Origin of the sequence: Microbulbifer harenosus (genome assembly GCF_005771435.1) — a bacterium.
Classification (GTDB): domain Bacteria; phylum Pseudomonadota; class Gammaproteobacteria; order Pseudomonadales; family Cellvibrionaceae; genus Microbulbifer; species Microbulbifer harenosus.
Window position 1 is genome coordinate 1 of record NZ_VANI01000023.1, and the last position, 57,671, is coordinate 57,671.

Below are 57,671 nucleotides of genomic sequence, written 5' to 3' on the forward strand. Positions count from 1 at the left end.
TTTTCTCGATTCGACAAGTTGGATGTCATTTTTACGTTTTTCATTCACTTTGCGTTGATAGTAGACACGCTATTTAGTGTGAACAGGCCCTAGCTGTAGCAACAACAAGCTACTCCATACAAACAATTTCTTCATTAATGAATTCGCCACTTTCCTGTCTGGTAAAGCGCTCATATATGCCACTACACTTCCCATCGGCAGTTACCTCATAACATATCAAGTAATCTCCACTGGCATTCGAATACCAATTTGAAGAATCAGAGATTGGCTGAATTTCTTTGTTAGATCCTTTTTCAACTCGGCTCCACCCCTCCGATTTCAAGTCAAACGCACATGAACTAGAGCCGTTGAAAGTACATCCCACAAACAAAATGCACACTACGAAAACTAGAAACCTCATCTTTTCCACCCCTCCCCCATAACAGGACAGCTCCAAGTAGTTGCCGATGCGCCTCCACAACTATGAGTTCTACTTCCAAAAAATCCGGGAGATCGAGGGCCATACATGTGATTTCCTCGACCATCGAACATAAAAACACCTCTGAAATGTTCTCTATTTCCTCGGTAGAAACGGTAAGTTCGTCTATCCTCACCCGAGAAACCGTGGTCGTTCGGGTGGTAATGGTTTAATGCTACTAAGCCTTTTAGCCCTGTTGTATTCCAAGTAATACTTTGATTGGTATAACTCGTCACCGGAGAACTGTTGTAATAGGTCTGAACACCATCGCTATTCACGTGCCCAAGAATAGTAGCCACTCCATATTCATGATCTGTCCCGGCCGCCGTTCGAGCATTTTGCGCTGCCGTTTCTCCAGCTTGTAGCGCTTCATCTAATGACATGTGTACGCTAAGAGGGTCTCCATTTTCATCGAAAAACACTGGCTTCGCTATGATCCCATTGCTTTTACCGCTGCTATCTCCAGTAGTAACAATTTCATCTCCACTGCTACCGACAGAGCTCATTACATAGGACATTGCCGCAGTAGCCGCCCCATTTGCAAACTTACCCCCAGTCAACTTGGACATGGTACCCGCTAGCGCAATACTCGCCACGCCTCGCAATACATTGCCCAAGGTGGCTCCAGTCTGGGGAGCCAATGATCCGCCGGCCAGCGTACCAATACCAGCGGTGGCAAACCCATGGCCAAACTTACCGCCCTGCATAACGCTGGCAACGCCACTGATAAATGCAAACCCCATTACCTCACCGGAGCTAAAGCCGTCGGTAACCCCAAAATAGGTGCCGGCATAGGCCACGGCGGCACTGGTTAAGGCGGCTTGGGCAATATCGCCAAAACTTCCCCCCGCTTCAGCCGTCTGCAGCCCGGCGATTGTGCCCTGGGTGGCCGCCATGGCCCAGGCAAATGCTTCGGGGCCGCATGCCTCGCAGACTATGGTAACCACGACTGCCGCTATGATTTTAACCGCCGACCAAAAATCAATCTTATAGCCGGAGGAATCTGTATAGGCCAACGGGTTATTACGTACATAGCTGTAGCGATTGAGCATCTGCGTGTCATCGGCAGCCTGTACGAATGGGTCGGCCTGCATAAATCGGCCGAGCCTCGGGTCATAGATTCGGCCATTCATATGGATCAGGCCGACCTCGTCCAACATCTCGTGATCGGTATAACCGCGGGTAGTCGCGAAACTAAACAGTCCGGAATAGGTGGGCCCAACAAGTTCCGCCGGGCTGACTTTTTTCCAGTTTATGGCATTGCGGCGCTGCCCCCACGGATCGAAACTGAACTGATTTTCGACTTTCCCAAGCTCATCAGTGATGACATCCAGAGATCCGAGATGATCGCGGTGCAAATATCGCTGCTCCCGGCTCTGAAACAGGCCATCGGAACCAAAGGTGTCCGTGACAATGGCAACCCCCTGGATATAGCGCTTGAACTCGGTACGGTCCGCGTAAAACACCTTCTCGACATTGCCGAGATATAGGGTTTTTACGGTATTACCGCCCTTAGTAGTGTCTTCGCGTAAATAGCGCGAACGATCAGGCCCGTACTCAAACCGGGTAGTATGCCCGCCTTTCGCAATCTCCAGCGGTTTGTCAAACGTGCTGTAGGTTATGTCGCGGGAATCGTCACTCTCCATATTGCCATTGGCGTCGTAACTATAACTATTTCCGTCACTGGTAGAGATGACCGCATGCGGCCCTGCCCCACTGCCAGTATCCGGACCGTAGGTATAGCTCCCCACGTCGGACTTGGTCTCGATATTGCCCAAGCTGTTATAACTCACTGTCAACGCCGGCTGACCAGCTACCTGACTGCTTATCAGCCGATTCAAGCCGTCGTAATCAAATGACTCAGAGATGTTCTTACTGCCGCTTCGGTCGGTACGGTTGGTCAGGTTCCCCAACTCGTCCCAGGCATAAGAGAGCTCCTGCACTTGACCAATGCCGGGTACCAACCCCGCTATCTGCCCTTCCAGGCGCCCAGTGGCCGGATCATAGTACTTGGTGGTGGTGATGCCATTACCTTGTACAAAGCGAGTTACATTTCCTCTCGCGTCCATTTCCTCAACGGTGTAATGGGTAGCGCGGTAACTGCCGTCTTCCTTGATCGCATCAACAACCTGAGTCAGGAAGCCGTACTCGTTGTAAATATTGCGAGTGCCGCTGTCACGGAAGGTGCCATCACCGGCGGCATCAAAATTCTGGAATACGCGACCAAACTGATCATAGGTAACCTTGGCATAGTGATTGCCATGCACACCATCCGCGCCGAGGCTGGTACCCGTTGCACTGAGCCTTCCATAATGATCATAGGTGTAGGTCTGTATGTACCCGGATACCTTATCCTCAACTCTATCCAGCCGACCGAGGCCGTTTGGTGCGGTATCGAAGAACCACTGCGTCTCGACTTCGATAGTACCGTTACCGCGCCGATCCACCCTTGACGTCATCCGGCCGAGTAAGTCATATGCCATTGTGCTGACTTGCTGCTTGGCGTCAGTTTGACTGGTCAACTCTCCGAATGCGTTGTATTGATATGACCACACGCCCTTGTCAGGATCATCCATACGCGTTTTGCGGCCGAGAAGATCATACTCCAGCGTCGTGGTGATATTGTGAGGATCAGAAGGACTTCCAAGGGAATTAAGCTTGGTGAGGTTTCCCTGAGCGTCGTACTTATAGGTGATTTTTCCGCCTAAATTATCGACGACTTCAACCAACTCACCCAGGGCGTTTTTGCGGTCGGTTTTGACCTGGCCTTTGACATTCTTCGTGATAGTCTCAAAACCGCTATATTCGACTTCAGCATCGCTGACGGCGTTCGGAACATCGACTCGCACCACGCGCCCCAGGATGTCGTAATAGAAGGTGGTCCAATAGATCGCTTCGCCTTCGTAATATGGCTCAGACTGTCGCTTAACACGGCTGAGACTATCGTACTCGACATCCTGAAGAATCCATCTTCCATCGAAACCAATAGACGCAGTTCGGACATCTCGAGCCAGGGCATCCTTGTATACCTTGCTGACAGCCCCAGCGTTACTGCTGGTCTGTACTGCATAAAGCGCGCTAGTCGGACAGCCAGCATCACAACTGATAAACCTGGTAACTGCGGAAGCGCCCGCCTCGGTAGCTTCAAAATACTTCCTGCCGAGATTGCCATAAGCCATTATGCTTACGACACCGTTGATGTCTTCCACTCTGGTGGGCTGGCCGAATGCATCCCGTAGAACAATAGTCGAGCTGGTCTGCCCCAAAGCGTTTTCACTGCGCTCAAGATAGCGACCGTATGGATCATAGTAGAACTTCTCCGTTCTTCCTTCTCCATCCGCGCCGCGCCTGGTTACGGTGTCCTTATTGCCATGCGCGTCGTAACCATAGATCGTAGTCAGGCGAAGGGTTGCACTATCCGGCTCTACGATCTCCTCCTCCAACAATCCATGCAACGATCCTCCACTGATGTATTTGAAGGATGAAGTACGCGTACTTGTAGAACCCGGCCTGGTGCTAGTGACTTCTACACGCGCCAGACGCCCGAACTGCTTGTGCCATTCGCTATCACCATAGTCATTGACCGTCTCTTGCGTGAAGGTTTGACCATTACCCTCTGTCGTTACAACGATACGGGTCGGGTTACCATAGCCGTCATAAGTATTGGCTGTCTTGACCGTTTTCAGCAAACTGCCGGCAACAGAACCATTCCCCTTGAGTTCATAATTGCTTTCCCGGCTCTCTGCGAGATATACCTGGAACGGACCCGTCGGATTTCCACCGTTCCAGTTTATGAGCTTCCAGGTATTTTCTGAACGGCTGAGCAGATTCCCCTGTTCGGTACGGACGTCTGTCCTTATCGGATGACCAATAAACGGGAAGTCCTGCCGATAGAAGGTAGATGTTTGAATACCGGTTTGCTCATCTACCGTCAACAGCTTTTCAAAACCCAGATAGCCCCGCCCCATCGCCTGGAGTTTGGCCCCGCCGTAGTAATAGCTGATCCTACTCTTCGCACCCGCATTGACTTGACCGGGCACGCTGGCATGTGCGGCAGGGGCGGTGCCCTCTACTGCGGTAACGAGATAGAGCGGCGCCATGAATCCAAACACCGGGTCAGGCACCCCATCCTGATTACCGTCTTTACCAAGTGAATGGCTTCCCGACCAGTTGCCATTGAGCGCAGTATAGAAACCTGCGGTATCAACTGTGGTATAACTGGTCGTACACCCTCCTGCGATAGGAACACCATACGCCCCGAGACATGGTCCAGTGTAGGAGTTTGCTTGAATATTGAGACCCGCGTAGTGACCACTATCAACCATGGAGCCATAGCTGATCTGGGTTTCAGAACCTAGACCATTATCGATTTCTACGATCGCACTGGAGGGATGAACTTCCGCACCAGCAATAGCCGGCACCATAGGGAAAAATGTAAAGCTGTCATTGTAGATTATTGCCTGATCCGCTATACCGTCGCCGGTCATGTCGAGATACAGATAATTACGCTGGGACGAACCTGAGCTTAAAACTTCCGGAGCAGAAAATTTGTTTTCCGAGATATCCCACTCAGCCAGGTAAAGCCGACCTGCAACCTCATCGTGCCACACAATATCTGGATAACCATCGAGATTATAATCGAAGGCTTGCAATGTCTTTTTTGTGGAAATCGAGAGATTTACAGGATCGGAAAACCCGGCTCCAGTATTAAAGGCATAGAACCACTGGGTATTACTTCTCTTCGCCAGATAATCAGAAAGACCATCGCCATTGAGGTCCACAACCAGAATGTCCTTGATCGGAAAATCAAGGTCTTTATCAGGGAAAGAAGCAGTATCAGATTTGGTTGTTGTCGATGCGGAATAGAACGCCTCTCCGTGAGCAACGTATTCCGAGCCACTTTTCACCATGGCGTGGTAGCTGTAATACGTGGTACACACTTTGGCTACCTGTCCTGCGGACACGCATTCCTCGGGTGGACGGTAAGTGGACACGCCCCAAACGTCCATGACACCATCACCGTTAAAGTCTGGCGCGCCGCCATCAAGCAGCTCATACCGAATGGGATAGGCGCTCGTAAACGGTGTAGAGGTAGAACTCCATCTATATCGCTGATTCGATGATATTGGCTTGGATGCATCTACCTCCATCAGACGAACTCTTCCGATTGCCAGAGCATCCGGCAGCCCATCTGAGTTGGCATCCATGAAAATGGCATTCGAATTTGTAATTCCGGAAGAAATTGAAGCGGCCGAAATCTTCCAGCTCCCATCATTTCTCGGAACAGAAAGATGTACTCTCCACTCATTCTGGCGATCGCTAAAGACCAATACATCCTGCCTGCCATCGGCGTTATAATCCAGAACCTTGAGTTTTACTTTTTCGGTAACGTCCTCCCTATACGTAATTTCCTGTGTACCATTTGTAAAGTATCCAAGGCTGAGTTTACTCCCATCAGACACTGCATATTTCAGCTGATGGTCGGTATCACTACCATCTTGATCCCATTCCAACCAGACCAGATCGATATAGCCATCGCCATTTATATCTGCTGGCTGGTAATCAAATACACCGCGATCACTTTTTGGACTTAAATTAATGCTCCCAGTGGTCGAGCTCGCTCTCCGCATGGCGGTTTCCGTCCACGAGAAGGTTGTTTCCTTCAAACAAACATTGTTGCGCCCACATTCTTGAACACCCTCAAGTCGCGAAATTTTGTGGAGATCTCCGGACGTAGGCATATAGCGAAAGCTGTAAGTTCTCACGGTTTCCAATCCGCCATTATCTGTAACTTCCACAAATGAAAGGCGCTTTGTCATGGAGAACTTATAGCCAGCAACATAGAAATGCCGGGGATCGTCTCGACCCTCATAGCTGAATATAATGTTTGCCTGGGCTGCTGAGCCAGTACCATATGCGTACCGGATTGCTGCTATACGCTGGTCGTTGCTGTCTTTTTGATACTCATAAGTGATTTCATTACCGACACTGTCGGAAAAGCTGCTGCGCGACCACCTGTATGTGTAGTTATTATCACTGGTCTTATATTTGGAATCCGCTGTATAGCCATAAATGGATTCGGAGCCGTCCTTTTTCACTACTTTGAAGTAATTGGGCTGCCCCGGAGCCCCCCCTACAGCCGTAACCGTAAGATAGCTGTCAATCTCCGTTCGATAGCGGGCACCGACAGCGCCATAAGCATATCCATCCTCTACAATCAGACGCTGCCCATCCAAGCAGAAGCGATCTCCGTTTGTCCAGCGAATAGGCTTCGCCACTCCATCTTGCGCCATGGTTTGGCGGCACCGGACAATTGCAGAAAGACCACCAATAGACCAGCCTTGCCCCATTATTCCGTTGGCGGCACTACTAACATAATTAAAGGAGACCTCGGAAGTCACCCCCGCCGTCCCTGCCGGCACGACAACCGGGATAGCATAAGTTGCAGCACCAGCTTCGTTTACCCGGAACTGACCAGCGGTTACTCCTATCTGGTCTGAAGCAATGACACTGGAAAGACTGGGCACCACTACTGGTGCGGGCCCCGGTGGTGTCTCCGGCGGTTCAATTATCTCTATGGCCAAAGAAAGCGAACTCGAGAATGCGCTGCAGTCATCACTGTTGCACGCTCTTACTCTAAATTCATAATCGCCGGAACTATCAGCGACATGCTCAAATTGAGTCGATAGCCCTGAGTAAATCTGGTGCCAGCTACCAGAATCTTTGCGCTCTTCAACACGATAATTACCGACTTTTCCCGTTGATTTCCCCCAACCCAACGTAAGTTCACCAAATTGGGAAGGGCCTTGGATTACCCCCAAATTTCCAGGAACACTCGGTGCGGGGAAAGGAACATATATGTTAAGTGCCGCCGAATAGGCACTGCACGCGTCACTATTACAGGCTTTAACACGATACTGGCTACCTCCGGAAGCTATGCCAGTTACCGAAATGCTCGTTGCCGCACCCTCTCGGACTTTTTCCCAGGCTCCTGAAGCCCCATAGCGGTGCTCCACCACGTAATAGTCCACCTTCCCTGAAGAAGAATTCCAGGTGAATGCAAAGTTACCACTGACAGTCGGTGCAGATGTGATATGCAACCCACCAGGTATGCCGGGTGGTGGATAGGGGACATATACGCTGAGTACCGCCGAGTAGCTACTACAGTTGTCATTGTTACAGGCTTTTACCCGATAGTGATTACTGTCCCAGGGCGCAGCGGATATGGCTGTTTCGGAAGTTGCGGGGCTGGACACATGGAGCCAAGTGCCTCCAGAGGCACGGTGCTCCACTATGTAGTAACCAACGGTGCCGGTAGAATCTGCCCAATCCAGTGTGAAGTCACCGGAGGAAGTTATGGATCCAACAGTGCGCATTCCAGTGGGCACACTGGGAGCCGGATAGGGCACATAGACTGTAAGAAGCGGTGTGTAGGCACTACAGGCATCGATGTTACAGGCTTTAACCCGATAGTTATTGTTCCCCGGCAGAGCCCCTGTGATCGCCGCAATGGTACTGGCACCGCTTTGAACCCGTGTCCAGTTTCCAGTGCCGTTGTATCTCTGTTCCAGAATATAGTTGTCTACCTTACCGGTGGATGCCTGCCAAGACAGACTGAGTTCGCCCTGTGTATTGGGCGCCACCGCCACTTCCAGGCTTTCCGGAACACTGGGAGCGGCATAGGGCACGTAGACTTTAAGCACTCCGGAGTAGGCACTGCAGGCATCTGCATTGCAGCTGCGGACGCGGTAGTCGTGACTTCCCGACGGGGCACCACTCGCCGAGTAGCTCAGGGAGCCGGAACTTTGAACCTGAGTCCAGCCTCCTCCCGCATAGCGGCGTTCAAGCCTATATGTTCCCACGCGCCCCGTTGATGCCCCCCAACTGACGATAAAGTTTCCGGCGGATGTAGGCGGCGCGTTGACTTTGAGCCCCGTCGGAACCGATGGCGCCGGGTAGGGTATATAGACATTGAAGATATTGCTGTAGCTACTGCAAGCCCGATCGGTATTGCAGGCTTTTACACGGTACTGGAAGGTATCACCACTTGACTTCCCGCTGACCGGATATTGCAAATTCTTGCCAACGTTGATTTCCGAGCCCCAAGTACCGTTGAGGGGACGCGACTGCAGAGTGTAGTGGGTGACAATGGGGCCGCTGGACGCTCCCCAAGCCAAGGTAAAACTCCCATTCGTTGTCGGCCCCACTGATGTGGTGATATTACCGGGGCCACTGGGAATGGGATAGGGAGCAACAGCAGCGGTAATTAATTTCCAGGTACTGCAACCATCGACATTGCAAGCCTGCATCCTATACCGGTAATCCTTTTTTCCCGGCCCGTAATTGGCGGGTTTAGAGAAATTCATATTGCTACCGCCGGTAGCTATCACCTGCCAGGTGGTGCCGTCTACGCTCTCCTGTAGAGTGAAATTTGATAGCTGGCCACTGATTGCCCAGGCAACAGTGTAGGTGCCGCCCCAACCGATCGGATATTTCCCATCGGCCCCGAGATTAACACCACTTACATAGAGACTGATTACTGGTGCGGGATAGGGGGCATAGGTTTGCGAACCCGTTTTGTAAGCGCTGCAATAATAATCGTTACACGCGCGCACCCGGTAGGTGTAATTTTTTCCTCCTGCAATGCCGGAGGCCGTATAACTTAGCGTATTAGTATTCTGCTTGGTTACCCAGGCACCTGTGTCTACTTTCTGCTGTAAGGTGTATTTGGTTACTGTACCTGTAGACGCCGGCCACGAAACGGTGAAACGGCCCGCCTGCACCGGTGCACTAATGGAAGCTGGAACCGAGGGAGGATATATAACCCTTATTGGATTTGACGTTCTGAAACTACTGCAATTCTTGAAGGTAGAGACTATATTGCAAGCGCGCACGCGGAACGAATAGTTCCCCTCGCTGAGGCTGGAAACCGATGTAGTAGCATTCGCTTCGGAAGAAACACTAATCCAGCTTCCGCTGTCTTTTTTCTGCTCCAACTCATAAGTATCCGCGCCGGTTGCGCTTCCCCACGTTACAGCAAACGAGCCATCATTATCACTGGGCTGCAGCCCCGTGAAGCCGCCAGGAATAGCGGGAGTAGCTGCCACAATACTATTCCCTGACGTTTTATAGGTGCCACATGAAGTATATGTCGATACTACGTTACAGGCTCGCACTCGGAATTTGTAAGTGCCATCTACTAATCCGGTTACAGGCGCTGAAGTATCGGCACCGTCAAAAATTTTTCCCCAGGGCCCTCCGTCTTTCTGTTGTTCCAGTTCATATTTATCAATTGTCCCAGTAGGGACTGCCCATGAAATAACAAAGGCGCCGTCCACATCAGTTCCGGGGAGTCCGCTGATGGTTCCAGGCGCCCCAGGGGCGATAGCGACAATGGCGCTGCCGGAGGTTCTATACCCGCTATACGCTGTGTACGTTGACTCGGTGTTATAGGCCCGCACCCGGAAAATATACACGCCATCTGTCAGGCCCGAGACGGTGTTTGACGTTTCTGTACCGGTATAAACGTTGCTCCAACTACCGCCGTCTTTCCGTTGTTCCAGTTTATATCCATCCAGCGTGCCGGTGGCCGCACCCCAAGATATGGTAAAGGAACCATTTTTATTCGTAGCAGTGACTCCTGAGATAGAAACCGGGGCTCCAGGAGATATAGCGACAATCGCATTCCCCGAAGTTCTATAACCGCTACAGGACGTATAGGTGGATACGGTATTGCACGCCCGAACACGATAAGCATAGGCTCCATCACTTAGGCCTGAAATGGCTTTGGAGATTGAGGTTCCACTGTATACCGAAGTCCAGTTTCCGCCATTTTTCTTTTGGTAGAGTTCGTACTTGTCAACGGAACCGGTTGACGCACCCCAAGACACGGTAAAACCACCACTAGCACTCGTACCAGGAACACCGGAAATTGAAGGTGGAAGACCGGGTGGAATCGCCACGATTGCACTTCCGGAAGTTCTGAAACCACTACAAGCGGTGTAAGTCGACACCGTCTTACATGCCCTTACGCGATATGCATAAGTCCCGTCCGTCAATCCTGAGACCGCTTTGGAAGTCCCTGTTCCGCTATAGATATTCCCCCAGGATCCACCATTTTTCTGCTGATAGAGTTCGTATTTGGTGACACTTCCGGAAGACGAAGCCCAGGATACGGTAAATCCTCCACTGGTATTTGTAGTGGGAACTCCAGAGACGCTTGCAGGTACGCCGGGCGCGTTAGCTACTATTGTGGCCTTAGCTGCGCTATACGCACTACAACCCACATTATTACAGGCGCGGATACGATAGTTGTAGACATTATCTGCTTTTCCGCTAAATGACTTGCTTAATGCGAGGCCGCTGTAAACCTGGCTCCAGCTACCAGAACCAATTTTTTCCTCCAATCTGTATGACGTCGCCGGATCGCCAGTGGTAGGTGCAGTCCATGATAAAGAATAGGCACCATTTGGATCGTTTGCAGGCACTGTGAATCCCGGAGTACCAGGGGGCTTGGGCAGCCTGACCGTTATAACCCCCGAACTTGACGTACCGCGGTTGTACGAATAGCCATACAGATATGTCCACTCTGCTTTGTAATAGTAGCTGCCGTCAGATTTCCCCGTTATCTGGTGAAGCCCCCAACCGTTGCTATCACTGATCAATGCACAACCGCCGCCGCTCACACATTCATATAGCTTAAGGTTGTGAGGGTATTCATTCATCTGCCGGGTCATTGTCCCGGTGACGGTATAATTCCCATCTGTATCGCTTGCGGGCACAGATATCTGATAATTGAACGAGAAGGCGGAAGGCGAGATACAAAGAAGCAAAAAGCTGATGAGCGTAGCCAGCAAACGAAGATGCATAGGTAGTCCTTACCAAAACCAGCAGTTATTTATAGCGGCGAACCCATAAACACATAAACTGCGTATCCATTTCCAATGGTTATACCGGATGGCAGCAATATTGCCCTCCACCCAGGCGCAGGCGTAGAACAAAATTTCCTTTTGTCACTTATGTCTCTTTGAAGAGGGCAGAATAAAGAAACGTATATTTCTTACTCAAAAAGAGAATCCAACCGGATACTCATGAAAGACATCGGTGTTCCGTTTTCCCAGGCGACACTTTGCTCACGCAAATGGCATAGGACATGCCCGGGCGAAGCCGGGGCTGGGAAATCCATACAGCATCAGATAGCTGCAGCAACAAACTGCGCAAGTAATTCTGGGAGGTGTCACTTGATCAGACATGGCTCCCGGTCGATATATGCTCTTGAGAACCCTTCAGAACTTCAATGCCGCGAGCTGCTCCTTGTGCGGCCTGAAATTCAGCGCACAGCGACGGATAAACTCTCCGATTTCCTCCATCCTGTATTTGTGCGCGAGCTCATTACCCGGACGCAGCTGTTCCGGTGCAGGGTAGAGCCCCTTGCCGGTCAGAAGGCAGTTCCAGGATACGTTGGGGAAATAGACATCCAGCTTCTGATCCAGCAGCTCGTCGGTGATATTCTTGCCGCTCATCCAGGCCATCAGGATCGACCGCAAGGATGGCGAGATTTTTTCGTTGCTACCATTCGCAATCCAGTAGTCTGTGTCGGTGCGTGAAGTGATGCGGTAGTGGCAGACAATATAGTCGCGTACCGCATCAAAACGGGCACTGATTCGATTGTTAAACTCGCTGCGGAATTTGTCGGTGTGGCTACCGTTATTGTAGGCCTCGATAAAGCGCGTTACGGTCTCCTGCACCATATCCAATGCCGTCGCCTCGAGAGGCTCAATGAAGCCCTGCGACAGCCCCACTGCCAGGCAGTTCTTAGCCCAATGTTGCTCCACGCGCCCGACCTTGAACTTCAGCCGGCGCGCTTCGACGTCGCTGTCTAGCAGCCCCAGATGCGCGCGGAATTCGGTTTCCGCCTTGTCATCGTCGACGAATCTGGAACTGTACACATAGCCATTGCCGTTGCGGTTGGTCAGTGGAATTTTCCACGCCCAGCCGTATTTAAGCGCCGTGGAAATGGTGTGCGGCCCGAAGTCGACATCCTGCTCCGTCGGGAACACTACCGCAGAGTCATTGAACAGGCTTTCAGCGCAACTCTGGAACGGTACATTGAGCGCTTGCTGAATCAGCTGTCCGCGGAAGCCGGAACAGTCTACGTACAAATCGGCTTTTAGTGTCTCACCCTCCGCGGTTTTCAGGCAGTCGATATTGCCCTGCTGATCCAGCAGTGCATCTGTCACCTTGGCAGTCTTGTATTTCACGCCTTTCCTCGCCGCAACGCGCGCAAGAAATTTGCCCAGCAGACCGGAATCAAAGTGATATCCGTAAGCGATTTCAAACGGAAAGTTCTCTGGTGCAACCGGTGCCAGCTTCTGCCTGATCAGTTCGGTGGCGAGGAAGAAATGATCCGGATGTCCTTCCAGATCGATACCTTTACGGCGCAGGAAACTATTGTGAAAAAATGCGGGCGCCGTGAACTGATCCGGTTGCGCCAGAAAAGGATGGACGTACTGTGTGAAGCCCGGCTTGGTCGACCAGTCCCTGAAAGTAATGCCGACTTTATAGGTGGCGTTACACTCCGGCATCCACTCGGACTCTTCTACACCGATTACATCCATAAAGCCTTTCAGTGGCGGCGTGGAACCCTCACCGACACCGATAATGCCAATATCTGGCGATTCCACCAGAGTGATATCGAAGCCTTTGTCTTGCCAGTGGGTAGCCATCAGGTTGGCAGCGATCCAACCGGCGGTGCCGCCACCGAGGATGATGATGCGCTTTTTATCTGTATTCATAGAGTCTTTTCAAATCAGCGAGTCCGCCACTGGAGCAGAGAAAATATCGAGTGACCCACAACAAAAAACCGCCCGGCAAGCCAGGCTCGACGGGCGGTTCCCTGTGAGCCCCGGAATATCCGGGGAATCACTGATGCGCTAATTGTTTGGTATTAGTACTTATAGTTTATGCCCAGGTAGTACTGGCGACCGAACTCGGAGTACTCACCGAGAATGCCCTCTTCACCGTAGGACACAACGTTCGCCTCGTCGGTCAGGTTATTGGCAGAGAAGACCACGTCGATACCGTTTTCAAAGGCGTAAGACACCTGCGCATCAACGGTAGTGTACTCCTGAGCCATCACCGGGGTAGAGCTGCCCGGGATTGGCATATTCAGGATAAACTCGTCGCGGTAGCGAACGTTCACGTGGCTGCTGAAGTTGCCGATGTCCCAGAAAGCGGTGGTGCTCCAGACGTTTTCGGAAAGACCCGGCAGCGGCAGGTTTTCGCCGTAGAAATTACCACCACTAACCTCCGTCTCACTCTCGGTATAGGAGTAGCTTGCGGTCAGACCCAGGCCAGAAAAAGCACCCGGCAACTGATCGAAGGTCTTGGTACCGGCGAGCTCAATACCGCGAATGTAACCACCCTTGTCGTTGTTGACGAAGGTTTCAAACGCGCCGGCGCGGCGACCTTCGGGAACCTCGATGTTCAGCTGCTCAAACAGAGCATCCCGCTCTTCCTGGGTATCCAGAAGAATGAACTGCCTCTCGACCAGGCTTTCGATGTCTTTCCAGAACAGTGCCGCAGTGACTGCGCCGCCGTCTTCAAAGTAGTGCTCGTACGCCAGATCGATCTGGTTGGCACGGAAGGGGTCCAGATACGGGGAGCCCTTGGTCCACACATTGTAGTCGTCCTCACCCCATGAGCCGGCACCGCCTTTCAGCTGACCAGCCGGTGGGCGCCCCATCACTTTGGCTGCGGCAAAGCGCACAATGTCTTGCTCGCTCAACTCGAAGCTCAAGTTGAGTGACGGCAGCGTATCGGAGAACTCAGGCCCGTATTTGACGAAGTCGTAGCTATCACTCGGCACACCCACGTCGTCGATGATGTTTTGCCCCTTGCCGGAGCCAACATTCTGCAGGCCGCTGGCCTTGATGTCGGTCTCGACATAGCGCACACCGAAATTGCCCGTCACCGGAATCCCAGCGAGTTCGGTATCCAGGTTGGCCATCAGGTAATAAGCGTTGACTTTTTCTTCTGCCAGGCCGGACTCAACAAAAGTCCAATCCTTACTGAACACCTGCTTACCTTCGTAGTTGCCGGCACCGAAAATGCTGGTGGCCAGGCCATCGAAATCGTTGACCACCAGGTGGTCGGGTGCACCGGTAACAGACCCTACGGTTACGAAGCCGTCCAGTTCCTGCGGCATACAGTCAACGTATGTTGCGTCGCCCGGCTGGCCGGTCAGATTGTCCTCACAGTAGCCGTTGAACTGACCATCGCGGCTGCCATACAGGAATGCACCGCGGCGGGAATCAAACGCGCGCTCGGAAACACGCAGGCCAGCTTCGATAGAGGCAATGGCCTTCCACTCCAGGTCGAACTTGTAATCCACCTTGTAGCTGTCCACCTCATCGGTGTACAGATGCGGATACTCCTCGTAGCGCGACAGGCGCATGGTGTTAAGATCGGTGAAGTCTACGCCCGCGAATTCTGCGGACGGCATGCCTACGCCGCTGGAGGTGTAAGTCATGGACTGAGGAACTTCCGCCCAGGTGCTGCCATCGGCACTGATGTCATAGGCATGCATCGACACCACACGGTCCTTGCGGGTTTTGGTACCTTCGCTGCGGGCAATATCAAACACCACGGTGTTGCGGTCGCTGATATTCCACTCCAGGTTAAAACCGATGCTGTCGCTGTCCGCCTGAGTGGACTGATCTTCACTGCGCGCCTCGAACCAGGGGGCGGCCTTGGCGCCAGTGGCAGGGTCGACCGGAGAAACAGTGGCGCCGGTCACGATGCCGTTGGACACCACTGCATCAGTGATACTCAGATTGCCGGCGTTGGCATCCCTGAAACCGCTCGCGGTAATACCGTGGCGCAGGTCTGTGCGCTCGAACTCGGATTTAAAGTAATCCAGCTGCGCCTTGATGCTGTCGGTAGGTTGAAACACGATGCTGGCCAGGTAGCCGTCGCGGGTATCGGAACCGTTACCGGCCACCCACTGGAAGGCGCGGGCGCGGGCATCGGCATTGCCGTCGCCATCGTAGTCGACCGTACGATCATAGCCGACGTGTTCCGCATCGTCGGCACCCGCACGGCTCATGGTAAAGCTGTTCGGCTGATCCAGGTGGGAATAGCCGAGGGAAACGCCCAGCTTGTTGTCCATAAACTTGCCCATGTAGGACAGGCTTACGCGATTGCCAAACTCATCGGCACCAACTTCTTCAGCGGCGTCATTGTACGAGCTGCGAACGTTGGCAGTGAAATTGTGCTGATTGGGTGCATCGAGCGGGTTGGCGGTCTTCAGCTCGACCGTACCGGCTACGCCGCCTTCAATCAGGGAGGCCTTCGGAGACTTGTACACCGCCGCCTGGCTGATCAGTTCAGCCGGGTATTGATCGAAGGAGATCCAGCGAGTGCTTTCGGTATAACCGGCGGTGGACGCCTGCTCACGACCATTCAGGGTGGTCGCCAGGAAGTCGCCATTCATACCGCGGATGTTCAACTGCGAGGACTGGCCATTGGAGCGCACGGTGGTCACACCAGGCAGGCGGCCCAGGGCGTCGGCAATGGACTGGTCGGGCAGCGAACCCAGCGCACCAGCATCGACCACATCGGCCACTACGTCGGAGTTACGCTTGGCCTCAAGAGAGTCAAGCACACTGGTGCGAATACCGGTTACCGTAATCTCTTCAAGTGCCGTGCTCTCTCCACCCTCTTCTGCATATACGCCGAAAGATGCGGTCACAGCAGCCGCGATGGCAGCGGAAAGCAACGCCGGCCGGAAACCTTTGTTTGTCAGACTCATCATCTTCTCCCTTGGACTTATCGTTATGGTGAGTAACGCCATCCTAGGCTTACCCGAAGTCCGTATCCTCCCCCCCCGAGGGGGGGAGGAGGGGGAGAAACCGGGGTCGGCGGAGGATGGGGCCGGTCCCGGGTCACCATGGGAGGGGATTATACGCAGCGAACAAAAAATGTTCAGCCCCAAGGAGAAGTTCGCCAATCGCGGCGGAACCCTGTGTCTATATCTCTAGCCAGGCAGCGGCGCCGATCAGGGCCGGGTAGCCTGCCTTCAGCACCTCCACCCTCACCCCCTTTAGCCATTCGCCAAGACGGCCCTTGGTGGTGAAGCGCTGCTCGAACTGGCTCTCCGGCAGCAGGGATTCGATGCGAGGCAATACACCACCGCCGAGGAATACGCCACCGCGGGCGACATAGTAGAGGGAGGCATCGCCGGCGGCGCTGCCGAGGAAATTGAGGAAATCGATCAGGGTTTCCCGGCACAGCAGATCGGAGCCATCCAGACCGCGGCTGCTCACATCCGGCGGCGTCAGCGCTTCCGCCTGGCGACCGTGCAGGGCGCACACTGCGCGATACAGGTTGACCAGGCCGCCGCCACTCAGCACATATTCGTTGTATACGGGCATCTGGTCGCGGGCCAGGATCCGCAGTAGCTCCAGCTCGCGGTCGCTGCCCGCAGACAGGTTGGCATGCCCGCCCTCCCCCGGTACTACTCGGTAGTTACCGCCGTCATGTACCAGAGCAGCCACACCGAGGCCGGTACCGGGGCCGAGAACGACCATGGGGCCACCCGCTTGCGCGGGCACATCCCGCAGCGCCCACTTGTCTTCTTCCGGCAACCGCGGCAGCGACAGGGCCAGGGCGGCGAAATCGTTGACGACCAAGGCGCGGTCCAGCGAGAAGCGCCGGCAAAGCGCTTCAGCACGTATGTCCCAGCCCAGGTTGGTCATGGTCACCCGACCACCTTCGGGTGTTTTCTCCACCGGTCCGGCGACGGCAATACAGGCCTGGGTCGGGCGCGCGCCCTCCAGACCCTCAATCCACTGACCCATTGCGGAATAGAAGTCATCAAACATCGCGCAGTTCACCACCTGAACGGCTTCCAGCCGGTAGCCACCCTGATGCGAGTGGGCGACAGCGAAGCGGGCGTTGGTACCGCCGATGTCCGCAACGATTCTGGTCATGACAATTTCCTTAAACGAACTTTTATATAGGCCGGATAGACAAGCCCGGCGCACGCTGATCGGATAGCCTGGCGCACGTGGCCCGGAACCGCCACAAGTGCGGCTGCTGAAAAAAAGGCGCTATAAGGTAATGATTTACCGACAAAAACTCCACCCCTCCCGCCGATGGGAGACACAAATATGGGGGGATGAGGCGCCTGTAACATCCTGTGGCGTCCGGCGGTTCAGTTTTTGCGAGCGTATCCGGGGAGAGAAAAAATTCCGGCAGGTTTAACCTGCCGGCCCAGCCAGTTCAGAAGGTCGACGAGAAAGACCTATCAGCGGGAGAAGAGAGATGATGTCGGGCGTCGACGCGGCGGGATTCGCCGAGGAGTTCAGTTGGGAACTCCACGCCAGCACACCGGTTACGGGAAACCCGATGACGACAGTGTGCTGGGCGCCTCCAGCCACGTCGCCCCACTTTGGATAATTCGCCAAACTGGGCAGTGTCACTTTCACAAAAACGGCAAGCGGGATGGCCTGGCGACGGCAGGGTCGCGGTCCGCGCTCCTACCCCGGGGAGAATTCTCATATACTCCCGCCCACAAGAGCGATAAAAAACCATAAGAACGAAATTTCGATCGGCGATGTCTCAATGAAACAATACATATTCAATATTCACGACGTGGTTCTGCTGATGACCGCGGCGGAGTGCCTGCTGCTGGCCGTTTTCCAGTCCATACTCCCCACCCGCACCAGGCACGACGGTCGTCTGCTGACCGCCTTTCTGCTGATTGTTGCCGTAGCCTCCGGTTGCACCCTGCTGCTGTGGAACGACCAGTTCACAATGGCGCCGTGGTTTGAGCAGGTTTTACTGCCCTACCTGTTGTTCGCGGCACTGCTATTGAAAGGACCGGCAATTTATCTCTACTTCTGCTCTCTGACCCAGCAGAAGTTCCACTTCAGCCAGCGCCAGGCGCTACACCTTCTTCCCGCGCTGGCGGTGCTGCTGTGTATTGCGATCTTCAGTATTTCCAGCAGCGACCTGCGCCATATCGCGGATGCAGGCCAGTCCCTGCCGGATACCGCCATCGAATTTATCTGGGATCTGGCCTCCCTGGTGCCCCTGGTCTACGCGGTGGCGGCGCTGCTGCAGATCCGCCGCTATCGCCATGCATTGAAAGATGAGTATTCCCACTATTCGGAAACCGAGCTGCACTGGCTGTCGGCGCTGGCGTGGGGGGTGTGCATCTCCTGGACCTGGACCATGGTGGTGCATGTGGTGGCGAAATTCTCCAGCGAGGCGGTCGCGGACTATATGGGCATTGCCGATAACTACCTCTCCTTTATCCTGATCAATGCGTTCTTCGCCTACAGCCTGACCTATGCCCACCGGCTGCTGGTGACGCAGCCAAAGGAGGAGGCCCGCGAGACCACAGTGGAGGAGGAGCCCTCGGAACCGGCGATCGAAAAGGTGCGCCATGCAATGGAGGGCGACAAGATTTACCTGAAGAAAAACCTGAACCTGGAGCAGTTTTCCGAGCGAATTGATCTACCGGCAAAAGAGGTCTCGGCGGTGATCAATAAGCATTTCGGCACCAACTTCTTTGAGTATGTGAACAGTTACCGGGTCGAAGCGGCCAAGGCGCTGCTGTCTGACCCGGAGAAGGCGGATATGACGGTGCTGGATGTACTACTGGAATCCGGATTCAACAGCAAATCCGCGTTCCACCGGTTCTTCAGCCGTCTGGTGGGCATGTCGCCGACGGAATACCGCAAGCAGTCGTTGGCAGCGGGAACGGCAACCCAATAACATCGTTTATTCATGGGCGCCGGTCTCTTTGGGCCGGCCTCCTTCCATCTGATCCCGCTCTGCCAACCGCTGTGCCTCCGCACTCCCCAACACTTCTTCGCGCACGGCAAACACCTCATTCTCTCCGGCTCCACCCGCGCGCAACCGCGCCACCTTGGCTTCCAGCACCTTGCGGGCCAGTGGTGAGTCCATACGGCTCGCGCTGTTGTTGAATGCCTCCTGCAACTCCGCCAAACGCACTGCGCGCGCTTCTGCACTGAGACTCTTATCCCGCGCCACTGCAAATGCCGAAATCATATAGGGCACCTGCGTCTCCTCTTCCGCGAACAATTGCCCGGCTGTGTCCTCGCCGAGATAGGTACGCCGCAATGCCACCAGTTGGCGATAGCTCTGCATAGGGTCATTACTTTGCTGCGCTGCGGCCGCGCGCACATCCTGCTCCGCCTGGCGGTATGAAAAATATTGCCGGGTCATTTCCAGTAGCTGCACCGCGGCCGCCGCAGGCAACGCCTCTTCCAGTACCGACTGTAACTCTGCAAAAGCATCGGCACCGGCATCCTGGCCCAGTGCGGCGTAAATGGCCTGCAGAGCCGCAAGGGTGTTGCGGTCCACCAGCAATTCGCCCTCGGCAAAATTCAGCACCAGCAGTGCATCGTAGACCGGCAGCACATCAAACAGCGCCGTGATCGTTGTCTCTTGCACGATCGCGACTGCGTTATTGGCAGCAGGCGCTGCTGCTGGTTTCCGCACAGCCATTCTCTCCCCGGGCAATGCGGTCTGCGCAACCGGTTCCTGTTGCTCCGGCCCCGCTACTTCCGCGGGGCCACTAATATCTCCCGGCTGTGCAGCCGAAAACACAATCGCGGCAACGAGCGCAATAACCGCGCAGGTAATAAAAATTTTCACGGCACTACCCTTCAGGTAATCAGAAAAAATCACACAGCCACCAACACCGTAAAAATCGCTTATGCGAACCGTCCGCGCAAGGATATTAGGCGCTACAAAGAAATGGAATCAACGCCAGTGTGACAACAGAGGACAGGAAAAGGCCTTTTTGGTGTTTTATGTGCTTTCTGCGAAGAATCGTTCCAGCCTAATCTTTTCCCTGCTCGCGGTATTCCAACTCACATAAAAAATGTCCAAGAGCAGAATGGCCAGGCTGAAATCGGCTGTAAAAAATCCAATCAATGATGAGGCTAATGCGATAATGATGAAGAGAAATATGTTGAAACACCTACTGCCCACACTGGGTGCCATTCTGGGTATAGGTATAGGTGGGCTGTTCACCGCTGCTGCACAGGCGCAGAGTTGCCCCACCAATGCCATTTGTCGCTATGAAGATACTCCGGGAAATTACAGTGACAATGGTCCCTATGGCTACGACAGCTATACCATGCCCTTCCTTTCCACCCCCGGCGGCGCCACCGTGTATTATCCGCGCACTGCACAACCGCCCTATTCGCTGCTGGTGTTCACCCCGCCCTACACCGGCACCCAGATTATGTACCGGGACTGGGGCCCATTCTTTGCCTCACACGGCATCGTGCTGGTGACCATGGACAGCCGCACTATTTATGACAGCGTCGACTCGCGGGCGCGACAGCAGCAGGATGTGCTCGATGCAATGAAGGGGGAAAATACCCGCTTCGGCAGCCCGCTGCGCGGCAAGCTGGATACCGGTCGCTTTGGTGCCACCGGCTGGTCCATGGGCGGCGGCGCCACCTGGATCACATCCGCCGAATACGCCGGGTTGAAAACCGCCATGTCGTTTGCCGGCCATAACCTGACCGCTGTCGACAGTGACTCCAGTGGCCGCAATACCCGTATCCCCACCATTCTGTTCAACGGCGCCCTGGACACCACTTATCTCGGTGGCCTCGGTCAAAGTGACGGTGTGTACAACAGTATTCCCTACGGTGTGCCCAAGCTGTTTTACGAAGCCTCCAACGCCGGTCACTTTGCGTGGGGTGGCCCGGAAGATGCCAACCGCTACGTGGGTGAGCTGGCGCTGGCTTTCCAAAAAACCTATCTCGACGGCGACAGCCGCTGGGCGCAATTCCTCGACCGGCCCCCGTTTTATGTCGCTACATTCGCAAAAGCCAACATTCCCTGAGTCATGCGCTAAAAAATTTCCCAACAGAACATCCGTTCTGATAGGCGTTTGGGCACCGACTCCGGTCGGTGCCCCTTTTTTATTCGCCCGCCCTGCGCTGCTCGGTACACACCAACAGTTGCTACAGACGATGTCATGCCACTGACCTCGCGCGCCAATGCCGGCCCTAAAAATCTGGGCACATTGTGAGATCGTTACTGCTCGGAATCTGCCGGAACCACTGGCAGAGGGGGTACCACTGTTTGATCCCAGGGATCAGAAAAAGGATGGCGGCAAATTCAGAATTTACTGGTGTTTTGGCATCGGCTCACACCGTGTGAGCGCGTCAAGAATCGCGGCTGCCGCACAGGGATCCGTTGCGGCAGCCGGGGATGTCAGGTTAGAGGGTCTGCTCAGCCACAGTGGATATCCGCATCCACCCCAGATTCGGCTTTGGAGGCGATATGGATATTATGCACGGTCATATCCAGCGCGCCCGCAGTGCGCACATAGAACGGCGAAAGCACCATATCCAGTTTCGCGCCGGCTTCCGCCAGGCACTGCAGATCTACCGCGACGGTTTTCCACTCGCCCGGCGTAGCGCCCTTGAGCAGTTCGGTGATGGACTGCTCGGCACCGCAATCCGTACCGCAATTCATGCCGAGGCTTACCGCAGCGCTCGGTGCAGCATCCACTTTCACATCAAACACCAGTGCGCCCTGCTTGCCGAGATAGCTGGTGAGATCGGTGCGGCTATTGGCGAAGAGGCCGACCATGGCACTGCCCTCACCGCTCCACCGCAGGCGACGGCTGTCTTCCTGTACCTTGCGATCCACGGATTGCACGCTGATGCCGGAAAGTTTCGCCACGCTGCTGGAAATCGTCGACAGATTGTTCGCCGTATCCATCACCTGGAAGCTCCAGGGGTCCAGTGCGCGGCCATTGAATACCGCCAGCGCCTCTGCGCTGTCGGACACTTTCAGGCCGCTCTGCTCGGAGAGCGCGGCAATTTCAACAGTGTCTCCATAGGTAAGGCCATAGCCGAAATTGAACTGGGCCAGCGCCTCGTTTTCTCCGGGGTTGCGCACAGTGGGCTGCGCATCGTTCGGCCAGGAGAAGGTGAGCTTGCCTTTGAAGTCGTGGTTCACCTCGCCCTCGGCGTTGCGGAAAATCACATCCGCCACACCGGCGCCTTCGCTGCCCGGCTGCCAGATGGCCACAAAGGCATCGGAGGCATTTATCTCCGGATTCACCCACAGCGGGCGACCGGTGATAAACAGGGCAACCACCGGAATATCCTGCGCACGCAATTTCTGCAGCAGCGCCAGATCCGCATCGCCCTTGTAATCCAGATTCGACACATCGCCCTGCATTTCCGCGTAGGGGTCTTCACCGAACACCACGATGGCCACGTCCGGCTTCTGCTCAAAGCTGCCATCCACGGACAGCTCGGCGGTACCGCCCGCTGCTTCCACCACTTCGGCAATGCCGCCATACACGGAGGTAGCGCCGGGGAAATCGCTATTCTGGTTGCCGGTACCCTGCCAGGTAATACTCCAGCCACCCGCCTGCTTGCCAATATTGTCGGCACCGTCACCAGCGACAAGCACGCGCTGATTGCGCACAAGTGGCAGCAGATTGCCGTTGTTTTTCAGCAGCACCAGAGATTCACGCACCGCCTGGCGGGCAACGGCGCGATGTTCCGGCGCCCCGATCAGGGATTCATCGGCGGCAAACGCGCGTTCGGATGGCGCGCCCGCTTCAAACAGACCCGCGCGGATTTTTACCCGCAGGATGCGGCGTACCGCATCGTCGAGGCGCTCTGCGGGAATCTCGCCGCTTTTCGCCTGGGCCACGGTGTTCTTGTACAGTTCCTTCCAGCTCGGGTCCGGCGCCATGAACATGTCGAGACCGGCGTTGATGGACTGCGGGCAGCTCACGTTGCTGCAACCATTCACAAACTGATGACCCGCCCAGTCGCCAACGATGAAGCCGTCAAAGCCGAGGCGGTCTTTCAATACGTCGGTCATCAGGTATTTATGGCCGTGCATCTTCTCGCCGTTCCAGCTGCTGAACGAGGCCATGACCGTCTGCACACCGGCTTCGATCGCCGAGAAGTAACCCTGGGCGTGCAGGCGTACCAGCTCTTCTTCGCTGATGACCGCGTCGCCGCGGTCAATGCCGTTCAGCGTGCCGCCGTCTGCCAGGTAGTGCTTGGCGGTGGCGATAACATGTTTGGCCTGCAGCAGGTCTTCGGCATCCGGGTTGCCCTGCATCCCGCCCACCATCTCGCCACCGTAGGCGCGGACCAGTTCGGGATCTTCCGAATAGGATTCGTAAGTCCGGCCCCAACGGTCGTCGCGCACCACCGCAAGGGTCGGAGCAAAAACCCAGTCAATGCCCGTCGCGCGGACTTCCGCCGCGGTGGCGGCGCCGATCTTGCGCATCAGTTCCGGATTGTGCGCCGCCCCAAGAGCGATATTGTGCGGGAACAGGGTCGCACCGATCACGTTATTGTGACCGTGCACCGCGTCGGTACCCCAGATCATGGGGATAGCGACGCCGCCGTCGCTGGTATCCACGGATGCGTGGTAATAGGCATCTGCCAGCGCCACCCATTCGGCCACGCTCGCGTGCTTGTTGTTATTGGGGAAGGAGCCGCCGCCGTTCAGGATTGAGCCGATGTGGTACTGCTTCACATCCTCTGGGGTGGCGGAACGGATTTCCACCTGGATCATCTGGCCAACTTTTTCCTCGATGGACATTTTGGCCAGAAGCGTGTCGATGCGGGCTTCAACCGCGGGGTCGCGGGCAATGCCGCTGGTCAGTTGCGGCCAGTGGGCGCTCACACCTGTGCTGCTGTCGGAACTGCTGGACGACGGTGCGCCGGCCATCTTCTGAGTACTGTTCTGTTCCGAGCACCCCGCGAGTCCACCGCCCGCTATCAGACCGGAGATGATCCCCAGCAAAATTCGCTTTTTCATTGCCGCAAAACTCCCATTCATGTTCGCTATTTATTCTTTGCGTCATCAAGTGACCTTCTGCCGCCGATCAGTCCCATCCAGTGGGCCCGAGCACCCGGCTTTTCCAGCCTCCGTTGTACGGCCTGTGCGAAAGACGGTCGTCCCACTTCCCCCAGCCGGCGCAAAATGGCGCAAACCACCTTGCCACCGCGCCTATCGGGAAAATGGGACATTCCGGGAAGCGTGTTATTTGGTGAGTTTCACATTATCCAGCTGCAGCACCGCCCCCATCTGGTTGTCCCACCCGGGGGAGATGACGAAAGGGGTATTCACGCTCGCGGTGTTGAGCCCCATGTCCGCCAGCTCCTGCATCGGAATCTGGAAGTGGGTCCACTGATCCACCGCGGGCATATCCAGCGGGTAATCGCCGGAGGAACAGGGGTGGCCACAGTCTGCGCGGAAAGTGAGCGATGCGGAGCCGGCATCACCCGGCTCCGCCAGAACCCGCAGGTCAAACTCCACGTAGGTGTAATCGCTCAGGTCGTAGCTGTCGGTGGACTGGAAAAAGCCGATGCCCTGATCGGTGTTCCAGGTGATCTGGCCAACATCGCCGTAGTCACCACCGGTATCCACCACCTCAAAGTCCACAGTGCCGAAGGCGGTCCAGGTGAGCCACTGGTAGGGGGCTTTGACCTCGCCGTCAAAAACGGTCGTTTCCTCGCCGTCCGGCGCCGCGGGTGGCGTGGTACCCGGGTTCAGCACGAATTCGCCATCGGTACTGGCGCAGCCCTTGCCGGTGTCGAAATCCTCGCTGCACTGGTACACGCGCACGTAGTCGATCACGAATTCCTGCGGAAACGCGCTCTCGTCGATGCCGGTGTCGTTGACGCTCGCCGGCCAGTTGCCGCCCACCGCCAGGTTGAGAATCAGGTGGAAGCTCTCGTCAAACGGCGCATTGGCATTATCCAGATCGGCGCTGGTGTACCAGCCGTCTTTGGTCTGGGTAGCGTAGTGGTCGCCGTCCACATACCAGCGGATCTCGCCCTCTTCCCACTCCACCGCGTAGGTGTGGAAATCGTCCGCCGGGTTCAGGCCCCCGGGAATCTGGTAGGCCTCGCCGGAGTACTTGTTGCCCGGCCAGGCGTCACCGTAGTGCAGGGTGCCGTGAATACGGTCCTCGCCACCCACTTTCAGGTTGACCGCCTCCAGAATGTCTATCTCCCCGGAGAGCGGCCAACTGCCGTACTTCCACTCGCTCGGCAGCATCCAGAACGCGGGCCAACTTCCCTGACCGAAGGGCAGTTTCGCGCGCATTTCAAAGCGGCCGTATTTCCAGTCGCCCATACCTTTGGTACGCAGGCGCGCGGAGGTGTAGGTACCGCTGCCGCTGGTGTCGTTCGGATCGTAATTCGGATCGTCGTCTATCTGATTGGGACCCGTGGCGTCCTCGCGGATCGCCTTGATGTGCAGCATGTCATCGGCAACCCAGGAGTTTGCCGCGGCGTCGGTGTAGCACTGGGCTTCGTTGTTGCCGCCACCGGTACAATTTTTTTCGTGGGACCATTTTTCGCTGTCGATGGCCTCGCCGGAAAACTCGTCCGCCCACACCAGGCAGTAACCGCTGTTGAGCGGATCTTCCAGGCACTGCTCCGGCCGCTCGTTCACAGGGGGATCACTGGGAATATTCACCTGGCCATCGTCATCATTGTTGCTGCCACAGGCAGTCGCGGCCACCGCCATTGCCAGCACGGAAGATCTGAACAGAATTCTGGACATCGCTGTTTCCTTATCTATTGTTTATTGTTTTCATGTTCTCTCAGTAGAGAACGCCTCTTTTAGCGCCTGCCCGCGAACAATGTCGCCCCACCTTGCCACTGTGCACAAGGTGGGCCGACGTTTTGGAGGGATAAAAAAAGGGGCGATAGAGTGATCGCCCCAAGTAGACAGGAAATCGACAGTTACAGTGAATTGAGGAACTGCAACAGGTTCTGTTTGTTGGTTGCCGACAGCGACTGATAGGCATTTTTAGCCGCCTGCCCCTCACCGCCGTGCCACAGAATGGCCTCTTCGATGGTGCGCGCGCGACCGTCGTGCAGATAACTGTGCACTGGTGTACACACTTCATTGCCCTGGCCGCCGATTGGGTTTTCCACACCACCGGTCACACAGGCGGAGAGTCCCAGGCCCCACAGCGGCGGTGTGCGCCACTCGGCACCGCTCGCTTCACCTTCGCCCAGATTGTCCGCCAGGCCCACGCCCATATCGTGCAGCAGCAGGTCTGTGTAGGGGTGGATGGTCTGATTGCGCAGTTCCGCGAGAGGGTGGAAGGCACTAGTTTGCAAGGTTGGCGTGTGGCAGTCGGCGCAGCCGATATTGGCAAACACCTGCTCGCCGCTGACCACAGCCGGGTTGTCGTAATTGCGCTGCGGGCGCACGCCCAGCAGGGAAATGTATTTGGTGAGATCCTGCAGGTGATTGTCCGCAAGTTCCGCGCCACTGCTGCCGCAATCGTTCTGGCTGCTGCCGCAATCCGGGTTGGGGAATACGGAAGTCATAACCCCCATATCCGTATTGAAAGCACGCGCCAGCTGATGGCGAACGCTGGCGGCACCCGCCTTCCAGCCAAAGCGGCCGAGACGGGTTTCGCCAGTTTCCGGATCGACCACGCGATTGACGCGACCGGAAATGCCATCGCCGTTGCTGTCACCGGCATCGGCCCGCGCGACGATGGAGGATTCCGCAATCGCTTCCAGCAATCCTATGCCCACCAGATTGGGCGCGATACGCGCGGAGAAGCGTGCGGGCGTTACGCCGGTAAAGGCGTAGTTCGGCGAACGAAGACCGTTTTGTTCCGTCCAGTAGGCAATGGAGACACTGCCCTCACTGGCCGCACCACTGCGCGCTTTGGGTTGCAACGCAGAACCGAGAAATGGATCGGGATTGCCATTGGCGTCCGCTACCTTGAAGGTCCACTTGTCCAATGGCTCGCCTACCGGTGCCGGCGCCGCGCGCCCATTGCGCTCGTGACAGCTGCCACAACTGGTGTTGATGTAGTGGGGCCCGGCGAGATTGACCATGGGCGCGAATGCGGGATTCTCCAGTGGCTTTTCGTCGTGCACACCGTCAATGGCGGAGCTGTGCAGCACCCGGCGTCCGAGCATGAACGGCTGTGCATTGTCGTAGCCGATGTTCGTCGCCATCTGCAGGAAGTGGTTATCTGTCTCCCCTGAGGTGGACGCGTGAATGGTAGTGTCGCCACCGAGCCACGCTTTCTCCGCAATTTTATAGGAATCCTTGATGCCGCCAAACGGTGTGGTGCCACCCACATCCCAGGGCACCAGTCCCTCGCCAACGATATACAGGAATGTGGTTCCGTAATAATTCGCACGGCCATTGGGCACACTGGCATCAAGGAACTGGCTGATTTCAAACTCCAGTTTGTCGCCAATCTGGATCGCGCGGTTTTCGCGGCAGTTGAAACTGCGCTCCTTGTAGTAATGGTAATTGTCCACCACGGTCATGGTGCCGTTATCGCAGTACTCGGCCACCGTACCCACACCGCGATAGAACCAGCGGTTCTCCGCTTCAGTGTCACTCAGCTTAAACTGCGTGCGGACATTCATCCGCACCGTATCACCACCCTTGGCCACTTCATCAATAATTTCAATAGAGGCAGTGCGGTCTTCCCAGTAAAAGCTCAGGTAGTGATCGTAGGCCTGGAAGTGATCTTCCTTCGCGTGGCGGTCCCGTGCGCGGTCGGAGAAGCGAGTGACCAGGGCCGTGGGCGTCTCGAAGGTGATGGCGGGCTCAAGCGCCGTACCACTGTTATAGAGCGGAACGATATTTCCGAGATCCGGATTGCCGCCGGAAGAGGAACTGCTGGAACTGCCGCTGGAGCCGCCGCTCGAGGAACTGCTGGAGCTGCCGCCACCGGAACCTCCCGAGCCGCCCGATGAAGAAGAAGATGATGATGAGGATGAAGAGGACGACGATGAAGAACCACCCTGCCCGGTGAAAGTGAACTGTATGGGATCGGTAGTTTCGCCCACGCCGGCGGTAATCTTGGTGAAATGTACTGTTACCACATCACCCGGCGACAGATTCGGAATATTGTGCGTCCAGTTGCCGCCATCCTGTGTCATGCGCACATTCAACTGGCCACCGCCATTCACCGAGTAATGCACATCCACGATATCGCCACCGCTCATGCGTGCCTGCGCAGTGGTAGCATCCAACTCCACCAGACAGCCGCTGTCGCAATTGGCAGGGGACCCGTACACACCCAGTTCCCAGATGGAATAGCCCCACTGGTTGCCGGCACTGCGGCTGATGCCCTGGATACGCACCTGCTGATAAATACCATCCACCGCTATCGTATCTGTGCGGTGGCCGAACACGCCGCCGGTCTGCGTGGACAACGTGGTCCAGTCGGTGCCGTTATTGGAGCCCCAGATTTCATAAGTATCCGGATTGGCCGCCTCCCAGAAAATCTCCACCTGATCCAGATCGTAGGGTTGGCCGAGATCCACGGCAATCCACGAAGGGTCCGTCTGCGCGGCGGAAGCCCAGCGTGTGCCGGTGTTGCCGTCGACAGCGTTGCTGGCGGGAAGATCCGCAGTGCTCGCGGTAACCGGCGCGCCGGTGGCAAGATTGGTCGACTGTGCCTGCACCGGCACACTCATCGCAGTAAATACCGCGGGCGCGAACAGGAAAACAGCGGGCGCCAACAAGGCTCCCCGCCATTGAGGGAATATACGCATCATCGTTCCTCGCTTTATTCATTATTTGTGTTTGCGAGCGTTATTGCTCTCATATCGCGAGGTTATTATTTACACTTTCCAGCTTGGCAGGCGTCCCACTTTCGAAATTTCGCCAACCTGGGGCACCACTCCCGAGCGTTAATGGAACAAACAGCGCCAGTTGTGATCAACGTCAAAAAAATTCTACGCAAATTCAAAAAAAAGATTGGCGGTCAGACGCCCGCTTTCAGGGTTGGCGTCGATGTCGGTTTCTTCATCAACCAGAATGGAATGCAGCAGATTGCCGGGGTAAATGACCATGCGATGCTGGCGATAACCTACCTGATGGAACAGTTCGAAATCGTCCCTGCTCTCTGTAACATAACCGGAAGAAGGACCCTGCTGCTTTTGCAAAAACTGCTCAGCGACTGAGAAGTAGGTACCGATACGCGACTCATCCACCCGTTCGAATCCGGTGCCTTTGTGGCGAAAAAATCCAGTGCTGCCATGAAATCCGGGGTTGAGATACAAAAGAAGGGCAAAAAAGTGCGGATTGGATGTATCGAAATGGGGAATACGCTGCAGATGCGATAACTGGTCCGGTGCACTGGCAATCAGTGAAAACATTGCACCGGTCGGCTTTAGACGCCGTTCCGGCGAAATGCCATAAAGCGAATACAGTTGGCGATAAACACCCTGCAAAATGGCAATTGCCGCTTCCTTCGGCATAGGTGCGCGCACACCGGGATAATAGGTTTTCCGATCTGGAACAAACTGCGCTCGTGCAGCTGCAGCCTGCAACGGTGCGGTAAACAGGTCGAAATCATCAAGCGTGAGTACCGGGGTCTGTTCCCGCCCTATTCGCTCAATCGTCGGCTTAAGGTGTTCAGCGACTGTCATTCCGTTCTGGCTTTACAGTAGTGGTTGATAAATTCCATATGATGCGGCCAGGTGTCCACGGTGGCCCGCACCTGGGTACGAATACCGGAGAGGAAACGAGCCAACTCGTCATTGCTCATCATGTCCACAATAGGATGATAGGTCTGCGGCATCAACCCCTGTCCAAGCAACACCTGTAGCCAGGAACTCTCACCGAACAATTCAGTGCCATTCTGGTAGACACGCCCACTCTCTTCAAACACCTGCATGCGCAGTGCGAGAGAATCGGGTATCTGCATACCACGGCAATACCGCCAGAATTCTGTGTCTTGGCGGTCGGTGAGTTTGTAGTGCAACACCACAAAATCACGCACGTTTTCCGTTTCTTCACGGATCAGTATGTTGAACTCGTCAACGTCTGCCTGAACAATGCCGTTTGATGGGAACAAGGTCATCAGCCGCACAATACTGCGCTGGATCAGGTGAATACTGGTGGACTCCAGCGGCTCGATAAACCCGGACGACAGGCCGATGGCCACGCAGTTTTTGTTCCAGTGCTGGCGGCGGGTACCGGTGCGGAAGGGAATCACCCGCGGCTGGATCAGCGCCTCGCCTTCCACATTCGCCAGCAATTGTTCGGTGGCTTGGCTTTCATTCATATAATGGCTGCAGAACACCAGACCGTTGCCAGTGCGCGATTGCAACGGAATGCGCCACTGCCAACCGGATTCCCGCGCAATGGAACGGGTAAAGGGCACCGGGTCTTCGCCTTTGCTCGTCTGCACTGCCACCGCACGATCGCAGGGCAGCCAGTGGCCCCAGTCGTCGTAACCGGTGTGCAGCGCCTGGTCAATGAGCAGCCCGCGAAAACCGGTGCAGTCGATAAACAGATCGCCTTCCAGCAATTTACCGCTGTCGAGCCTCAGCGCGTCGATATGTCCTGTATGGTGGTTCAATTGCACCTGCTCGATCTTGCCCTCAACACGCTTTGCGCCGTGTTTTTCAGCCAGAGCGCGCAGGAACTTTGCATAGAGACTGGCATCGAAATGGTAGGCGTGGGTGCGCTCGCTGCGCGGGGATACGGCGAAGCGTCCTTCCCTCGACCCCAGGTGCTCCTTGGTGTAGTCGCCGATCTGATAGTGAATACCCAGCTGCCGCCCCTTGACCCAGAAGTGGCTGAAATTGCACGCCCAGCAGTCTTTGCCGGCGGCACCGAAGGAGTGAATATAGCTATCGTCTACCGCCTTCCAGTTTTCAAACTGGATGCCCAGTTTGAAGGTGGCATTGGTATAAGACATCATTTCGCGCTCGTCGATACCGAGCAATTGATGGAAAAGATGCAAGGTGGGAATAGTGGCCTCGCCCACGCCCACAGTGCCAATGGTTTCCGACTCTACCAGGGTAATATCGAGGTTCTTTCCCAGTAGTTTGGAGAGCGCGGCCGCCGTCATCCAGCCAGCAGTGCCACCGCCGGCAATAATGACCTTGCGAATTCTTTTCTCGTCGTTCACTTCGGTTTCTCTCGGATAATTTTTTAACGCTTTAGATCGTTCTGTAGCTTGGCCCGCAACTGCATAGCGGCGTCGATTCCCAGCGGTTGCTGCAATATGCCGCGCGCACGAGGCGCGATATGATCCGCCGCGCCCTCTTCCGCATCAAAAATATAGTAATCAAACAGTGCCTTCCATGCCTTGCGTTGCGGCGCAGGCAGGTTGCGCAGGCCGAGCACCGCGTGCAAAAGTGCATTAGTGGGGCGCCCCATATAGGCTGCGGAATCCCGCCACCAATGGGTATACAAGACATTGAGAACCCCGAGACTTTCCACATGGTGCCACCACATACCGGGAATATACAGGGCATCGCCGGCATCCAGCTCAGCTACCTGAGCGTGCGCCAGCGCTTCGCGAAAGCGGGGGAATCGTTCAAAGTCCGGATTGTGAAAATCCACCAGACTTACCTCCTGTCCACCGGGGGCAAACTCCAGTGGCCCGGGATAGAGGTTGGCAATCTGCGCCGGCGGCAGCAGGGTAAAGCGACGACGGCCTGCAATGTTGCATGCGAGGTTGTTGGGGAAATCGTAATGGGCAGCCACCCGCACTCTATTGCCGAGCCACAGGGAACCAATGGGGGAAACGCTGTTCACGCCCGCATCATTGGCGGCGGCGAAGTGCGGAAACCAGTAGGACACTTCGCTGGAAGGCATATAGCGCATTGGCAGCTCCGCAGCGCCGGTGGAACTGAGGATATCTTCCAGCAGATCACCGAGTGGTACCCGGCGGCTGTCAAAATTGAAACCGCTCATGTCTTCGTTATAGAAAATCCGGCCACCGGTATCCGCACCGCCATAGCACCCGATCACCGGATTTCCGCTGTATTGTTTCAGCAGGTATTCCGACATCACCTCCGGCGATTTTTTTCCGGCTTGTACGGCGGGGAAATGGGTGCAGAAGTCACGCAGAATAACCGGGCGGGAAAAATCCGCTACAGTTTGCAGCACATCGCCAGGGGTTACCCCGCTCAACTCCAGGGTAGTGGGCAGGTTAGCGGTTTCAATAAAGGGTTTTCTCGCGGTCATCACGCTATTCCACCCTGGGGATTATTGCACGGAGAGGCGACGATTTTTTTCGTCGATCAAACGGCGCAGTTGCGACTGGGAGGCTATCGCCATGTAGATCGCCTCAAGAAAGCCGGCATTGTGCAACTCGTGCAGGTCGTCAGCACTCAATGCACGCAGGCGCTCCTCGTCGATGGTATAAAAGCCCTTGAGCTGATTACTTTCGCCATTGTTGAGCGTGACGTCCAGAGTAAAGAGCTCCAATAGGCCATGAACCTGCAGTGCTCGCACGAATTTTTCGCTCTGCTCGATGCCGTGGTGAATTGCTTCCAGCATATCCGATACGCTGTCGAGAAACGGCGAGTTTCCCCCGTATTCAAGGAACAGCGGCTCGCCTTGCTCGCGGCTGATCCTTGGGCTGTCCATGTCAATATGAATGACGCGGCGGGTTTTCTGTATACCGTCCTCGACAAAGTTCTGCCGCCCGATCAGGAAAGGCTCACGACGCACGGTGAGAGGAATGTAGGACGCGGCCCACTCCCCTTTGCCATCGCGCAGGTAGAGGTTTTCGCCAGGCCGCAAACCCAGCAGCACCAGCGGAAAAAAATTGCCACTATTGGCATCCTTCTGGAAAAAAATCGGGTATTGCCCCTGCAGTGCGCGAAATTCCAGTGGAAAGGTAAGCGCGAACCAGCTGTTGTCCCCCAACGCGGCGGAACGCTCTGTCACTACGCGCAGGTCGCGGTGCTCCACATTGTTCAGCAGTACAGCATTGGTCATATTACTTCTCTCGTCTATCGTTATTGTTCTTTTGATATAACAATCACTATTTACCAAAAAAGCCGCTGGCCCAAAGACCAGCGGCTTTCCATTGCCTTAACAAACCATCCTGTGAAGTGGTTTAGAAGGCGTAGCGGGCGCCCAATTGCCAGCGTGCGCCGCCCTGGTAGAGCCCCAGAATCTGGCTGTCGGCACGGCCGTGAACACGGATGTATTCATCGGTGACGTTGATGCCTTCCAGAAATACCTGCATCCCCTCCAGCTGTGGCAACTCGTAGCTCACATTCAGATCGATCTGACTGTAGGCTTCAGTGTACTGCGGGCTGGCGCCGGTGCTCTGGCCGCGGGAGCTCAAGAACTCGTCGCGCCAGTTGTAGGCGATACGCGCCTGGAAGCCATTCTTGTCATAGAAGCCTACGAGGTTGGCGGAGTCGCTGAGGCCAACCATGGATTCCTGGTCCACCAACAGGAAGGGATCATATTCCAGCTCTGAGTCAACCAGGGTGTAGTTCGCCTGTAAACCGAAGCCCGACTCGCCAAACATATGCTGCACTGCCAGTTCAACACCGTCGATGGTGTTGTCGACATCGCCATTTACCGGTGTATCCACGCGAAAAATCATATCGGGATCGGTATCTGGATTACCGGCAATAGCGATCTTGCTTGGATCGATACTGCCGTCCTCAAGATAGCCAACGGTTACAAATGGGCTATCCGCATAGTTCTCCGCGATATACATACGGATTTGATCCGCCGTATTAAAGCCGGCAGCACGAGCCTCAGCGGCAAGAGCACCTTCAACCGGGTTAGGGATATTGAAAACATTTTTATCGGTCTTGTCCGTACTAATAAAGTTGGATACTTCCTTACGGAACAGACCTGCAGACACGTAGCTGGTGTCACCGTAGTACCACTCAAGCGACAGGTCAAAGTTAAGCGATTCGAATGGCAATAGGGCCGGGTTACCGGTAGAGCCGCCACCAATACCATTCGCTGCAACGGTACCAACAGTTGTACCACCCTTGATGTCGTTATATCCCGGGCGGGTAATCGCTTCACTCACGGCCGCGCGCGCCACCAGATCTTCGGTTACGTCCAATTTGAACGCAATGCTCGGTAAGACGTAGTCGTAATCACCTTTTTCACGCAGATATTCCTGCGAGCCATCACCGGTAACAGAGACTTCGTTGTTGGAGGTCCAGATAGCGCCATTGTAGGACGGCACTACAGACACGGAATCAACATCCGTCTGCTCATAGCGAAGGCCAGCATTCACTTGATAAGGCATACTGAACATTTCGGAACTGAAATTGTACTGTGCGTAAACTGCAGTAGAAATCTCAGTAGTGGTGCGGTCGGTGTCAGAGGCGTAGTCGGTTGAGGCACAGAATGCGGTACCACAATCACCCATGCGATTACTGTTGATCAGGTCAGTCGGATCGTTGCTGTACAACTCTTCGGCCAGAGCGCGTACTGCTTCGAAATTCCATGTGTAATAGGTATCCAGCGGCTGCAGACCGCCGAGCTCAGAGAAATCGCCCCAGGACATATCGAACTGGTCGGAGATGCTGTGCGCAGTGAACAGATCGTCGGGCAAGTCTTCTGGGCCGCCGGCACCACCCCAGGAGTTGCGCTGTACAAACGCAGACTGCGAGCGGTTGGTTACCTCCTGGCGAGAGATACCGAAGTCGATATCGCTATTCTCGTTCAGCTCGAAGTTACCACCAAAGCGGAACTGGTCGATCTCGGAATGATCTTTACTGTTGGTGAATACGGATCCGGTAACTTCAATGTCTGAAGCCTTGATGCCATCGTCCGTGTAGACATGAATAGCCGGCAGATCTTCGGTGTAATCCACACTGCTGCCGTTGCGCACCATGGCTGCCAGGGTGAACGTATTGTCGGTCCCCCAGGGGCTGTCCGGACGGCGCTCGGCCTCGGAATGCTGGCCGTCAAAGAACAGGCTCAGACGGTCATTGACCTGCCAGTCCAGATTGATACCGAACATATCACCTTCGTGAATCTCGGCGGTACTACCACTTCCCATAGCCACATCACTGGGGCTGCCGTAGAACTCAGAGAAGATTAGCGGAGAAGATATGGGGCCGTCACTCCAAATACCCTGCTGCTGCCCCGGCTGCCATCCGTGATATACAGAGATATCGTTGAACTGCTTGGCAATCTTGTTCTGGTAGTAATTGTAATCAACGGTCGCTGTCAAATCGTCGGTCGGCGCCCATTGCAATACCAGCTGGCCGTTGGTGCGCTTGCGCTGCTGTTCTTCAAATTTGTAGGCAGTGTTCTGGGGGGAAGAATAAATATCTCCCTCGCCAGGACGGTTGACTTGGTTTTCCTGCGGCACGCCGCCCCAAGAGTCGTTGCCGCCGCCCCAGGTGTTGTCATTCTGGCCGGGTACTGCAGACCAGCCGCCTGGTACCGTTGCCTGAGAACTGCCGCTCTCGCGCTCCTGCACAGAGCCGGAGATGGCCACACCAAACTTGCCATCGGCAAAGGTGTCGGAGTAGAAGCCACTGTACTCGGGGGTGATGCTTGCATCGTCGGAGGACTCGTCCATCACACCTTTAACCGCGAAGCGCATGGTGCGCTCGGGGGTGTTCAATGGACGCGCCGTCAGCAGATTGATGGTGGCGCCCATACCGCCAGACGGCAGGGTGGCGTCGCTGGTTTTGGCCACTTCCACACCGGTAACCATATCGGAGGCGATATTCTGGAAGTCGAAAGAACGGCCCCCGGTGGTGCGGGCCAGCTGACGACCATTCAGGGTCACTAAGTTGAAATCGGGGCCCAGACCGCGCACGGTGATCTTGCTACCTTCACCATTCACACGGTCGATAGACACACCGGAAATACGCTGCATCGACTCCGCGAGGTTGGTATCTGGGAACTTGCCGATGTCTTCTGCGGAAATAGCGTCGACGATACCTTTGGCGTCGCGCTTCACATCCATGGATTTTTCGAGGCTGCCGCGGATGCCGAGCACCACTACCTCTTCCAGTGCTGCATCCTGTTCGCTCTGTGCGTAGGCGGCGCCGCTGACGCCGGCCAGGGTGGCGATGGCCACCGCGATGGAATTCTTCTTGAATCCGGTCATTCTGTTCATGGAGTTGTCTCCCCCATCGTCACGTCATTTTCGTTATTGGTTTCGCCGGGGATCGGGTACCTCGAGACCACGCAAGAATAACCCGATCTGGCTCGAGGCTATACTCCCGCCACGTCCCAATATGAGTCGTCCCACCTTGCAGTAACGGCAAAAAATGAACTATCCCACCTTGAATCCTGCAAAGCGGGAACGAAAAAACACTTAAATATCAGACAGTTACAGAACTGGCGCAATTTTGCACCGCAAGCGAGCGCACCGCTGCCCACAATGGTGCGGCGGTGGAAAAAAGTGGGGCCACGGCCGTGGCACGACAGAATGACTTGTTAGACAGGGACAGACCGGCCGGTCTCATTTATCTGCGGTGGGAAGACTGATATTGGGGGGATCCGCGAAATTACTCTCAACCCCAGCGTTTTAGTGCGCGCAGGCTGCGCTGGATACTGTCGTGAGGTGCAACCGCATCGTCGCGCTCCACGAAGGCATATTCCAGCCCCGCCGGTGCGGCATGACTGAGCAGCGCAGGGAAATCGATCACGCCCTGCCCCACATCCGCCATGCCGCCCTGGGTATCCGCATCCTTCAAGTGCCACAGCGGGAAGCGGCCGGGATAACGGGCAAAGTACGACGCAGGCTGCTGCCCGGCCTTGTGCATCCAGTACAGGTCCATTTCGAAATACACCGTTGCCGGGTCGGTGTTATCCAGTAACAGCTGGTATGGAACAAAACCGCCGGTTTCCTCGAATTCGAAGTCGTGGTTGTGGTAGGCAAGGCGCAACCCGGCGTCGCGGCACTGGCGACCCCAATCATTCAGGTTCTGCACCAGCTTGCGGTAGTCGCTGGCACTGCGCCGGCTCTGCTCCAGCCAGGCCAGCACCACATATTGGCTGCCGAGCGCTTTGGCCTCGGCGATCACTGCGGAGAAGTCCGACTCCATCTGCTCCAGCGGGAAGTGGCTTGCCGGTGCGCGCAGGCCGCTGCGCTCCAGCAGGTTGCGAACGTCTGCGGCGCTGTGACCGTAAAATCCGGCAAGTTCCACGGTGCGGTAGCCGGCATCGGCCACCTTCGCCAAGGTTGCAGGTACGCTTTCTTCCATCTGGTTGCGCAGTGTGTACAACTGCACGCCGTGTAACTCCGGCTCGGCCGCCGCAATCGTGGACATGGTCGCTCCGCTACCGATCAATACCGCCAGCGCACATTTCAGCAGCGCACGGGCCGGGGAAAAAAGGGATATTCATTAGGCAGGTTTTCTCTTGAGGATCATCTTCGTGCGCTCCTCACCGGCTCTAGCCTTTCACAGCTCCCGCGGACAGGCCCGACACCAGAAAACGCTGTAACCAAAGAAACAGGAGCATAACCGGTAGCGATACCAGAATGGAACCGGCGGCAAAGAAGCCCCACTCGGAGGCGTAGTCGCTGACGAAGAAACGCAGCCCCACCGGCACGGTATAGCGGGATTCCTCATCCATGAAGATGGAAGCGAGGATAAATTCATTCCAGGCGGTCATGAACGCAAACAGCCCGGTAACGGCGATGGCCGGGCGCGCCAACGGCAGAATGATACGGGTGAAAATGGTCCAGCGGCTGGCGCCCTCCAACAATGCGGACTCCTCAATTTCAAAGGGCAGCGTGTCGAAATAGCCCTTCAGCATCCAAACACAGAACGGCAGCGCGGTAATGGAATACACCAGGATCAACCCAAGCCAGGAGTTGCCGAGCCCCAGCCACTGCACCACGATCACATATAGCGGAATCAGCATCAGCACCGCGGGAAACATCTGCGAGATCAGAAACAGCAGCATGCCGCGCGCGCGGCCGGGGAAACGGAAGCGGGAAAACGCATAGGCGGCAGTACAGCTCAGCGACAGGCCGACGATGGTGGTGGCGAAAGCCACAATCAGGCTGTTGCCGAGCCAGCGCAGAAATGGCTGCTCGGTGAGTACCGCGCGAAAATTGGCCAGAGACCAATGCTCCGGCAACGGGATCAGGACCATCAACTGCTGTGCGATTCCGGCATCTTCGGGCAGGCGCACCAGGGTCAGGGATTGCTGGCCGGAAAACGCTAGGCTCACCACCCACAGCAGCGGGTAGACCACAATCAGGGACGAGAGCACCAGCAGGGCGAAGCGCCAACTGAATATGTCACGGGCAATTCGTGTAGGAGCCTGCTTGCAGGCGAACCTGGCCCGCTGCCAAAGTCGTTCGCCTGCAAGCAGGCTCCTACGAATGGAAGAGCTCATCGGGTTGCCTCCAGCGTACGGCTCACCCGCATCTGCCACATGGCGTAACAGAACAGCAGCGCCAGGATCACCATGGAATAGGCCGCAGCGTAGGCGTACTGGTACTTCTCAAAGCCGATGCGGAACGCCTTGGTGATCAGGATATCGTTGGCTCCCGCCGGCGCACCGTCGCTTACCAGGTAGATGACGTTGAACATGTTGAACGTCCACACCACCGACAGGATCACCGCCGGGATCAGCACCGGTTTCAGCAGCGGCAGGGTGATGGTGCGGAACTGGAACCAGCGCCCGGCACCCTCCACTCTGGCGACTTCGTACAGTTCCCGCGGGATCGACTGCAGGCCACCCAGGATAACCACCATCATGAACGGAATACTCAACCACACATTGGTCACCAGCCCGGTAAAAAAGCTCGCGCCGATTGAGTCGAACCAGGCCACCGGTGCCATACCCAGTACCTGTAGCCCCTGGTTGATAGCCCCGAACTGAGGGTGAAACATGCCCTTCCACACCAGTGCGGTGATGTAGTTGGGGATAGCCCAGGGCAGGATCAGGATCAGGCGGAACCAGGCGCGACCGAAGATGGGCTTGTCCAGCGCCAGTGCCAGTATCAGCGCGAGGCCCACCGCCAAAGTGACATTGCTCACGGTCCACAGGATCGTGATCAGCAGGGTCCAGTAGAAATTATCGAAGTCGAGGCTGCGCTCGCTGCCCTGCCCCCGCCACAAATGAAAGTCCCCGAGTATCGCCGCGTAATTGTCGAGCCCTATTAATCGCGACCACAGCGGGGTGTGCTCGTTGAACACGGTGGTATCGGTAAACGACAGCAGCAGACCGTACAGCAGCGGGAACAACACCAGCACCAGCATGCCCAGTATGGCCGGCAGGATATATAGGTAGGCGGTGCGGTGGGTGCGCCAACCCGCGGCCAGTTGCGCCCTGTAGCGACGCCACAGTAACCACGCCGCCAGTGCCAGGGCAGCGGGCAATAGCCACAGCCAGGCCGGCATCTGTGCCCGGTGCTCGCCGCGGGCGCGAGAGCGTTCCAGGCGCGCCAGATCCGCGCTCAGGCTGCGCTGCAGCTGGCGCATCTCCGCTTCCGGCTGCGCCGCGCCCTTCACCACTTTTTTCAGGACATTTTCCAGCGGTACCCACAACAGAGTCATGGCCGGCAGGTTGGGAATGGGTACCGTCGCTTCCAGCTGACGACGAAATGCCATGGCCGTCTCGTCGGTGGCGATACTCGGGTGTTCGAAGGCACTGATATTCGCCGGCAGCTGCCCGCCCTCAATCGCCATTTTTTCCGCGGACTGACGGCTGGTGAGGTAATCCATCACTGCCACCGCGGCCGCGGGATGCTCAGACCAGGGAGACAGGAACAACCCCTCCACCGCCACCCAGGGCGCCAGCGGCAAGCCGCTCTCGCTGTTGACGGGCAGCGGCACCACCCGGTAATTCACGCCCGGGGCAATTTCCCCCAGCATCCACGGGCCGCTGATCACCATGGCCGCACGGCCCTGGTTGAACAGGCTGGTGACCAGGGTACTGCTGGGCTCCTCCGGCAGGATGCGATCTTGCCGCGCCCAGCGCGCGAGCATTTCCACGGAGGCGATGTTGGCGCTGTTGGCGAGATCCAGATTGCCGCCGCGATCAAACGGGCCGCGGCCAAAGCTGTTCATCAGGGCGCCGTGAAAGAAAGGCTCGGTGTAGCTGTAGGCGAGGCCGAAGCGCCCCGCCTTGCGGTCGGTGTGGCGGCGGGCCTCGGCCACCATGGCGTCGGTTGTGGCGGGGGCGGCCTGTACCAGATCGGTGTTGAGGATCAGCGCCGGGCTCTTGAATGCGAGAGGCAGGCCGTAGAGCTCGCCGCCGAAAGTCATGGCTTCGATCAGGTTTGGCGGAAAGCGGCCGAGTAAGTGCTCACCGACATAGCGATCTATGGGCGCCACTGTGTGCCCGGCGCTGGCCCAGCCCCCGAGGCGGTCGTGGGCAAACACGAACAGATCCGGCCCCTGTCCGCGGGGCAGTGCGGCGGAGAGTTTGTCGGCATAACCGCCGAAGGGCACCGCGAGCGCCTTGACCTGAACATCGCTCTGGCTGCGGTTGTAGTCCTCGATCAGTTGCTCGAAGGCAGCGCGCTCGGCGCCGCGATAGCCGTGCCAGAGGTTCAGGGTTTCGGCGGCAAGGACCTTGCCGGAGAAAAAGATCAGAAGGCAGAGCAGTGCTTGTAGGAGCCTGCCTGCAGGCGAACACCGCGGTTTCGATCTAGCCACGCTTTCGCCAGCAAGCTGGCTCCTACAAATCGGGGCGATGATCACGCGCCGACTCCGGCGCGGGCGCCATCGCGGTGAATGCGCTGCTGGCTCGCGGCGTCAAACAGGTACACCGCCGCGGGGTCGAATGCCAGTTCCAGCACATCGCCGAGAGTGAACACCCGCAAACCCGGCAGCCGCGCTATCACCTGGTCCGCACCCGCGCGCAGATGCACCAGCATCTCGGCGCCCAGGCTCTCCACCAGTTCGATTTCCCCGCGGAGCCGCGGCCAGTGGGCGGGGGCGCTGGCCGCGTACACCAGCTTCTCGGGGCGCAGCCCCAGCAGCAGATGCTGTTGCAGCCCCCGCAGTTTCGGGCGCGGCAGGGTAAGAAGGTCGCAAACCAACTGCACCCCGTCGTCTTCTACCCGCACCAGGTTCATCGGCGGCGACCCCATAAAACCGGCGACGAAGGTGTTGTCCGGATCGTTGTACAGTTCCAGCGGGGTGCCCACTTGCTGGAGTACACCGCGGTCGAGGATGGCGATGCGCGAGCCGAGAGTCATGGCTTCCACCTGATCGTGGGTGACATACACGGAGGTGGTGCCCAACTGGCGATGCAGGCGGTGGATCACACCGCGCATTTGCACACGCAGTTCCGCATCCAGGTTGGACAGCGGCTCGTCGAACAAAAATACCTGCGGGTCCCGCACCATGGCGCGGCCCAGTGCCACCCGCTGGCACTGGCCACCGGAGAGCTGCCCCGGCTTGCGTTCAAGCAGCTCCGAGAGGCCAAGCGTCGCCGCCGCATCGCGCACCCGCCGCTCGATACCGAGCTTGGGAAAATCGCGCACCCGCAGGCCAAAAGCCATGTTCTCGAACACGCTCATATGGGGGTAGAGGGCGTAATTCTGAAACACCATGGCAATATCCCGATCCCTCGGCGGTAAATCATTTGCCCGGTGACCGCCAATCAGCAGATCGCCGGCGGAAATGGATTCGAGCCCCGCGATCATACGCAGAATGGTGGATTTACCGCAGCCTGACGGCCCTACCAGCACCATGAATTCGCCATCGCGAATTTCCAGGTCCAGCTGTGGCACTGTCGCAGGACCATTGCCATAGCATTTACTAACTCCCCTCAATTCAATTACGGCCACAGGGACATGTCTCTCTTCATTCAAACCGCTCCGTTCTTATTATTGCTTTGATGACCTCGCACATCAGAGGATACCCTGCGAACATCCATTAAGCACATGCGGCATAGGCAACGCTGGCCGAGCACAGAAGCCTCGAAAATGTGCAAACATGCGTCGGATTTCCCTCCATATACTTCATTTCCTTCCTCCTGTACTAGATTTAACGGGCGCAGCAGTACCGTGCATTCGCAGTCAATAAGTACGCTAAGGACAAAGAAACATGCGCCTGGCCCCCTTCGCCACCCTGGCCGCCTTCGGCCTGACCCTGTCCGCCTGTGCGGTAAAACCCACTGCCATGGACGACGCCAGTATTGATTTGCGGGCCAGCAGCGACTGGCAGACCGCGTTTGGTAATCAGCAGCCAGTCACCGGTCCCATCGACCTGAACGAGGCTATCGCCCGCGAACTGAGTGAAGCGCATGTTTCACCGCTGCTCGCCGCGCTGGCGGCGCTCAGTCGCGAAGAGCACGAACAACCGCCACTGCACAAATCGGCAGACTGACGCACAGGTCCGACGGCACAATATGTCAAAAGCCTGGTTCATTTGGTCAAGCACCACCGCGGCGGATACTGCCGGGGTGGTGGTTTCCGGTATCGTATTTCGAAATCCGTCCGCAAAAGTCCTGAGTGCGGACGCAGACTCTCGTACAATCATCCGTCAGACACGCAGCATAATCACAATAACCGCACAGCCAAGCGAGCCACTAGCATGACCGAGATCGCCGCCCCCACTGAAGCCCGACAGTCTCCAGCCTTGAAGTCACTGCTGGAGAAGCAGCGCCAGGCCCACCTCGCCAACCCCGCACCGGACCATACGCAGAGGATTAATGACCTCAAGGCACTGGCGCGGATGATCCGCGAACATCAGGATGAACTGGTACAGGCGGTGAGCCGCGATTACGGCAACCGCTCCCACCACGAGACCTTGTTTGCGGAAATCTACCCGGCGCTCGACGGTATCAAGGACACCATCAAGCGCCTGAAAAAATGGATGAAGCCCCAGCGCCGGCATATCGACTTTACCGCCTTTCCCACATCGTCTACCAAGGTGATCCCGCAGCCGCTCGGCGTGGTGGGCGTAATCGTACCGTGGAATTTCCCCATCAATCTGTCCTTCGGGCCACTGATCAACATCTTCGCCGCCGGCAACCGGGCGATGGTGAAGATGTCGGAGAACTCTCGCAATCTAACCGCGCTGCTTGCGCGTATCAGCGGCGATTATTTTCCGGAAGACAAATTGGTGTTTATCGAGGAAACCGGTGGGGTGGGCGTCGAATTTTCCACTCTCAAATTCGATCACCTGATCTTCACCGGCTCTGGCGCCACCGGCCGCAAGGTGATGGCGGCCGCCGCGGCCAACCTCACCCCGGTCACCCTGGAACTGGGCGGCAAATCCCCGGCCATCGTCGGTCCCGATTACGATATCGACACCGCCGTAGAGCGCGTGCTGTTCTGGAAGCTGTTCAACGCAGGCCAGATCTGCACCACTGTCGATTATCTGCTGTTGCCGGAAGACAAAGTGGACGCCTTTGTGGAAAAAGCCAAAAAAATATTCCGCAAACGCTACCCGGATATTCAGCACCCGGATTACACCTCGGTAATCGACCAGCGCTCGTTCCAGCGTATCTGGCAGACCCTGGATGACGCCGTGCAGAAAGGTGCAAGCGCGATTGACCTGACCGATGGGCAGGGCAGCCGCGACGACCCGATGAAAAAATTCCCCGCGCACCTGCTGATTCATGTCAGCGAAGAGATGGACGTGATGAAACGGGAAATCTTCGGCCCGCTGCTGCCGATCAAAACCTACAAGAACCGCGAGGAAGTGGCGGCCTATATCAACAGCGGCGACCGCCCGCTGGCGATTTACCCGTTCACCCGCGACAAAAACCTACAGAATTTCTATATCGATAATGTCATGTCCGGCGGCGTCAGCGTGAACAATGCCGTACTGCATGTGGGCCAGCACGACATTCCGTTTGGCGGCGTAGGCGAAAGCGGCATGGGCCACTACCATGGCCACGAAGGTTTCCTCACCTTCTCGAAACTACGCCCGGTGTTTTACCAGGGTCCACTCGACCCACTGAAACTGCTGATGCCGCCCTATGGAAAAGTTGCGGACAAAATGATGAAGTTGATGCTGCGCCTGACGAAATAAAATTCGCGGAGCGGAGCGCCGCTCCGCCCCCCCCAAACTGGTACGCCCATACCTCTGTTTTCTATTTAATCATCCGCCCAACACCATTAGAATTTCCTTTTGCAAAACAAATACATTTTCAAAAGGACCTGAAAGTGAATACAGTCATACTCTGCAACAGAAACCTCTCGTCGCCCGTGATACAGCAGGCCTGCAACCTGAACCTGCAGCAGTTTTCCGAACTCCACTGCCCGAACCCCATGCTCGCAAAAGCCAATATCCCCTATCTGCTGAACGGACACAATGATGCACAGGGAAAGCGCATCCAAACCCTACTCGCCCCCGCCCACATCGCCCGCCCCGTCACCGAGCTTTCCCTCACATTCGGCGAGGACAATACCATCGCAATAGCCGCGATGATGGAACAGCTGAAGGACTACAACATCGCATTGACCGGAGCCTCAACTAGTATTTACGGGGAGCGCATCAATGGCTTCGCCAAGTCGGTAAAGGAGTACCAAATAGCACTGCTTACCTACCGCGATGCGAAATTGAGCGGGGCAAGCAACCATGGTCTGCTCAAGCAACAAGCGCACGCTGCTTTCATGCGGATGCAGAGGACATTCAATGCGGAATTGAACAATGTCACCAGTCACATTCGCTCCCGGCGGGGTAGCCCTCTTACCAGCGCAGAACGCGGCACCAATATTGCCAGCAGCAACCGCAACGCCGCAAAACTGCAGTTTTCAAGTGAGATCGAAGCGCATAAACTGGTCAGGTTCAGTCAATATACGAAATTGCTGGGCAACGGGCTTGCCGTTGTCGATTTTGGCGTGAGAGCAGGGAAAATTCACAGCTCCTACAAGGCTGGCGGAGATTGGGAGAGAGATCTGTTTATAGAATCCAGTCGATTTGCGGCCAGTGCCGGAGCGGGCGTTATCGCAGCCAAGGCCGGAATTGCCATTTTTATGTTCGCGACACCGGTAGGCTGGGCCGCAGTCATTGCAGGTGGACTGCTCATTGCTGGCACAGCAGCAGTCTCTATTGCAGCTGATCGACACTTCGAAAAGAATGGCGAGCTATATTACGACAACATTATGGGCGCGCTGAGCAAATAATGGGCACACTTAATTATGTAATTCTATTTTCTTCCTTCGGGCTTATGCTTGGCTGGGTATTTTATGTGGTCTTTGGGCAAGTAACCGTTAGAAAGTTAAGAAGAAATCCAATAACGAAAGCGCATTTGGGTGTGGAATTCATTAGCGGATGGGATATTTTCAATGTCGCCCAAGCATTAGCAACCCCTAGAAAATTTCACAAGATTCTGGAAAAAGGAAAGCTGGCTTTTTTGAACGCCGATTCTGAGATTTTACTCAAGAACACAAATACCACTGATCGGGTTCTGGCCATTATTTTTTTCTGGACCTTTTTCCTTTCTGGTTCAGTTATGATATTCGCCATACTGATAGACACAGCAATGTAATCACCATTCAACCCCCTTCCGCGCAGAAACACCATGTTCAAATGCGTGTTTCTGCGATTTCATTTCCGTTACCGTGTCCGCTATATCCACCAGATACTGTTTGGCGCCGCGGCCGGTGATGATCACGCTCTGTTCCGGGGGGCGGTTTGCGATAGCCTCCAGCACTTCCGACTTATCCAGCCACTTGTAGTTGAGCGCGTAGGTCAGCTCGTCCATCACTACCAGGTATACGCTGTTATCGGCAAGTGCGGACTTCAGTTTTTCCCACAGAGCCAGCGCCGCCGCCTTGTCCGCCGCGAAATCCTGGGTTTCCCAGGTAAAGTCGGTGCCCATCTCGTACCATTGCAACGGGTATTTTCTCGGATCCAGCTGTGAAAGCAGGTTCTTCTCCCCGCACTCCCACACCCCCTTGATAAACTGCCCCACCACCACCTGGTAGCCATAGCCCAGCGCGCGGGTAACGGTGCCGACTGCCGCGGTGGTTTTGCCTTTGCCGTCGCCGGTGTAGACGATGACGATACCGCGCTCTTCCAGCGCCTTGGCCACACCGGCATCGACGATTTCCTTGCGCGCCTGCATGCGTTCTTTGTGGCGTTGCTGTTTGTTGTTTTCAGATTCAGACATATCAATCAACCCGGAAAATTTGAAAGAAGCATAACAGCTTACGGAGTACAGAAACCGCCGCGCGAAAGCGCGCTGGCGGCCCGATGCGGAACGATTGCCGACAGGTTGTGGAGTATCGGGCCGCCAGCGCGCGCCCGGGGGAAGGAAAAACATTTGCAGGAAAGGGAGCGGGCCTTTGCGGCCCGCTGTCGGAGCTGGAGCTCCGCACTCCCGGGGGTTAGTTCAGACTAAACCGCACGCCGGCGTACACAGCAGCGCCGGCAGAGTTGAAGCCAGCCACCTCGCTGTAGTCCTCGTTTAGCAGGTTTTCACCGCGCAGGGTGAGCGCCAGGCGTTCGCTGAACTGGTAAGCCGCGTTCAGATCGAAGCGGTTGTAGGCGTCTGGTGCCACTGGCGCGCCACCCAAAGGATTGATGCTCAGACGGTCATCGACATGGCGCAGGTTCGCCGCCAGGGTCAGGCGCTCGCCCAGCAGCGTGTAGCTGGCACCGAGGTTATATACTTTCTCGGCCACATTCAGGCGCTGCTCGCCTTCGCTATCGCGGCTGTCCAGCCAGGTACCGTTGGCATGCCAGCGACCCGCCTCTCCCAGAGTGCCGGAAAGCGACAGCTCGAAACCATCGGAATCACTCTCGCCATCGTCCTGGGCGTAGGCGCCCCAGCCAGTACCGAGACCATTCACATAGACAATGGCATCGGTCACTGTCTGCTGGAATGCGACAAGCTCCAGTTGCAGCAGCTCGGCATAACTGTACTCCAGCGCCACCTCAACACCGCGGCTGGTTTCCGGACTGACCGGCGCAACACCGCTCACCACGTTGGTGGAGGTTTCATAGGGGCTCGGGGCGCGGAAGCCGGTGCTGGCGCTGGCGCGGTACTTGATCTGCTGGTTGCTGCCGATCAGTTGCGGTACCGCGGCGGATACGCGCCAGCTGTTGTGGGTCTCGCCGCGGATGTCATCGCCATCGAAACTGTCGTGTCGGAAACCCAGGTTGTAGAAAATCTTGCCAGCCACGTCGCCGCGCCACTCGCCGAAGACGCCAAGCAGTTCCAATGACTGATCACTGTCGTTAGCGGTGTAATCCTGCTGATCCAGATCCGCGCCCCAGGAAAGTTCGCCGGCAGCCAGTTTGAGGTTGCCGAAGTAGTTCAACTCATCGATGCTACCCTCCACCGCGTAGCTGCTCACACCTTCCGCCAGACTGTCGCGCTCCAGTTCCTGACTGGAAACAGACAGTCGATTGGCGACGCTGCCGAGTTGCAGATCGCCGGCGAGCTGATAGCTGGTCTGGGTGTACTGGTCTTCGCAGTCGTTGCTGGGATTCCAACCTGCGTAGCAGTTGTCAAATCCCGTATCCGCGTCCAACTGGCGGACCTGCCCTTCCAGCGAGAAAGTGTCGCTGAATTGGTAACCCAGCTTCGCGCTGACGGTCTGGTTGTCGTAACCATCGCGCTCGCCGCTGGTATCGCTCACCCGCGCATTGAAACCGTCGCTTTCAAGCTGGCTCAGGTTGAGCGCGTAGTTCCAGCCACTCTGCACACCGCGCAGAGCCACCTGCGTCCGGTGGGTGTTGTAGCGACCGGTTTCACCGCTCAATTGCAGCTCCAGCGGTTGGCTTGCGCGCTTGGTGATGATGTTGATCACACCGCCGGCGCCGGCACCGTACATCATCCCTTGCGGCCCGCGCAGAACTTCGATGCGCTCCACATCGCTCGCCAGGATGTGTTGAAACTGAGTGGTGACCTGGGTGTTGGTGGGGTCGGCCACGTTGATGCCGTCCACCAGCACCAGAGTGCGGGAACCGGACTCGCCGCGCACATACACATTGCTGACCTTGCCGAGGCCACCGTTGTTGGCCGCGGAAATTCCCGGCAGGGTTTTGATCACATCCATCAGGGTGCTGTAGCCGAGTTTTTCGATATCCGCGGCAGTGAGCACGGACACGGAAACCGCCGTCTGCGCCTTAGGTACCTCCACACGGCTCGCGGTGACGGTGATCAGTTCCAGGTTGTTCTCGGAATTGTTGGTGTCCGCAAACGCGGATTGCGCGGCCAGTGCTACCGCACCGGCGAGAATAATTTTGTTCATGGTGAGCCCCAATCAAAAAATGGTCGATTGAGGGAGGGGAATACAAGGGCAGGAATTAAGGACAGCCGGGACCAGCGCAATGCTCGGTACCTCGCCGCAAGCAAGCCCAGACAAAGCCCTCCGCTTTATCGTTCAAGGTTCACTCGAGGCCGGTATCGGGCTTATCGTGCTCTCGCTGTTTTAAAAACGTCGCAAGAACCGAATCACCGTTGCGGGGGCAGCGTCGGATTTGGCCTGCGGTTTTACACAGACGGACACCGACTTCCCGTTTACCCCAACCAAGGCCGCCGCTTGTGGCGGATTGACCTGTTGGGCACCTGGAGTGCGCGCGATTATATCAGATCCCCGGCGATAAACTCCGGGCGTCCATTGCGCCAGCGAAATTCGCTGTGGATTCCGTATACCGCGCCGACCAGCTGTGGCGTCAGCACCGTTTCCGCGGTGCCTTCGGCGCGCAGCCCTCCATCCTGCAGCAACAGGATGCGGTCGCAATAGCGGGCCGCCAGCGACAGGTCATGCAGGGCCAGAATCACGGTCTTGCCCGCATCCGCCTGCTGGCGGAAAGTCTGCATCAACTGCAGCTGGTGGCGGATATCCAGCGCCGTGCCCGGTTCATCGGCGATCAGCACCGGCGTGTTGGCGACGAGCAAGCGCGCGAGTTGCACACGGCGCAGTTCGCCCCCGGAGAGCTGTGTCACCGGGCGCGCAGCAAAGTGAAACGCATCCACCTGGTTCAGCGCGGCCGCAACCCGTGCCCCCCGGCGGGACCTGTCCAGGCTCCGCCCCCAGGGCAACAGCCCCAGCGCCACCAGGTCCTGCGCCGCCATGCTCCACGCGGGCATCTCCTGCTGTGGCAGGTAGGCGATGAGGCGCGCGCGCTCGGCGGCGGAGACGCCGGTGATGGTGCGATCGTCAAGGGCCAGGCTGCCCGCTGTCGGCAGCAGAACACCCGCGAGACAGCTGAGCAGGCTGCTCTTACCGGCACCATTAGGGCCGATTACCGCCGTGAGTTCCCCGGCTTGAAAGGAACAGTCGATATTTTCCAACACCTTGCGCCGGTTGCGTGTCAGGGAAAGATTTTTGCCGTGCAACGCCATCGGCTGGAATTCGCTCACAGGCTCATCTCCCGCCGCCCGCTGACGATCAACCAGAAAAAGAAGGGCGCGCCAATAAATGCAGTGACCGCACCGATGCGCAATTCCTGCACGCCCACCGTGTTGAGCACCAGAATATCCGCCAGCAACAACAACAGCGCCCCGGCCAACGCGCTCGCCCACAGCAAGCGCCCCGGATCCTGCCCCACCAGCGGGCGCATCAGGTGTGGCACCACAAGACCGATAAATCCGATGGTTCCCGCCACGGCCACGGAGCTGCCCACCGCAAACGCGATACCAAATAAAACCAGCAGCGGATAGCGGCGGCCGGAAAAACCCAGCGATGCCGCGGTCGATTCACCGAGCGAAAGTGCGCGCAGGTAATTGCGGGAAAGCACCAACATCACCGCGCCCACAAGCATAAACGGCAGAGCCAGCAGCACCTGATCCCAACCGCGATTGGCCAGCGAACCCAACAGCCAGAACACGATCTCCTGCATGGCAAACATGCTCGGCGCATAGTTGAGAGCCAGCGCCATCAGAGCCGACAGAAAGGCATTGATCGCCACCCCCGCCAACACCAGCCGCGTGGCACTGGCGCCGCGCCCGGCCAGCAGCCACACACTGCCCACAGCAAGCAGCGCGCCGAGAATGGCCAGCAGCGGCAGCGCCACCTCGCCAGACACAGCGCCGTAATACAGCAGCAGAATCGCCGCCAGTGCCGCGCCACTGCTCACCCCCAGCAGGGCCGGTTCAGCCAGCGGATTGCGCAGCATGCCCTGCATGGCCGCCCCCCCCATGCCTAACGCCGCACCAACCAACAGCGCCAGTGCCGCCCGCGGCAGCCGCAGCTGCCACAGGATCACCGCATCGCTGTTGTCGCTGTGCCAGCCGCTGGTAATTGCCTGCCACAGATCGAGCTTTACCGGGCCGCTGGCCAGTGCCGCGAGCAGCGCCAGCGGCAGTGCGCACGCGAGCAGCAGGAAAAAAAATTTATGGCTGTTGGACAAGTTCGGCTCTCTTCTGCTGTAACTGTTCAAGCGCATCCACCGCCGCCAGCGCCGGACAATACCCCAGCGCCTCCGGCAAGCGATAACTGCGACCGCTGTCGATGTAACGCTTCAGCACCGGGTGGCGCTCGGCGAGATGGGCGATCGCAAAATCCTGCGCACCGCCGTAAAACACCAGCAGGTCCGGTTGCAGAGCAATTACCTGCTCCAGGCTTACCCGCCCCAGCTGGTCAATCCCCTGCTCCGCCGCCAGATTGATGAATCCCGCGCGTGTCAGCAACTGGTGCTCCAGCATGCCGCTGCCGTAGGTGATGTTGTTGGCGGACAGAATCAGTGCGGTGGGATGTTTAACATCGGCAGCTTGCGGATTTTTCTGGCGCGCCGGTGCAAGCAGTTCCGCCAGTTGCTGTTGCCGCGCGCGCAACGGCGGCAGCGGTCCCAGCGCTTGTTCCAGCGCACCCAGCTGCGTCTGCAATTGTTCGAGAGTGTAGGCATCGGGAATCCGCACCACTCTGAATCCCATTTCCTCCAGCCGCGCCGCCGCGCGCTGCGCCCCAAACTGCCCTGCCAGCACCAGGTCCGGCTGCAACGGGATCAGTTCCTCGGCCTGGGCGCGGTTGAGCGCCACGTGCTCGGGAATGGGGGCGTTGCGGTACTGCGCCTCGGCAGAGAGCCAGGTGACGGAAACAATCCTCTGCGGCGGCACCCAGCGCAACAGTATCTGGTCGAGACACAGGTTGAGGGAGGCGATGCGCTCGGCGGCGGGCGCCGGTAGCGCGATCGCAAACAACAGCGCGGCAATCCACCGCGCCGCCGGCGGCCTCCCCGCGTATCCCCGCCCCACGGCGATCACCCCATATCCAACGCATTCAGCGCTTCGGCGAGGGTTTTTACCGGAACAACCTGCATACCTTCAATATCGGTTTTGAGGCGGTTGGCGGCGGGGACGATGGCTTTGCGGAAACCGTGTTTGGCGGCTTCCCGGAGGCGCTCCTGGCCGGAGGGGACCGGGCGAATTTCACCGGCGAGCCCCACTTCGCCGAAGATCATCAGGTCGCGATCCAGGATGCGGTTGCGGAAACTCGATACCACCGCCATCAGGAGGGTGAGGTCGGCACTGGTCTCCATCACCTTCACGCCGCCCACCACGTTGATAAAGACATCCTGATCGCCCACCAGCACACCGCCGTGGCGGTGCAACACCGCGAGCAGCATGTTGAGGCGATTGTGATCCAGCCCCACCGCCACCCGGCGCGGATTGCCGAGGCTGCTGTCATCCACCAGTGCTTGCAGTTCCACCAGCAGCGGGCGCGTACCTTCCCACACGGAGGTCACCACGGAGCCCGCGGCGATTTCTTCCGCGCGCTGCAGGAAGATCGCCGAGGGGTTGGAGACTTCTTTCAGACCCTGTTCGGTCATCGCAAACACACCCAGCTCGTTCACCGCGCCGAAGCGGTTTTTGTGCGCGCGCAGGGTACGGAAGCGGGAATCGTGGGTGCCTTCCAGCATGATGGAGCAGTCGATGATGTGCTCCAGCACCTTGGGGCCGGCGAGGGTGCCGTCTTTGGTGACGTGGCCCACCAGGATCATCGCGGTGCCGGTCTGTTTGGCGAAACGGGTGAGATAGGCCGCGCTCTCGCGCACCTGCGCGACGGAGCCCGGCGCGGACTGTACCTCGGCCATGTGCATGACCTGGATGGAATCCACCACCATGACCCTGGGCTTCACTTCGCCGGCGGTGAGGCAGATCTGCTCGACGTTGGTTTCCGACAGCATCTGCAGGTGATCCGCCGGCAGGCCGAGGCGCTTCGCGCGCATGGCGACCTGCTGCAGGGATTCCTCCCCGGTCACATACAGTGCAGAAAGCTTTTGCGAAAGGTGGCACAGGGTCTGCAGCAGCACGGTCGACTTGCCCGCGCCGGGATGCCCGCCGATCAGCACCACCGAACCCGGCACCAGGCCACCGCCGAGCACCCGGTCCAGTTCACTGGCATTGGTGGGAATGCGCGGTAGCTCACTGAGGTCGATCTCGGAAAGCTTCTGCACCCTCCCCTGCCCCGCCGCACCTGCATAGCCCGACTGGGCCGCGGTGAAATTCGCCGCGCGGCTGTCGCTGTGCGCCGGCCCCAACCGCACCTCACTCAGACTGTTCCAGGCCCCACAGGCGCCGCACTGCCCCGCCCATTTGGTGTAGTCGGCTCCGCATTCGTTGCAGACAAACGCTGTTTTGGATTTTTTGGACAAGGTTTTCTCTCTGTTCCTGGTGCAAGCGAGCGATTCTACCCTCCCTGCGCTACCGGGGAAAATTCACGAACCCGCCCATGCACCCACTGATACAACACCGGCATGACAACCAACGTCAGCAGCGTGGAAGAAATGATTCCCCCAATCACCACCGTCGCCAGCGGTCGCTGCACCTCTGCGCCGGTGCCCGTATTCAGCGCCATGGGCACAAATCCGAGACTCGCCACCAGCGCCGTCATCAACACCGGCCGCAACCGCAGCATCGCTCCATCCACAATCGACGTATACAACTCGCCGCTCTCCCGCCAGCGCTCGCGAATAAACGTCAGCATCACCAGTCCGTTCAACACCGCCACTCCTGAGAGCGCAATAAAGCCGACGCCCGCCGAAATCGACAGCGGCATGTCCCGCAACCACAGCGCCAACACCCCGCCGGTCAGCGCCAGTGGCACTCCGGTAAAAATAATCAGCGCATCCCTGAGCGAGCCAAACGCCATCATCAGCAGCAACAGGATCATCAGCAGCGTCAGTGGCACCACCACTTGCAGGCGTGCACTGGCCGAGCGCAACTGCTCGAAGGTACCACCGTAATCCAGCCAGTAACCGGGCGGTAGTCTGACCGACTCGGCGACCGTCTGCTGTACTTCTTGCACGAAGGAACCGAGATCCCGCCCGCGCACATTGGCGGTGACGACAATTCGGCGTTTGCCGTTTTCGCGGCTCACCTGACCGGGAGCGGACAACCATTGAATGCTCGCCACCTCCTCCAGCGGGACATAACCACCGCCGGCGAGCGGTACCGGCAGCGACACGAAGCGCTCGACGTCCCGGCGCAGGTCCTCCGGCAGGCGCACCACCAGCTCGAAGCGGCGGTCGCCATCGTAGATCAGTCCCGCCTGTTCGCCGCCGATGGCCGCTGCCAGCAGATCCTGCAGCGTCTGCACATCCAGCCCATACTGTGCCAGCGCTACGCGCTTGGGGAGAAGCGACAGTACCGGCAGGTTGTCCACCTGTTCCAACCGCGCATCTGCGGCACCGGGGATCGTATTGACCACGGCGAGAATCTGCTGCGCGGAGCGGCGCAGCTGGTCCAGATCGTCGCCAAACAGCTTGATGGCGAGATCCGCGCGCACGCCGGAAATCAGCTCGTTGAAGCGCATCTGGATCGGCTGGGTAAACTCGTAATTGTTCCCCGGCACCGCTTCCGCGGCACGCCGCAGGCACTCGACCAGAGCCTCCTGCGGCAGATCCGGATCGGGCCATTCGGATCTGGGTTTCAGCATTAGAAATGTATCCGCCACATTCGGCGGCATGGGATCGGTGGCCACTTCCGGTGTGCCGATTTTGGAAAATATGCGCGCAACTTGCGGCTGTTGCAGCAACACGCGTTCCAGCTGCTGTTGCATGGCTATGGACTGCTCCAGGCCGGTACCCGGTACCCGCATCGCGTGCATGGCCACATCGCCCTCGTTCAGTTCCGGCACAAATTCCGACCCCAGTGTTGTGGCGAGCCAGCCACACAACAACACCAGTACCAGGGCGGAGCCGATCACCACCCAGCGCGCTGCCAGTGCGCCGACGAGCAGCGGGCGATAGAGAGCTCTGAGGCTCCGCACGGCGGGATTTTCCCTCTCGCGGATTTCCCCGCGCAGGAAAACGGCCACCGCGGCGGGCACCAGGGTGAAGCAGAAAACCATGGCCGCGAGCAGCGCCATCACCACTGTCGCCGCCATGGGGTGAAACATTTTTCCCTCCACACCGGTGAGGGAAAACAGCGGGATGTACACCAGGGTAATGATCAACACTCCGAACAGACTCGGGCGGATGACTTCATTCGTGGCGGTGAACACGGTGTGCAGCCGCTGCTGCAGCGGCAGTGCACCACCGTGGCGGCGGGTTTCCTGCGACAGGCGGCGAACGGTGTTTTCCACGATGATCACCGCACCATCGACAATCAGGCCAAAATCCAACGCGCCGAGGCTCATTAAATTGGCGGACACGCCACTGACTCGCATGCCACTCAGGGTGGCGAGCATGACGAGTGGAATGACCGCAGCAGTGATCAGCGCTGCGCGGAAATTGCCGAGCATCACGAACAGTACGGCAATTACCAGCAGCGCGCCTTCAAGCAGGTTTTTCTGCACCGTGGTGATGGCCTTATCGACCAGTGTGGTGCGATCGTACACCGGTTCCGCCCGCACCCCCTGCGGCAGCGTTCGCTGGATCTTTTCCAGTGTGGCTGAAAGCGCCTGAGCCACTGCACGGGAATTTTCCCCCACCAGCATCATCGCGGTGCCGAGTACGGTCTCCCGCCCATTCTCCGTGGCGGCACCGGTGCGCAGTTCACCGCCGATCGCCACGCTGGCCACATCGCCGATGGTTATGGGTGCTGCGGATTCAGCAGCGGCGGGCATTTTTATCACCACGCGTTCGATATCCGCCAGAGTCTGCAACTGCCCCGGAGAGCGCACCAGTATCTGGCGGCCGCCGCGCTCCACAAAACCGGCGCCGCGGTTGCGGTTGTCCCGCGCCAGTGCGTCGCGCACCTCTTCCATCGTCACACCGAAACTCAGCAACTTGCGCGGATCGGGCGTCACGTGAAATTGCCGGCGATGGCCGCCGATGGTGTTGACCTCAGTCACCCCGGACACCTGCGCCAGCTGCGGCTTGATGATCCAGTCCTGGATTTCCCGCAGCGCGGTAATGTCATAGGGCGTACCATCGGGACGCCGCGCGCTGTCCTCGGCCGTCACGGTGTAGGTGAAAATTTCACCGAGGCCGGTGGTGATGGGGCCCATCTGTGGTGCCAACCCCGGTGGCAGTTCACTGCTCAGTGACAGCAGCCGATTGGCCACCAGATTGCGCGCAAAATACAGATCGGTGCCCTCGTGAAATACCGCCGTCACCTGCGACAGCCCGTAGCGGGAAATACTGCGGGTATACGCAAGGCCGGGCAGACCGGCGAGTGCGGTTTCCACCGGGAAGGTCACGCGCTGCTCCGCCTCCAGTGGTGAATAGCCAGGCACCTCGGTATTAATCTGCACCTGCACGTTGGTGATATCCGGCACCGCATCGATGGGCAGGCGCGGATAGCTCCACAATCCGAGGGCAACGATGAACAAGCCAAAACCGAGCACCAGATACCGGCGCTCGATGGAAAAGCGCAATAGGGATTCAATCACTGTGCGCCTCCCTCAATGTCCGTGGCCGGCGGCGGACTTTTCCAGCTCCGCCTTCAGCAAATAACTGTTTTCCACCACATAGCGCTCGCCGGGATTTACCCCGCTGCGCACCTCACTGAAGCCCCTGCCGCGCTCACCCAGCTGTAACGTTCGCGCTTCGAACCTGCGCGGTGACGTCTGGACAAAAATCACGATATCGCCGTCGAGTTCCTGCAGCGCGCGATTGTCCACCGCGAGCGCTGCCGGTCCGCTCTCCAGCTGCACGCGCCCTTCCACAAAAATTCCAGGTGTCCAGCGGCCACCTGAGTTTTCCACCAACACCCGCGCGCGGGCGTAGGGCAGACCGTTGCCCGCCGGCACCAGGCTGCGTACTTCACCGCTGAAAGATTCACCGGCAGCAACGATCACGACCGTCTGGCCCGCGTTTATCTGGCGGACGCGCGCGGGAAATACCTGTAGCTCCGCCCACAACTGCGAATAGTCCGCCACCTGGAATAGCACCTGGTCGCTGACGAATTCACCGGGACCCGCGTGCTTGGCGATAACCATGCCGGTAAACGGCGCGCGCAACTGGTACTCGCGCATGCTTTCATTGGAGTGAATGCTGGCAAGCAGCTGGTCTTTTTTGACGGTATCGCCGATATGTACTTTCACCTCCGATACCACGCCGGGATAGCGCGCGCGGATATGGCTGACGGACGTGGGTTCCGGCAACAGCTTTCCGTAGAGCGTCACTTGCTGATCGACCTCACCGGGGCCGGCCAGCGCCGCACCGAGGTCCGCATTGGCAAGCGCCACTTCCGACAGCTCCACCACTTTGATTTCCTCCTCGTGATGATCCTCGTCACTCGCTGTTGTCACGCCGCCCAGCAACAAACATGCGAGGAATAGCAGCGCCGCTACCAGCGCTTTAATACCGCAGCTGCGGTCGTGTTCCTGTTTACTGTTCATGGTTTTTCCCGAATTGTTTTTCCGCGCGCAGTGCGCTGCCGGTGATAAGGGGAGCGGCAGTCAGCTGCTCTATTTCCGCACCGGCAAGCAGCGCGGCGGTGGCTTCGTCGATCAGTGCGCGGCGCGCATCCAGCAGTTCCTCGCGCGCGGCTACCCACTCCTGGTAGCCGTAGCGCCCGGCCAGGTAATAGCGCTCGCTCTCTTCCAGCGCACCGCTCAATGCCGGAATAATTTCCGTCTGCAAGCGGTGCACCGCGGCGATGCTCTGGGCGCGGTTGTTGAACGCGCGATACAACTGGGTGTGCAGATTCAGTTCCGCCGACCGCTGGCGCACGGCGATGCCATCGAACTGTGCCTGCGCCGCGTCAATCCCGCCGCGGGCGCGCTCACCACGCCACAGCGGAATGCTCAGGCCCGCCACCAATGAAGTGCTGTCGGTTTCGCGGCTGCGGCGCACCCCCAGGGCCCAGGCCAGGTCCGCGCTGGCTTCGCTGCGCGCCAGACGCAGCTGCGCCGCATTCAACCGCGCTTCGCTGGCGAAGCGGCTGAGCAGCGGGCTCTGCCGTGCGCGTGCGAAATATTCTTCAAAGTCTCCGGCTGGGCCCGGGCGGTAAAGTTCGCCGCCGGTTACCGAAAACGCCGCAGAGGTCTCCCCCCACATCGCCGCCAGGGCTACCCGCTCGGCCTCCAGTTGCTGCTGGCTGCGCTGCAGCGCCAGCTGAGCCCGAGCCAGCGCGGCCCGTGCGCGCAACAGTTCCATCTGTGGGGCGCCGCCGGCGGCGACGCGGTCCTCCACCCCGTTCACGG

32 protein-coding genes and 1 riboswitch (1 of these 33 running past the window's edge) are annotated in these 57,671 nt (G+C 57.4%); of the genes, 6 read left to right on the forward strand and 26 right to left on the reverse strand.

Going from position 1 to position 57,671, the window contains the following annotated elements; translation table 11 throughout:
* Positions 1 to 396 precede the first annotated feature (396 nt).
* The 4 genes from FDY93_RS18145 to glk all read right to left on the reverse strand — a co-directional run bounded on the left by FDY93_RS18145 (position 397) and on the right by glk (position 17,448).
* Positions 397 to 11,325 (reverse strand): RHS repeat-associated core domain-containing protein, encoded by a 10,929-nt coding sequence (locus tag FDY93_RS18145; protein ID WP_138237173.1) that lies wholly within the window; start codon positions 11,323 to 11,325, stop codon positions 397 to 399.
* A gap of 417 nt (positions 11,326 to 11,742) precedes the next feature.
* The gene (locus FDY93_RS18150; RefSeq protein WP_138237174.1) at positions 11,743 to 13,251 is read right to left on the reverse strand and encodes a tryptophan halogenase family protein; all 1,509 of its coding nucleotides are present in this window, start codon (positions 13,249 to 13,251) and stop codon (positions 11,743 to 11,745) included.
* A 152-nt stretch (positions 13,252 to 13,403) separates the two neighbouring features.
* Complete coding sequence (locus FDY93_RS18155) at positions 13,404 to 16,268, reverse strand: TonB-dependent receptor (protein WP_138237175.1); 2,865 nt, start codon at positions 16,266 to 16,268, stop codon at positions 13,404 to 13,406.
* A 217-nt stretch (positions 16,269 to 16,485) separates the two neighbouring features.
* Entirely contained in the window at positions 16,486 to 17,448 is a 963-nt protein-coding gene (gene glk / locus FDY93_RS18160; protein ID WP_138237176.1) for a glucokinase, read from the reverse strand.
* A 634-nt stretch (positions 17,449 to 18,082) separates the two neighbouring features.
* Here glk and FDY93_RS18165 point away from each other — a divergent pair.
* On the forward strand, positions 18,083 to 19,240 hold the full coding sequence (locus tag FDY93_RS18165) for a helix-turn-helix domain-containing protein (protein ID WP_138237177.1): 1,158 nt from the start codon (positions 18,083 to 18,085) through the stop codon (positions 19,238 to 19,240).
* A 6-nt stretch (positions 19,241 to 19,246) separates the two neighbouring features.
* Here the strand turns inward: FDY93_RS18165 and FDY93_RS18170 are convergent, their stop codons facing one another.
* Positions 19,247 to 19,942 carry a lipase secretion chaperone gene (locus FDY93_RS18170; protein ID WP_171019035.1) on the reverse strand — a complete coding sequence of 232 codons (696 nt, stop codon included), beginning with the start codon at positions 19,940 to 19,942 and terminating at the stop codon, positions 19,247 to 19,249.
* Between the two features lie 520 nt (positions 19,943 to 20,462).
* Between FDY93_RS18170 and FDY93_RS18175 the strand changes: the two genes are divergently transcribed.
* Positions 20,463 to 21,353, forward strand: a complete 891-nt coding sequence (locus tag FDY93_RS18175) for a dienelactone hydrolase family protein (RefSeq protein ID WP_138237179.1) — start codon at positions 20,463 to 20,465, stop codon at positions 21,351 to 21,353.
* A 392-nt stretch (positions 21,354 to 21,745) separates the two neighbouring features.
* On the opposite strand, the gene FDY93_RS18180 is transcribed toward FDY93_RS18175, so the two are convergent.
* From FDY93_RS18180 to FDY93_RS18235, 12 genes are all read right to left on the reverse strand, one after another.
* Complete coding sequence (locus tag FDY93_RS18180) at positions 21,746 to 24,316, reverse strand: glycoside hydrolase family 3 protein (protein ID WP_138237180.1); 2,571 nt, start codon at positions 24,314 to 24,316, stop codon at positions 21,746 to 21,748.
* A gap of 225 nt (positions 24,317 to 24,541) precedes the next feature.
* Entirely contained in the window at positions 24,542 to 26,071 is a 1,530-nt protein-coding gene (locus FDY93_RS18185; RefSeq protein WP_138237181.1) for a glycoside hydrolase family 16 protein, read from the reverse strand.
* A 182-nt stretch (positions 26,072 to 26,253) separates the two neighbouring features.
* Entirely contained in the window at positions 26,254 to 29,055 is a 2,802-nt protein-coding gene (locus tag FDY93_RS18190) for a di-heme oxidoredictase family protein (RefSeq protein ID WP_246068641.1), read from the reverse strand.
* A gap of 183 nt (positions 29,056 to 29,238) precedes the next feature.
* Positions 29,239 to 29,934: a DUF6445 family protein gene (locus FDY93_RS18195; RefSeq protein WP_138237182.1), complete on the reverse strand. Its 696-nt coding sequence runs from the start codon at positions 29,932 to 29,934 to the stop codon at positions 29,239 to 29,241.
* Complete coding sequence (locus tag FDY93_RS18200) at positions 29,931 to 31,424, reverse strand: tryptophan halogenase family protein (RefSeq protein WP_220446243.1); 1,494 nt, start codon at positions 31,422 to 31,424, stop codon at positions 29,931 to 29,933. The genes FDY93_RS18195 and FDY93_RS18200 overlap by 4 nt, the downstream gene beginning before the upstream one ends.
* Before the next feature lie 23 nt (positions 31,425 to 31,447).
* Positions 31,448 to 32,488 (reverse strand): cupin-like domain-containing protein, encoded by a 1,041-nt coding sequence (locus FDY93_RS18205; RefSeq protein ID WP_138237183.1) that lies wholly within the window; start codon positions 32,486 to 32,488, stop codon positions 31,448 to 31,450.
* Between the two features lie 21 nt (positions 32,489 to 32,509).
* Positions 32,510 to 33,247, reverse strand: coding sequence for a SapC family protein (locus FDY93_RS18210; protein WP_138237184.1), 738 nt, complete (start codon positions 33,245 to 33,247; stop codon positions 32,510 to 32,512).
* 121 nt (positions 33,248 to 33,368) lie between these two features.
* Positions 33,369 to 36,368: a TonB-dependent receptor gene (locus tag FDY93_RS18215; protein WP_138237185.1), complete on the reverse strand. Its 3,000-nt coding sequence runs from the start codon at positions 36,366 to 36,368 to the stop codon at positions 33,369 to 33,371.
* Between the two features lie 400 nt (positions 36,369 to 36,768).
* Positions 36,769 to 37,527 (reverse strand): sugar phosphate isomerase/epimerase family protein, encoded by a 759-nt coding sequence (locus FDY93_RS18220; RefSeq protein WP_138237186.1) that lies wholly within the window; start codon positions 37,525 to 37,527, stop codon positions 36,769 to 36,771.
* Positions 37,528 to 37,651: 124 nt separating this feature from the next.
* Positions 37,652 to 38,605 carry a sugar ABC transporter permease gene (locus tag FDY93_RS18225; protein ID WP_246068642.1) on the reverse strand — a complete coding sequence of 318 codons (954 nt, stop codon included), beginning with the start codon at positions 38,603 to 38,605 and terminating at the stop codon, positions 37,652 to 37,654.
* Positions 38,602 to 40,875 carry an extracellular solute-binding protein gene (locus FDY93_RS18230; RefSeq protein WP_171019036.1) on the reverse strand — a complete coding sequence of 758 codons (2,274 nt, stop codon included), beginning with the start codon at positions 40,873 to 40,875 and terminating at the stop codon, positions 38,602 to 38,604. Before FDY93_RS18230 ends, FDY93_RS18225 begins: the two co-directional genes overlap by 4 nt.
* A gap of 41 nt (positions 40,876 to 40,916) precedes the next feature.
* Positions 40,917 to 42,014, reverse strand: a complete 1,098-nt coding sequence (locus FDY93_RS18235) for an ABC transporter ATP-binding protein (protein WP_138237188.1) — start codon at positions 42,012 to 42,014, stop codon at positions 40,917 to 40,919.
* 259 nt (positions 42,015 to 42,273) lie between these two features.
* Between FDY93_RS18235 and FDY93_RS18240 the strand changes: the two genes are divergently transcribed.
* The 4 genes from FDY93_RS18240 to FDY93_RS18255 all read left to right on the forward strand — a co-directional run bounded on the left by FDY93_RS18240 (position 42,274) and on the right by FDY93_RS18255 (position 45,670).
* A complete protein-coding gene (locus FDY93_RS18240; protein ID WP_138237189.1) occupies positions 42,274 to 42,555 on the forward strand; it encodes a hypothetical protein in 282 nt (93 codons plus the stop codon).
* A 207-nt stretch (positions 42,556 to 42,762) separates the two neighbouring features.
* On the forward strand, positions 42,763 to 44,208 hold the full coding sequence (locus FDY93_RS18245; protein ID WP_138237190.1) for a coniferyl aldehyde dehydrogenase: 1,446 nt from the start codon (positions 42,763 to 42,765) through the stop codon (positions 44,206 to 44,208).
* A gap of 134 nt (positions 44,209 to 44,342) precedes the next feature.
* Positions 44,343 to 45,305: a hypothetical protein gene (locus tag FDY93_RS19635; protein ID WP_220446244.1), complete on the forward strand. Its 963-nt coding sequence runs from the start codon at positions 44,343 to 44,345 to the stop codon at positions 45,303 to 45,305.
* A complete protein-coding gene (locus tag FDY93_RS18255; RefSeq protein WP_138237191.1) occupies positions 45,305 to 45,670 on the forward strand; it encodes a hypothetical protein in 366 nt (121 codons plus the stop codon). The genes FDY93_RS19635 and FDY93_RS18255 overlap by 1 nt, the downstream gene beginning before the upstream one ends.
* Here FDY93_RS18255 and cobO read toward each other — a convergent pair whose 3' ends face one another.
* The 9 genes from cobO to FDY93_RS18300 form a co-directional block, all read right to left on the reverse strand.
* The gene (gene cobO, locus FDY93_RS18260; RefSeq protein WP_138237192.1) at positions 45,671 to 46,294 is read right to left on the reverse strand and encodes a cob(I)yrinic acid a,c-diamide adenosyltransferase; all 624 of its coding nucleotides are present in this window, start codon (positions 46,292 to 46,294) and stop codon (positions 45,671 to 45,673) included.
* A gap of 217 nt (positions 46,295 to 46,511) precedes the next feature.
* Entirely contained in the window at positions 46,512 to 48,383 is a 1,872-nt protein-coding gene (locus tag FDY93_RS18265) for a TonB-dependent receptor plug domain-containing protein (protein WP_138237193.1), read from the reverse strand.
* 130 nt (positions 48,384 to 48,513) lie between these two features.
* A riboswitch (cobalamin riboswitch) is annotated at positions 48,514 to 48,719 on the reverse strand.
* The gene (locus FDY93_RS18270) at positions 48,716 to 49,498 is read right to left on the reverse strand and encodes an ABC transporter ATP-binding protein (RefSeq protein WP_138237194.1); all 783 of its coding nucleotides are present in this window, start codon (positions 49,496 to 49,498) and stop codon (positions 48,716 to 48,718) included. Its footprint overlaps the riboswitch before it by 4 nt.
* On the reverse strand, positions 49,495 to 50,487 hold the full coding sequence (locus FDY93_RS18275) for a FecCD family ABC transporter permease (protein WP_220446245.1): 993 nt from the start codon (positions 50,485 to 50,487) through the stop codon (positions 49,495 to 49,497). Before FDY93_RS18275 ends, FDY93_RS18270 begins: the two co-directional genes overlap by 4 nt.
* Positions 50,471 to 51,331, reverse strand: a complete 861-nt coding sequence (locus FDY93_RS18280) for an ABC transporter substrate-binding protein (protein WP_171019037.1) — start codon at positions 51,329 to 51,331, stop codon at positions 50,471 to 50,473. Before FDY93_RS18280 ends, FDY93_RS18275 begins: the two co-directional genes overlap by 17 nt.
* A 5-nt stretch (positions 51,332 to 51,336) precedes the next feature.
* On the reverse strand, positions 51,337 to 52,731 hold the full coding sequence (gene radA / locus FDY93_RS18285) for a DNA repair protein RadA (protein WP_138237197.1): 1,395 nt from the start codon (positions 52,729 to 52,731) through the stop codon (positions 51,337 to 51,339).
* 35 nt (positions 52,732 to 52,766) lie between these two features.
* Positions 52,767 to 55,913 (reverse strand): efflux RND transporter permease subunit, encoded by a 3,147-nt coding sequence (locus FDY93_RS18290; protein ID WP_138237198.1) that lies wholly within the window; start codon positions 55,911 to 55,913, stop codon positions 52,767 to 52,769.
* Positions 55,914 to 55,925: 12 nt separating this feature from the next.
* Positions 55,926 to 56,864, reverse strand: coding sequence for an efflux RND transporter periplasmic adaptor subunit (locus FDY93_RS18295; protein WP_138237199.1), 939 nt, complete (start codon positions 56,862 to 56,864; stop codon positions 55,926 to 55,928).
* Positions 56,854 to 57,671, reverse strand: the 3' portion of a protein-coding gene (locus tag FDY93_RS18300; protein WP_138237200.1) for a TolC family protein. The gene runs 511 nt beyond the window's last position; the window shows 818 of its 1,329 coding nt (coding positions 512-1,329); its start codon lies off the right edge, out of view; its stop codon occupies positions 56,854 to 56,856. Before FDY93_RS18300 ends, FDY93_RS18295 begins: the two co-directional genes overlap by 11 nt.

Bases quoted from the DNA above. Each gene is read 5' to 3' on its own strand.
- FDY93_RS18225 (WP_246068642.1), bottom strand. From the start codon at position 38,605: ATGAGCTCTTCCATTCGTAGGAGCCTGCTTGCAGGCGAACGACTTTGG.
- FDY93_RS18175 (WP_138237179.1), top strand. From the start codon at position 20,463: ATGTTGAAACACCTACTGCCCACACTGGGTGCCATTCTGGGTATAGGT.
- FDY93_RS18245 (WP_138237190.1), top strand. From the start codon at position 42,763: ATGACCGAGATCGCCGCCCCCACTGAAGCCCGACAGTCTCCAGCCTTG.
- FDY93_RS18185 (WP_138237181.1), bottom strand. From the start codon at position 26,071: ATGTCCAGAATTCTGTTCAGATCTTCCGTGCTGGCAATGGCGGTGGCC.
- FDY93_RS18265 (WP_138237193.1), bottom strand. From the start codon at position 48,383: ATGAACAAAATTATTCTCGCCGGTGCGGTAGCACTGGCCGCGCAATCC.
- cobO (WP_138237192.1), bottom strand. From the start codon at position 46,294: ATGTCTGAATCTGAAAACAACAAACAGCAACGCCACAAAGAACGCATG.
- FDY93_RS18255 (WP_138237191.1), top strand. From the start codon at position 45,305: ATGGGCACACTTAATTATGTAATTCTATTTTCTTCCTTCGGGCTTATG.
- FDY93_RS18295 (WP_138237199.1), bottom strand. From the start codon at position 56,864: ATGAACAGTAAACAGGAACACGACCGCAGCTGCGGTATTAAAGCGCTG.
- FDY93_RS18155 (WP_138237175.1), bottom strand. From the start codon at position 16,268: ATGAGTCTGACAAACAAAGGTTTCCGGCCGGCGTTGCTTTCCGCTGCC.
- FDY93_RS18145 (WP_138237173.1), bottom strand. From the start codon at position 11,325: ATGCATCTTCGTTTGCTGGCTACGCTCATCAGCTTTTTGCTTCTTTGT.
- FDY93_RS18215 (WP_138237185.1), bottom strand. From the start codon at position 36,368: ATGAACAGAATGACCGGATTCAAGAAGAATTCCATCGCGGTGGCCATC.
- glk (WP_138237176.1), bottom strand. From the start codon at position 17,448: ATGACCAGAATCGTTGCGGACATCGGCGGTACCAACGCCCGCTTCGCT.
- FDY93_RS18195 (WP_138237182.1), bottom strand. From the start codon at position 29,934: ATGACAGTCGCTGAACACCTTAAGCCGACGATTGAGCGAATAGGGCGG.
- FDY93_RS18165 (WP_138237177.1), top strand. From the start codon at position 18,083: ATGAAACAATACATATTCAATATTCACGACGTGGTTCTGCTGATGACC.
- FDY93_RS18220 (WP_138237186.1), bottom strand. From the start codon at position 37,527: ATGTCCACGATTGCGGCGGCCGAGCCGGAGTTACACGGCGTGCAGTTG.
- FDY93_RS18190 (WP_246068641.1), bottom strand. From the start codon at position 29,055: ATGCGTATATTCCCTCAATGGCGGGGAGCCTTGTTGGCGCCCGCTGTT.
- FDY93_RS18205 (WP_138237183.1), bottom strand. From the start codon at position 32,488: ATGACCGCGAGAAAACCCTTTATTGAAACCGCTAACCTGCCCACTACC.
- FDY93_RS18150 (WP_138237174.1), bottom strand. From the start codon at position 13,251: ATGAATACAGATAAAAAGCGCATCATCATCCTCGGTGGCGGCACCGCC.
- FDY93_RS18240 (WP_138237189.1), top strand. From the start codon at position 42,274: ATGCGCCTGGCCCCCTTCGCCACCCTGGCCGCCTTCGGCCTGACCCTG.
- FDY93_RS18180 (WP_138237180.1), bottom strand. From the start codon at position 24,316: ATGAAAAAGCGAATTTTGCTGGGGATCATCTCCGGTCTGATAGCGGGC.
- FDY93_RS18210 (WP_138237184.1), bottom strand. From the start codon at position 33,247: ATGACCAATGCTGTACTGCTGAACAATGTGGAGCACCGCGACCTGCGC.